The 55,223-nt window shown below is 47.4% G+C and carries 65 protein-coding genes (2 of these 65 running past the window's edge); 13 read left to right on the top strand and 52 right to left on the bottom strand.

Going from position 1 to position 55,223, the window contains the following annotated elements; genetic code table 11:
• A protein-coding gene (locus ICW23_RS02195) for an acyl-CoA thioesterase (protein WP_016936407.1) crosses the window boundary here: on the bottom strand, positions 1 to 303 show its 5' portion. The gene continues 216 nt to the left of window position 1, outside the view; 303 of the gene's 519 nt are visible here — the first part of the coding sequence; the start codon lies at positions 301 to 303; the stop codon falls past the left edge of the window.
• A gap of 181 nt (positions 304 to 484) precedes the next feature.
• Here ICW23_RS02195 and ICW23_RS02190 point away from each other — a divergent pair, with 181 nt between their 5' ends.
• Both ICW23_RS02190 and ICW23_RS02185 read left to right on the top strand, forming a co-directional pair.
• A complete protein-coding gene (locus ICW23_RS02190) occupies positions 485 to 1,345 on the top strand; it encodes a dimethylarginine dimethylaminohydrolase family protein (RefSeq protein ID WP_188153967.1) in 861 nt (286 codons plus the stop codon).
• A 69-nt stretch (positions 1,346 to 1,414) separates the two neighbouring features.
• Positions 1,415 to 2,464: a lactonase family protein gene (locus tag ICW23_RS02185; RefSeq protein WP_188153966.1), complete on the top strand. Its 1,050-nt coding sequence runs from the start codon at positions 1,415 to 1,417 to the stop codon at positions 2,462 to 2,464.
• 26 nt (positions 2,465 to 2,490) lie between these two features.
• On the opposite strand, the gene ICW23_RS02180 is transcribed toward ICW23_RS02185, so the two are convergent.
• From ICW23_RS02180 to ICW23_RS02135, 10 genes are all read right to left on the bottom strand, one after another.
• Positions 2,491 to 3,462 (bottom strand): ABC transporter ATP-binding protein, encoded by a 972-nt coding sequence (locus ICW23_RS02180; protein ID WP_188153965.1) that lies wholly within the window; start codon positions 3,460 to 3,462, stop codon positions 2,491 to 2,493.
• A 2-nt stretch (positions 3,463 to 3,464) separates the two neighbouring features.
• Positions 3,465 to 4,364, bottom strand: coding sequence for a C40 family peptidase (locus tag ICW23_RS02175; RefSeq protein WP_188153964.1), 900 nt, complete (start codon positions 4,362 to 4,364; stop codon positions 3,465 to 3,467).
• Positions 4,361 to 5,458 carry a mandelate racemase/muconate lactonizing enzyme family protein gene (locus ICW23_RS02170; RefSeq protein WP_188153963.1) on the bottom strand — a complete coding sequence of 366 codons (1,098 nt, stop codon included), beginning with the start codon at positions 5,456 to 5,458 and terminating at the stop codon, positions 4,361 to 4,363. Before ICW23_RS02170 ends, ICW23_RS02175 begins: the two co-directional genes overlap by 4 nt.
• A gap of 6 nt (positions 5,459 to 5,464) precedes the next feature.
• On the bottom strand, positions 5,465 to 6,424 hold the full coding sequence (locus ICW23_RS02165; protein ID WP_188153962.1) for a S66 peptidase family protein: 960 nt from the start codon (positions 6,422 to 6,424) through the stop codon (positions 5,465 to 5,467).
• A 66-nt stretch (positions 6,425 to 6,490) separates the two neighbouring features.
• Entirely contained in the window at positions 6,491 to 8,110 is a 1,620-nt protein-coding gene (locus ICW23_RS02160) for a peptide ABC transporter substrate-binding protein (RefSeq protein ID WP_188153961.1), read from the bottom strand.
• Entirely contained in the window at positions 8,107 to 9,138 is a 1,032-nt protein-coding gene (locus tag ICW23_RS02155; protein ID WP_188153960.1) for an ABC transporter ATP-binding protein, read from the bottom strand. The genes ICW23_RS02160 and ICW23_RS02155 overlap by 4 nt, the downstream gene beginning before the upstream one ends.
• Before the next feature lie 5 nt (positions 9,139 to 9,143).
• Complete coding sequence (locus ICW23_RS02150; protein ID WP_047475384.1) at positions 9,144 to 10,091, bottom strand: ABC transporter permease; 948 nt, start codon at positions 10,089 to 10,091, stop codon at positions 9,144 to 9,146.
• A 5-nt stretch (positions 10,092 to 10,096) separates the two neighbouring features.
• Positions 10,097 to 11,023 (bottom strand): ABC transporter permease, encoded by a 927-nt coding sequence (locus ICW23_RS02145; protein WP_016936417.1) that lies wholly within the window; start codon positions 11,021 to 11,023, stop codon positions 10,097 to 10,099.
• A gap of 13 nt (positions 11,024 to 11,036) precedes the next feature.
• Positions 11,037 to 11,861 (bottom strand): M55 family metallopeptidase, encoded by an 825-nt coding sequence (locus tag ICW23_RS02140; protein WP_016936418.1) that lies wholly within the window; start codon positions 11,859 to 11,861, stop codon positions 11,037 to 11,039.
• A gap of 155 nt (positions 11,862 to 12,016) precedes the next feature.
• On the bottom strand, positions 12,017 to 13,579 hold the full coding sequence (locus ICW23_RS02135; RefSeq protein ID WP_188153959.1) for an MFS transporter: 1,563 nt from the start codon (positions 13,577 to 13,579) through the stop codon (positions 12,017 to 12,019).
• 285 nt (positions 13,580 to 13,864) lie between these two features.
• On the opposite strand from ICW23_RS02135, the gene htrA reads away from it, so the two are divergent.
• Together htrA and ICW23_RS02125 are read left to right on the top strand one after the other, a co-directional pair.
• Positions 13,865 to 15,214, top strand: coding sequence for a serine protease HtrA (gene htrA, locus ICW23_RS02130; protein ID WP_188153958.1), 1,350 nt, complete (start codon positions 13,865 to 13,867; stop codon positions 15,212 to 15,214).
• A gap of 101 nt (positions 15,215 to 15,315) precedes the next feature.
• Entirely contained in the window at positions 15,316 to 15,492 is a 177-nt protein-coding gene (locus ICW23_RS02125; protein WP_188153957.1) for a hypothetical protein, read from the top strand.
• A 91-nt stretch (positions 15,493 to 15,583) separates the two neighbouring features.
• Here the strand turns inward: ICW23_RS02125 and ICW23_RS02120 are convergent, their stop codons facing one another.
• The 3 genes from ICW23_RS02120 to ICW23_RS02110 form a co-directional block, all read right to left on the bottom strand.
• Positions 15,584 to 16,555 carry a glycosyltransferase family 2 protein gene (locus ICW23_RS02120; RefSeq protein ID WP_045925705.1) on the bottom strand — a complete coding sequence of 324 codons (972 nt, stop codon included), beginning with the start codon at positions 16,553 to 16,555 and terminating at the stop codon, positions 15,584 to 15,586.
• 11 nt (positions 16,556 to 16,566) lie between these two features.
• Complete coding sequence (locus ICW23_RS02115) at positions 16,567 to 18,681, bottom strand: ArnT family glycosyltransferase (RefSeq protein ID WP_188153956.1); 2,115 nt, start codon at positions 18,679 to 18,681, stop codon at positions 16,567 to 16,569.
• A 183-nt stretch (positions 18,682 to 18,864) separates the two neighbouring features.
• Positions 18,865 to 19,815, bottom strand: coding sequence for a ring-cleaving dioxygenase (locus tag ICW23_RS02110; RefSeq protein WP_016936424.1), 951 nt, complete (start codon positions 19,813 to 19,815; stop codon positions 18,865 to 18,867).
• Positions 19,816 to 20,136: 321 nt separating this feature from the next.
• On the opposite strand from ICW23_RS02110, the gene ICW23_RS02105 reads away from it, so the two are divergent.
• The 6 genes from ICW23_RS02105 to ICW23_RS02080 all read left to right on the top strand — a co-directional run bounded on the left by ICW23_RS02105 (position 20,137) and on the right by ICW23_RS02080 (position 24,611).
• Entirely contained in the window at positions 20,137 to 21,453 is a 1,317-nt protein-coding gene (locus ICW23_RS02105) for an APC family permease (RefSeq protein WP_029575218.1), read from the top strand.
• A 284-nt stretch (positions 21,454 to 21,737) separates the two neighbouring features.
• Positions 21,738 to 22,355: a DUF47 domain-containing protein gene (locus ICW23_RS02100; RefSeq protein WP_016936426.1), complete on the top strand. Its 618-nt coding sequence runs from the start codon at positions 21,738 to 21,740 to the stop codon at positions 22,353 to 22,355.
• A gap of 12 nt (positions 22,356 to 22,367) precedes the next feature.
• Positions 22,368 to 23,366: an inorganic phosphate transporter gene (locus ICW23_RS02095; RefSeq protein WP_064778777.1), complete on the top strand. Its 999-nt coding sequence runs from the start codon at positions 22,368 to 22,370 to the stop codon at positions 23,364 to 23,366.
• A gap of 107 nt (positions 23,367 to 23,473) precedes the next feature.
• Entirely contained in the window at positions 23,474 to 24,220 is a 747-nt protein-coding gene (locus tag ICW23_RS02090; protein WP_188153955.1) for a type II toxin-antitoxin system SpoIISA family toxin, read from the top strand.
• Positions 24,220 to 24,390 carry a type II toxin-antitoxin system SpoIISB family antitoxin gene (locus ICW23_RS02085; RefSeq protein WP_003154807.1) on the top strand — a complete coding sequence of 57 codons (171 nt, stop codon included), beginning with the start codon at positions 24,220 to 24,222 and terminating at the stop codon, positions 24,388 to 24,390. Before ICW23_RS02090 ends, ICW23_RS02085 begins: the two co-directional genes overlap by 1 nt.
• Positions 24,391 to 24,452: 62 nt before the next feature.
• A complete protein-coding gene (locus tag ICW23_RS02080; RefSeq protein WP_176465383.1) occupies positions 24,453 to 24,611 on the top strand; it encodes a hypothetical protein in 159 nt (52 codons plus the stop codon).
• A 36-nt stretch (positions 24,612 to 24,647) separates the two neighbouring features.
• Here the strand turns inward: ICW23_RS02080 and ICW23_RS02075 are convergent, their stop codons facing one another.
• The 36 genes from ICW23_RS02075 to ICW23_RS01900 all read right to left on the bottom strand — a co-directional run bounded on the left by ICW23_RS02075 (position 24,648) and on the right by ICW23_RS01900 (position 51,825).
• Positions 24,648 to 25,526, bottom strand: a complete 879-nt coding sequence (locus ICW23_RS02075; protein ID WP_016936429.1) for an N-acetylmuramoyl-L-alanine amidase — start codon at positions 25,524 to 25,526, stop codon at positions 24,648 to 24,650.
• A gap of 13 nt (positions 25,527 to 25,539) precedes the next feature.
• Positions 25,540 to 25,803 (bottom strand): phage holin, encoded by a 264-nt coding sequence (locus tag ICW23_RS02070; RefSeq protein ID WP_016936430.1) that lies wholly within the window; start codon positions 25,801 to 25,803, stop codon positions 25,540 to 25,542.
• A gap of 14 nt (positions 25,804 to 25,817) precedes the next feature.
• Positions 25,818 to 26,081 carry a hemolysin XhlA family protein gene (locus ICW23_RS02065; protein ID WP_003154815.1) on the bottom strand — a complete coding sequence of 88 codons (264 nt, stop codon included), beginning with the start codon at positions 26,079 to 26,081 and terminating at the stop codon, positions 25,818 to 25,820.
• A 51-nt stretch (positions 26,082 to 26,132) separates the two neighbouring features.
• Positions 26,133 to 26,894 (bottom strand): phage-like element PBSX protein XepA, encoded by a 762-nt coding sequence (gene xepA, locus ICW23_RS02060; RefSeq protein WP_016936431.1) that lies wholly within the window; start codon positions 26,892 to 26,894, stop codon positions 26,133 to 26,135.
• 48 nt (positions 26,895 to 26,942) lie between these two features.
• On the bottom strand, positions 26,943 to 27,140 hold the full coding sequence (locus ICW23_RS02055) for an XkdX family protein (RefSeq protein ID WP_045925711.1): 198 nt from the start codon (positions 27,138 to 27,140) through the stop codon (positions 26,943 to 26,945).
• A gap of 4 nt (positions 27,141 to 27,144) precedes the next feature.
• Entirely contained in the window at positions 27,145 to 27,525 is a 381-nt protein-coding gene (locus ICW23_RS02050; RefSeq protein ID WP_099744360.1) for an XkdW family protein, read from the bottom strand.
• Between the two features lie 12 nt (positions 27,526 to 27,537).
• Positions 27,538 to 29,151 (bottom strand): hypothetical protein, encoded by a 1,614-nt coding sequence (locus ICW23_RS02045; RefSeq protein WP_188153954.1) that lies wholly within the window; start codon positions 29,149 to 29,151, stop codon positions 27,538 to 27,540.
• A 2-nt stretch (positions 29,152 to 29,153) separates the two neighbouring features.
• Positions 29,154 to 29,426: a hypothetical protein gene (locus ICW23_RS02040; RefSeq protein WP_016936435.1), complete on the bottom strand. Its 273-nt coding sequence runs from the start codon at positions 29,424 to 29,426 to the stop codon at positions 29,154 to 29,156.
• Positions 29,423 to 30,001, bottom strand: coding sequence for a YmfQ family protein (locus ICW23_RS02035; protein WP_188153953.1), 579 nt, complete (start codon positions 29,999 to 30,001; stop codon positions 29,423 to 29,425). The genes ICW23_RS02040 and ICW23_RS02035 overlap by 4 nt, the downstream gene beginning before the upstream one ends.
• Entirely contained in the window at positions 29,985 to 31,031 is a 1,047-nt protein-coding gene (locus tag ICW23_RS02030; protein ID WP_045925716.1) for a baseplate J/gp47 family protein, read from the bottom strand. Before ICW23_RS02030 ends, ICW23_RS02035 begins: the two co-directional genes overlap by 17 nt.
• Positions 31,024 to 31,449, bottom strand: coding sequence for a DUF2634 domain-containing protein (locus ICW23_RS02025; protein ID WP_188153952.1), 426 nt, complete (start codon positions 31,447 to 31,449; stop codon positions 31,024 to 31,026). The genes ICW23_RS02030 and ICW23_RS02025 overlap by 8 nt, the downstream gene beginning before the upstream one ends.
• 144 nt (positions 31,450 to 31,593) lie before the next feature.
• Entirely contained in the window at positions 31,594 to 31,860 is a 267-nt protein-coding gene (locus ICW23_RS02020; RefSeq protein ID WP_016936440.1) for a DUF2577 family protein, read from the bottom strand.
• Positions 31,860 to 32,837, bottom strand: a complete 978-nt coding sequence (locus ICW23_RS02015; protein WP_188153951.1) for an XkdQ/YqbQ family protein — start codon at positions 32,835 to 32,837, stop codon at positions 31,860 to 31,862. Before ICW23_RS02015 ends, ICW23_RS02020 begins: the two co-directional genes overlap by 1 nt.
• Before the next feature lie 13 nt (positions 32,838 to 32,850).
• On the bottom strand, positions 32,851 to 33,510 hold the full coding sequence (locus ICW23_RS02010) for a LysM peptidoglycan-binding domain-containing protein (protein ID WP_016936442.1): 660 nt from the start codon (positions 33,508 to 33,510) through the stop codon (positions 32,851 to 32,853).
• Positions 33,503 to 38,788, bottom strand: a complete 5,286-nt coding sequence (locus tag ICW23_RS02005; protein WP_188153950.1) for a transglycosylase SLT domain-containing protein — start codon at positions 38,786 to 38,788, stop codon at positions 33,503 to 33,505. The genes ICW23_RS02010 and ICW23_RS02005 overlap by 8 nt, the downstream gene beginning before the upstream one ends.
• Positions 38,776 to 38,928, bottom strand: a complete 153-nt coding sequence (locus tag ICW23_RS02000) for a hypothetical protein (RefSeq protein WP_015239684.1) — start codon at positions 38,926 to 38,928, stop codon at positions 38,776 to 38,778. Before ICW23_RS02000 ends, ICW23_RS02005 begins: the two co-directional genes overlap by 13 nt.
• Before the next feature lie 41 nt (positions 38,929 to 38,969).
• Positions 38,970 to 39,416: a phage tail assembly chaperone gene (locus tag ICW23_RS01995; RefSeq protein WP_003154836.1), complete on the bottom strand. Its 447-nt coding sequence runs from the start codon at positions 39,414 to 39,416 to the stop codon at positions 38,970 to 38,972.
• A gap of 75 nt (positions 39,417 to 39,491) precedes the next feature.
• Complete coding sequence (locus tag ICW23_RS01990; RefSeq protein WP_003154837.1) at positions 39,492 to 39,935, bottom strand: phage tail tube protein; 444 nt, start codon at positions 39,933 to 39,935, stop codon at positions 39,492 to 39,494.
• A 1-nt stretch (position 39,936) separates the two neighbouring features.
• Positions 39,937 to 41,334 carry a phage tail sheath family protein gene (locus tag ICW23_RS01985; protein ID WP_016936444.1) on the bottom strand — a complete coding sequence of 466 codons (1,398 nt, stop codon included), beginning with the start codon at positions 41,332 to 41,334 and terminating at the stop codon, positions 39,937 to 39,939.
• On the bottom strand, positions 41,334 to 41,543 hold the full coding sequence (locus ICW23_RS01980) for a YqzN/YkzM domain-containing protein (RefSeq protein WP_016936445.1): 210 nt from the start codon (positions 41,541 to 41,543) through the stop codon (positions 41,334 to 41,336). The genes ICW23_RS01985 and ICW23_RS01980 overlap by 1 nt, the downstream gene beginning before the upstream one ends.
• Positions 41,540 to 41,986: a hypothetical protein gene (locus tag ICW23_RS01975; protein WP_016936446.1), complete on the bottom strand. Its 447-nt coding sequence runs from the start codon at positions 41,984 to 41,986 to the stop codon at positions 41,540 to 41,542. Before ICW23_RS01975 ends, ICW23_RS01980 begins: the two co-directional genes overlap by 4 nt.
• The gene (locus ICW23_RS01970; protein ID WP_188153949.1) at positions 41,983 to 42,486 is read right to left on the bottom strand and encodes an HK97 gp10 family phage protein; all 504 of its coding nucleotides are present in this window, start codon (positions 42,484 to 42,486) and stop codon (positions 41,983 to 41,985) included. Before ICW23_RS01970 ends, ICW23_RS01975 begins: the two co-directional genes overlap by 4 nt.
• Positions 42,483 to 42,839, bottom strand: coding sequence for a DUF3599 family protein (locus ICW23_RS01965; protein WP_016936448.1), 357 nt, complete (start codon positions 42,837 to 42,839; stop codon positions 42,483 to 42,485). Before ICW23_RS01965 ends, ICW23_RS01970 begins: the two co-directional genes overlap by 4 nt.
• Entirely contained in the window at positions 42,836 to 43,219 is a 384-nt protein-coding gene (yqbG, locus tag ICW23_RS01960; RefSeq protein WP_188153948.1) for a protein YqbG, read from the bottom strand. The genes ICW23_RS01965 and yqbG overlap by 4 nt, the downstream gene beginning before the upstream one ends.
• A 16-nt stretch (positions 43,220 to 43,235) precedes the next feature.
• Entirely contained in the window at positions 43,236 to 44,171 is a 936-nt protein-coding gene (locus ICW23_RS01955; protein WP_007407274.1) for a phage major capsid protein, read from the bottom strand.
• A gap of 25 nt (positions 44,172 to 44,196) precedes the next feature.
• Positions 44,197 to 45,039 carry an XkdF-like putative serine protease domain-containing protein gene (locus ICW23_RS01950; protein WP_045925725.1) on the bottom strand — a complete coding sequence of 281 codons (843 nt, stop codon included), beginning with the start codon at positions 45,037 to 45,039 and terminating at the stop codon, positions 44,197 to 44,199.
• A 19-nt stretch (positions 45,040 to 45,058) separates the two neighbouring features.
• The gene (locus ICW23_RS01945; RefSeq protein WP_156133002.1) at positions 45,059 to 46,450 is read right to left on the bottom strand and encodes a phage portal protein; all 1,392 of its coding nucleotides are present in this window, start codon (positions 46,448 to 46,450) and stop codon (positions 45,059 to 45,061) included.
• A 48-nt stretch (positions 46,451 to 46,498) separates the two neighbouring features.
• Positions 46,499 to 47,797, bottom strand: a complete 1,299-nt coding sequence (locus tag ICW23_RS01940; RefSeq protein ID WP_016936452.1) for a PBSX family phage terminase large subunit — start codon at positions 47,795 to 47,797, stop codon at positions 46,499 to 46,501.
• Positions 47,794 to 48,591: a terminase small subunit gene (locus ICW23_RS01935; protein WP_016936453.1), complete on the bottom strand. Its 798-nt coding sequence runs from the start codon at positions 48,589 to 48,591 to the stop codon at positions 47,794 to 47,796. The genes ICW23_RS01940 and ICW23_RS01935 overlap by 4 nt, the downstream gene beginning before the upstream one ends.
• A 116-nt stretch (positions 48,592 to 48,707) precedes the next feature.
• The gene (locus ICW23_RS01930) at positions 48,708 to 49,217 is read right to left on the bottom strand and encodes a sigma-70 family RNA polymerase sigma factor (protein WP_016936454.1); all 510 of its coding nucleotides are present in this window, start codon (positions 49,215 to 49,217) and stop codon (positions 48,708 to 48,710) included.
• Positions 49,218 to 49,329: 112 nt separating this feature from the next.
• On the bottom strand, positions 49,330 to 49,533 hold the full coding sequence (locus ICW23_RS01925; RefSeq protein WP_016936455.1) for an XtrA/YqaO family protein: 204 nt from the start codon (positions 49,531 to 49,533) through the stop codon (positions 49,330 to 49,332).
• Positions 49,523 to 49,864, bottom strand: a complete 342-nt coding sequence (locus ICW23_RS01920) for a hypothetical protein (protein WP_016936456.1) — start codon at positions 49,862 to 49,864, stop codon at positions 49,523 to 49,525. The genes ICW23_RS01925 and ICW23_RS01920 overlap by 11 nt, the downstream gene beginning before the upstream one ends.
• A 97-nt stretch (positions 49,865 to 49,961) precedes the next feature.
• Positions 49,962 to 50,129: a hypothetical protein gene (locus tag ICW23_RS01915; RefSeq protein WP_016936458.1), complete on the bottom strand. Its 168-nt coding sequence runs from the start codon at positions 50,127 to 50,129 to the stop codon at positions 49,962 to 49,964.
• Positions 50,129 to 50,929 carry an ATP-binding protein gene (locus ICW23_RS01910; RefSeq protein WP_016936459.1) on the bottom strand — a complete coding sequence of 267 codons (801 nt, stop codon included), beginning with the start codon at positions 50,927 to 50,929 and terminating at the stop codon, positions 50,129 to 50,131. The genes ICW23_RS01915 and ICW23_RS01910 overlap by 1 nt, the downstream gene beginning before the upstream one ends.
• On the bottom strand, positions 50,829 to 51,656 hold the full coding sequence (locus ICW23_RS01905) for a hypothetical protein (protein WP_016936460.1): 828 nt from the start codon (positions 51,654 to 51,656) through the stop codon (positions 50,829 to 50,831). The genes ICW23_RS01910 and ICW23_RS01905 overlap by 101 nt, the downstream gene beginning before the upstream one ends.
• A complete protein-coding gene (locus tag ICW23_RS01900; RefSeq protein WP_047475424.1) occupies positions 51,646 to 51,825 on the bottom strand; it encodes a hypothetical protein in 180 nt (59 codons plus the stop codon). The genes ICW23_RS01905 and ICW23_RS01900 overlap by 11 nt, the downstream gene beginning before the upstream one ends.
• Positions 51,826 to 52,015: 190 nt before the next feature.
• Between ICW23_RS01900 and xre the strand changes: the two genes are divergently transcribed.
• Both xre and ICW23_RS01890 read left to right on the top strand, forming a co-directional pair.
• Positions 52,016 to 52,354 carry an HTH-type transcriptional regulator Xre gene (gene xre / locus ICW23_RS01895; protein ID WP_016936462.1) on the top strand — a complete coding sequence of 113 codons (339 nt, stop codon included), beginning with the start codon at positions 52,016 to 52,018 and terminating at the stop codon, positions 52,352 to 52,354.
• Between the two features lie 147 nt (positions 52,355 to 52,501).
• Entirely contained in the window at positions 52,502 to 53,092 is a 591-nt protein-coding gene (locus ICW23_RS01890; RefSeq protein ID WP_016936463.1) for an ImmA/IrrE family metallo-endopeptidase, read from the top strand.
• A 140-nt stretch (positions 53,093 to 53,232) separates the two neighbouring features.
• On the opposite strand, the gene ICW23_RS01885 is transcribed toward ICW23_RS01890, so the two are convergent.
• On the bottom strand, positions 53,233 to 53,838 hold the full coding sequence (locus ICW23_RS01885) for a poly-gamma-glutamate hydrolase family protein (RefSeq protein WP_064778314.1): 606 nt from the start codon (positions 53,836 to 53,838) through the stop codon (positions 53,233 to 53,235).
• Between the two features lie 109 nt (positions 53,839 to 53,947).
• Between ICW23_RS01885 and ICW23_RS01880 the strand changes: the two genes are divergently transcribed.
• Positions 53,948 to 54,325: a PH domain-containing protein gene (locus ICW23_RS01880; RefSeq protein ID WP_049628307.1), complete on the top strand. Its 378-nt coding sequence runs from the start codon at positions 53,948 to 53,950 to the stop codon at positions 54,323 to 54,325.
• A gap of 36 nt (positions 54,326 to 54,361) precedes the next feature.
• On the opposite strand, the gene ICW23_RS01875 is transcribed toward ICW23_RS01880, so the two are convergent.
• Positions 54,362 to 55,223, bottom strand: partial view of an N-acetylmuramoyl-L-alanine amidase gene (locus ICW23_RS01875; RefSeq protein ID WP_188153947.1) — the 3' portion only. It continues 92 nt past the right edge of the window; only the last 862 of its 954 coding nucleotides appear in the window; its start codon lies beyond the right edge, outside the window; it ends in the stop codon at positions 54,362 to 54,364.

Genomic DNA, 55,223 nt, shown 5'->3' with positions numbered 1-55,223 from the left:
CAGATGCTCTTTAATGACTTTGACAAACACCTCCATAGACGATGTGCCGACCCATGTGACGTAGGATTCAAGACATACGGAATCCTGTTGGCCGATCGGGCGCAAAAAATCTACAGAGTCCATTGAGGCCGTGACTGTTTCACATCGGCAGTGACGGGCCGCGGAAATTGAGGCGATATCATCTATGTAGCTCATCAGCTTTCCGCCAAACAGCGTATTGTGATTATTCGTATCGAGCGGAAAAACCCTGCTTGTCTTGACAACCCTTGTTTCTTTGCAAAACCTTGATTCTGGCAACTTCATATGATTTAAACTCCCCTTTGTGTCTGGTCGTACTGCATCTGTACCTTATTAAACAATAATTTGACCATTTTGTCTAAAATTTTAAATGTTAAGTTGGTTAGATATTCTATCAGAAATGTTTCATTATTCATCGCATCCGGGAATAATAAACGCACATTGATTACTGATAGGAGGCTGTCACATGGACGTATCCATTCCCAAATCCACACAGAAACCGGCATGCCGAAGTGAATATGATGCTTTGAAGACCGTTATCTTATGCCGGCCGGAACACATGGCCATCAAAGATATTATTAACGGAACACAAAAACATTTCAAACAAGAAAATATTGACATCCCCGCCGCCCTCAAACAGCATGATGCATTTATTGACATTTTAAAATCCCATCAGATTGAAGTCGTCCTGCTTCCCGCCGATCCCGGTTTGCACGAGCAGGTATTCACCCGGGATATCGGATTTGTCTTAGGAGAGACGGCGTTTATTTCAAGCATGGCGGCTTCAGTCAGGCAGGGAGAAGAAAAAGTATTTCAAAACCTGCTTGACGAGGAGAACATCCCTTATACGCGGCTCAGAAAAGCGAACATTGAAGGCGGCGACGTCATGATCGCAGACGGCACCGTTTATGCCGGGCTGAGCGAGCGCACGGATAAAACGGCTGTCCGGGAGCTGCAGGAAGCGCTGCCGGAGATGACCGTTGTGCCGATCCCTCTCAAGGAGGATTTCTTACATTTGGACTGTGTATTTAATATGATCTCGGAAACGGAGGCGCTATACTGCAAAAATGGCTTGGGGCAAAAAGAAATTGATCTTCTCGCCGAACGTTTTGAGCTGATAGAAGTGCCTGAAGAAGAGCAATTTACGCTCGGCCCGAATATCCTGTCCATCGGGAATCAGACAATTATCAGCCTGCCCCAGCACCGTCATACGAACCGCGAGCTCAGAAAAAGAGGATATAAAGTCATTGAAACCGAGTTTTCCGAAATTATTAAATCAGGCGGTTCCTTCCGCTGCTGCACCCTTCCGCTTGTCAGAACATCTTAAACATTTACAAGGCAGTTTCCTTCAAGATACGTTAATATAGAGAAGACAAGACTTAAAGGGGGAAACCGAATGGCTAAGTACATAGGATATGCGGGAACATATACAAAAGGCGGAAGCGAAGGCATTTATTGTTTTGAACTCGATACAGAAGCGAAACGGCTCAGCCGGCCGAAGCTGGCTGCAAAGCTCGGCAACCCGACGTACGTCACACCGAACTCTGATAACAGCATGCTGTATTCCATTGAAAAAACAGACGGTAAAGGCGGCGTGGCAGCCTATCAGATTCATCAGAACAGCGGGGAATTAACTTTTGTGAACCATCAGCTGATTGAAGGCCCGTCACCGTGCCACGTCAGCATTGATGAGAAACACGAATACGTTTTAACCGCGAATTATCACAGCGGAAAAGTGCACGCCTTTCCGGTCAATGAGGACGGAAGCCTGCGGGAGCCGGCAGCCGAAGCCGCTCATACGGGGACCGGCCCTCATGAAAGACAAGAGAAGCCTCATGCCCATTTCGCGGGCTATACACCTGAGCATAACTACATTGCAGCCCTCGATTTAGGGACGGATACGCTGTATACGTACCAAATGAAAAACGGTGCACTCACTGAGGTGAAAACCCATTCTTTCGCACCCGGTTCAGGGCCGCGCCACATCGTTTTCCATCCGGCGGAGAAATACGCCTATGTCATGACGGAAATCAGCAATGAAGTCATTGCGCTTGAATACAACCCGACCTTAGGTGAATTCAGAGAGCTGCAGGTCATTTCCGCTTTGCCTGAAGGATTTACGGACAAATCGCAGGGCAGCGCGATCCGCATATCTAAAGACGGCAGATTTCTTTATGCCGCCAACCGTGGACATGACAGCATCGCCATCTTTAAGATCAACCAGTATTCCGGTGAATTGTCTCTTCTTGAATGGGTGCCGACAGAAGGAAACTGGCCGCGTGATTTCGCGTTTGATCCGTCCGAAACATTCCTTGTCGCGTCAAATGAAGAAACGGGAAATCTGGTTTTGTTTGAACGTGACTCCGAAACGGGCGGACTGACTCTGCTTCAATCCGACGTACCGGTTCCGTATCCGGTCTGCGTGTCATTTCTCCATCAGGTTTAATCAAAAAGAAAGCTGACGGCATAAGGTCAGCTTTCTTTTTTATATAAGTGGCAGGCGACAAAACACCCTGTCTTCACTTCCTCAAGCTCAGGCGTTATTCTGCCGCAGATCTCCATCGCTTCAGGACATCGCGTCCTGAACACACAGCCGCTCGGCGGGTTAAGGGGACTCGGCAGCTCCCCTTTCAGAATGATCCGTTCACGCTTGTCCTCAAGAAGCGGATCAGGAATCGGGATTGAGGATAAAAGCGCCTTCGTGTAAGGGTGAAGCGGTTCCTTATAAAGCGCAGCGCTTTCTGTGATTTCCATCATGCGCCCCAAATACATCACGCCGATCCGGTCGCTGATGTGCTTAACCATTGATAAATCGTGAGCTATAAATAAAAATGTCAGCCCCTTCTCTTTCTGAAGCCTTTTTAAAAGGTTGACGACCTGGGCCTGTACGGACACATCAAGCGCGGAAATCGGCTCATCCGCCACGATAAACTCGGGGTGCAGAGAAAGCGCTCTGGCAATCCCGATTCTCTGCCTCTGTCCGCCGCTGAATTCGTGGGGATACCGGCTGCCGAAATCCGGATGAAGCCCGACAGATTCAAGCAGTTCATCGGCCATCATCAGCCGGGCTTTACGTGTATTGTAAAGATCATGGATTTCCATCGGCTCCATAATAATTTCCCGTACGGTCAGGCGCGGATTTAACGAGGCGTACGGGTCTTGGAAAATCATCTGCAGCTTGCGGAAGAGGACGGACCGCTGTTCTGCCGCGGCACGGTGTATGTCCGTCCCTTCATATGATACCGATCCGGCCGTCGGGTCATACAGACGGAGAATAACCCTTCCGAGCGTCGATTTACCGCAACCCGATTCTCCGACGAGTCCGAATGTTTCCCCTCTTTGAATGTGAAAACTGACACCGTCGACTGCTTTGACGGCTTTCTTTCTTCCGGCGTCAAAATGCATTTTCAGCCCGCTGACTTCAAGGAGCGGAGATGCCGTCATATTCATTCCCCCTTTTCGCTTATACAGCGGCGTACGGTGCATAATTCTTTTTCATAGACGGTTCCTTTCAAACGCAGCACTTCGATGGCTTTTCCTGTTTTCGGGGAGTGCAGCATCCTGCCGTCTCCAAGCGCCAAACCGACATGGTGAATCGCGCCTTTCCCTTCTTCATAGGCGAAAAACAAAAGGTCAGCCGGCCGGATATCGTTTACTTCTGCGTCGCGTCCCGCTTTTGCCTGGTCCCGGGCATCTCGGGGAAGGGTATAGCCGTTTGCTTTAAATACCGAATACATCAATCCGGAGCAATCAAACCCAAAACCGCTCAGTCCTCCCCATAAATACGGAAGTCCAAGAAACATCATTGCCGTTTCGATGACATCTGCGGCCCGCCCTTCTGTATGCCGAAATTCGTCTGCGTCAGCTTCATTTATGAGCCGTTCCCCGAGCGGCGTCATCACACGAAAAAAGCCTTTTTCACGTCCTGATGCCGGAAGACGCGTTAAGAAACTCACTTCCAAGTCCGGTTCGCCGTTTGTGTGATATAAAAAAGCTGTCGGTTTGGTAATCCAGACGGCGGGAGAAGATGTTTGAAAGCCGGATGCTGAAAGCTGGCTTTTCTTCATCCAGCCCGGATATCCGCGTGCGTCCTTTTTTGAAGGCTGACCGGGAACGGCAACAAAAGCCCATTCTCCTTCTTCTTTGAGAATGATCACCTCTTCCCCGAAAAGCACTTGCGTTTGGACAAGATTGTCCGTGCATAATCGGACCCGCTCTTCATATCCCATAGCCGCCAGCCATTTTCTGATCTTGGGCGGGTTTTCGAGCATTGGCGCATCATGCGAACGGGGAGATGACGGCAGCGTCCATATGTTGGCTGCCGCCGCAGTTACGGCTGCTCTCATTGTTTCGCCTCCTCTTGCACCGACACACCGGTAATGCCGAGACCCGGTTCATCGGGGATCGTAATCTGGCTGCCGCTGTATGTGATGCCGCCTTTAATGGGATCATTTTTCAGCATAAGCGGCGCATCAAAATCAAACTTTGTCACATTGCGTTTGCCCGCTGCAAAATGGGCTGCGGCGGTGATGCCGAGCTTGGTCTCAATCATGCTGCCGACCATGCATTCCACACCGCACGTTTCTGCCATCGCATTGATTGTTTCCGCCTGCTTGATGCCGCCCGCTTTCATCAGCTTAATATTGATTAAATCGGCGCTTCTTGTCTGCAGCACGCAAAAGGCCTGACGGGGCGTAAACACGCTCTCATCCGCCATAATCGGCGTGTCTACGGCATCAGTGACCTGCTTCAGCCCGCCGATATCGTCTTTGTGAACAGGCTGTTCGACCAGCTCAATGCCGAGTCCGGCGTCTTCCATCTTTCGGATCGCGGCCACGGCTTCTTTCGGCGTCCAGCCTTGATTCGCGTCCAGTCTCAGTTTGACGTTTGCGCCGACACGTGATCTGACCGCCTGAATCCGCGCCACATCGTCTGATATGTCACCTATGCCGACTTTTATTTTTAATATACGAAACCCTTTATTTACATAATAATCTGCGTCCCCCGCCATCTCCTCTGGAGAATTGACGCTGACGGTAAAATCCGTTTCCAGTGTATTCCGGTAGCCGCCGAGCAGCCGGTAAAGCGGCTGCCCATGCATTTGCGCCCATCCGTCATATACAGCCATATCTACAGCGGCTTTTGCGCTTTGATTTCTTTCCAACAGCCGGCTGATATCATACAGCACAGCTTCCATGCCGGAAAGGCTCCGCCCCAAGAGAGCGGGCTTCAGCACATCGCAAACAGCGCTTTCAATACCGGCCGCGCTGTCACCTGTAATAACAACCGTCGGCGGTGCCTCGCCCCAGCCGGTCAGACCGTTGTCAAATGTGAGCTTCACAATGACAGATTCAGCATGGTAAACCGTGCGCAAAGCGGTCTTAAACGGCTTTTTCAGCGGGACGGATATCCGCCCCGTTTGAATATCTGTTATCCTCACGCCTGATCACTCCCTTCCGGAAACTCCCGATTCAATCGTTACCGCTTTGGCCGCCGTATCCATAACCGCGCGGGCTCCGATCGGAACGGCGAAGCTCGGTGAACAATGACCGATTTTAAAGCCTTTAAGTGCGGGCTTTCCTGATTTGACAATGTAATCGTTCAGCACTTGCTCTAAAGTAAGAGACTTTTCTTTATTCTTCGGTTCGCATTGGTGAAAATCACAGACCAGAATTCCTGCTGCGTCTGACAGTTTTCCGGCCATTTTTAATTGATTCAGCATTCTGTCGATTTGATACGGCTCCTCATCAATATCCTCGATAAACAGCAATTTGTTTTTTGTATCAATTTCAAACGGCGTGCCGAGTGTCGATGTAATGAGGGACAGATTGCCGCCCGCAAGCTCTCCCTCGGCTCTTCCGTCTGTCAGCACCTCTAATGGGGAAATGTCCTCCGTATAGGTGAATTCCGTTTCTGCGAAAAGCTGGTGATATGACGCCTTTGTCAGCGGATCAGCATCATCAAGCCCGACATCCGTACTCAGCATCGGGCCGTGAAATGTGACGAGTCCCGTATTTTGATGAATGGCGGTATGTAAAAACGTAATATCGCTGTATCCCCAGAAAATTTTCGGATTGCGGCGGATTAAGCCGAAGTCCATATCAGCGGCAATGCGGCCCGTGCCGAATCCTCCGCACGCGCATATCACTGCTTTGACTTTCTGATCGCTAAACATGTCATGAAGATCATCGAGACGCGCGCGGTCCTCTCCCGCCAAATAGCCGTGACGGGCTTTCAGCGCCCGGCCGAGTTTCACTTGAAGACCAAGCTCATCTTCTAAAAAAAGCAGCGCGGTTTGCAGCGTCCCGCTCTCAGGCGGGCTCGCAGGGGCAATCACACCGACCGTGTCGCCTTTTTGCAGTGCTTTCGGTTTATGGTTCATGGCTTTTTCAATCTCCTTTTCCATGGATTGAAAAGTGAAACAGACCGCTCCTTTACCGTCAAAAGAGCGGTATTTGTTTCCGTTGTGATATCAGGACTTTTCCGCCCATTTCAGATCAATGTAACCGACGGGATGCCGGACAATGCCTTTCACGCCGCTGTTCTGCAGATGCACCTGATTGTAAAAATAAATCGGAATGATCGGTGCCTCGTTCATGAGCAGCTTTTCCGCTTTATGCATGAGCGCAAAACGTTTTTTTGCATCGGCTTCCTGTTTTGCCTGCTTGATATATTCGTCGTAATCCGCGCTGCCCCAGCCTGTGCGGTTCATGGAATTCCCCGTCTGGAAAGCTTCAAGAAAACTGATCGGATCTGCGTAATCCGGTAAAAATGAGCTTTGAGAAAACTGGAACTTCAGTCCTTTCTGCTCCTCTAAGAAGACGTTCCATTCCATATTGGCGAGCTTAATGTCTATACCGAGCACACTTTTGAGCTTCTGCTGTATCGCTTCCGCTATTTTCTTATGCTCCGGTTTTGTGCTGTATGTCAGTGTGACATCAGGCAGCTTGTCATAATGCTCTTCTGCCATGCCCTTTTCCAGCAGTTTTTTGGCTTCTGATTCATTCGGGGTTAATAAACTGCCGCCCGCTTCGCGGAAATCTTTCCCGTCAGGCTGCGTAAATCCCGGAGATACGAAAGCATGCGCCGGCTTTTCCCTGTTTTTGGTCACATAATCCGTGATTTCTTTTTGATCAATTGCTGCAGCAAACGCTTTTCTGATCTTTTCATTTTGGAACGGCTCCATTTTTACGTTAAAGCGATAGAAATAAAGTCCGGCCTGATCCCACGTGCGAACATTTTTTCCGCCCATCAGCTGCTCACTCAGCTCTGCCGGCACGAAAGCGGTATCCAAATCCCCCGACTGGAACATTTGATAGTCTGTATTCCGGTCACTGACCATCGCCCATGTGACTTGATCCAGTTTCACCGTCTTTTTATCCCAGTACGTCTCGTTTTTGACCATCGTCATGCTGTCATCATGCTTCCATTCCGTCAGCTTGAACGGTCCGTTGCCGACAAAGGTTTTCGCTTCAGTGAACCATTTCGGATCAGCCTTGGCGGCCCTTTCATTAATCGGGAAATACGCCGGATTGGACACGACGCTCAGAAAATAATCCTGCGGTGCCGCCAATGTGACGACCAGTGTTTTTTTATCTTTTGCCTCAACTTTCACGTCTTCTTTTTTGCCTTTTCCGCTGTTAAATTCTTCTCCGCCCTTGATCATGTAGCCGAGAAATGCGGAAGATGCGCCCGTTTTCGGATCAAGCATCCGTTTCCAGGCGTAGACGAAGTCATCCGCCGTGACGGGATCGCCATTTGTCCATTTGGCATTATCACGGATATTGAAGGTATATGTCAGCTTATCAGCGGACACCTTCCAGCTTTCCGCCATGGCCGGTTCGGGCTTATTATCTTTTCCAAGCCTCGTTAAGCCTTCCATGATGTTATTCAGCGGCTGCCAGGAAGCATTATTAAATCCGATCGGCGGATCAAGTGAGGTCGGCTCATTTTCGTTATTGAGCCGGAGCACCGTTTCGCCCCCCTGTTCTTTTGCTTTGCCGGGTTCTGTCCCCGCCTGCTCATTGGCCGTACAGCCCATCAAAGCAAACGAAACAACAGCAATCACTCCGATCGCCCATCTCTTTTTCATTTAAATCCCCCTTTTTCCTCTGCTGCCGTCAGCTGTTTGTGCTTCAGCCGCTCTGCACGGTGATCCTGAAGCCAGCAATTGACGAAATGGCTTTTGGATTTCACGGTTGTTTCCGGATATACCTTTTCACAGACGATCATCCTGTCCGGACAGCGGGCGGCAAACGGACAGCCCGGCGGCGGATCGAATAAATCAGGCGGAGTCCCGTCAATCGGCGAAAGCTCACTGTCCTCCATATCCAGCCGCGGCACTGAGCGAAGCAGCCCCTTTGTGTAGGGATGAGCCGGCCGGTAAAAAATATCATGCCTCGTGCCGATTTCGGCGATTTTTCCCGCATACATGACGGCGACCCTGTCAGCGGTTTGAGCAACAACACCGAGGTCATGCGTGATCAGAATTATAGATACGCCTGTTTTTCTTTGAATCTTCTTAAATAATTCAAGGATTTGCGCTTGAATCGTCACGTCAAGAGCCGTTGTCGGTTCATCGGCGATAATGATTTCCGGCTCACAGATCAGCGCCATCGCGATCACGATCCGCTGCCTCATGCCCCCGCTTAATTGGTGAGGATACTGCTTCAGGCGGGATTTCGAGTCAGGGATTCCGACCAGATCCAGCATAGCGAGAACCTCGGATTCAGCTTTTTTTCTCGTCATGGCGCGGTGTTCCAACAGCGCTTCCGAAAGCTGATCCCCTATGGTCAACGTCGGATTGAGCGCCGTCATCGGGTCCTGAAAAATCATAGAAATGTCGCGCCCCCGAATTGCCCGGATTTCCCGCTCCGTCATTTGGCAAAGGTCTTTCTGTTTAAATTGTATGCTTCCGGATTCAATCTTTGCCGAATGTTTCGGAAGAAGACCCATCACGGCTTGTGACGTCACGCTTTTTCCGCAGCCCGATTCACCGACGATCGCAAACGTTTCACCTTTATATAAATCAAAGCCGACGCCTCTGACGGCTTTTACGGTGCCGCCGTATGTCGAAAAAGTAACATGCAGATTTTGAACTGAAAGAATTGGCTGCGTCATTTTTCCTACCTCCTCAGTTTCGGATCTAACGCGTCCTGCAAGCCGTCTCCAAGCACGTTAAACGCGTACATCGTTAAGGAAATGAAAAAGGCGGGGAAAAACAGCCGCCACCAATGGCCTGATAAAATCGCCGGAAGCCCGTCGTTTGCCATGACGCCCCAGCTTGCAAACGGCGCCTGAATGCCGAGTCCGAGAAAACTTAGAAATGATTCCGCAAAAATCGCCGCCGGCACCGTCAGCGTCATTTGGACAATAATGGCTCCCATCGTATTCGGCAGCAGATTTTTCTTAATGATCCGAAATGTTTTCGCTCCAAACGTTTTCGAAGCAAGCACGTGTTCATCATGCTTCATCCTCAGTACCTGCCCTCTGACAATCCGCGCCATGCCGACCCATCCCGTCACGGTCAGAGCGACGATGATGGAACCGAGCCCCGGTCCCATCAGCACCATTAACAAAATGACAACGAGCAGATACGGTAAGCCGTAGAGAACTTCGATGATTCTCATCATGGCGCTGTCTGTCCGCCCACCTTTGTAGCCGGCGACGCCTCCGTAAATGACGCCGATCAAAAAGTCGATCAACGCCGCCATCACACCGACAAATAAAGAGATCCTCGCTCCGTACCATGTTCTTGTAAACACGTCCCGCCCAAGCTCGTCAGTTCCGAACCAATGTGAAAAAGACGGCGGAAGATTCTGCTCGGCGAGCGTCTGCCTCGTCACACTGTGCGGTGATATCAGCGGACCGAACACTGCTGAAAGAAACAGGCAGCATAAAATCACAAGGCCGGCCATCGCCAATTTGTTCTTTTTAAGCCGCCGCCACGCATCCTGAGTGTAAGACAGGCTCGGACGCTTCACCGACTCGGTTTCACCCTTTCTTTCCATGCCCGGCTGAAACCAGTCATCTGGCACTTCTGTGTGTTTTACCGTTTCTTGCGGGAGACTCATCAGGCTCACCCTTTCTTATGAAGTTTTATGCGCGGATCCAGCAGGCCGTATGCCAAATCAACCAGAAACAGCATGACGATCAGAATCACACTGTAAAAAACGGTCGTTCCCATAATCACCGGGTAGTCACGCTGATTGATGCTTTCCACGAAATATTTGCCCATTCCCGGAATGGCAAAGATTTTCTCGATGACGAAACTGCCCGTCAGGATACTTGCGGCAAGCGTGCCAAGTACTGTCACAACGGGCATAAGAGCATTTTTCAAGGCGTGTTTGATGATAATTTTGACAGGGGAAAGACCTTTTGCTTTTGCCGTGCGGATATAATCCTGAGTCAGCACTTCGGCCATGCTTGACCTTGTCAGCCTCGCGATAATGGCCATAGGGCCGACGGCAAGCGCAACAGTCGGCAGCACCATATGAATGGGGCTCGTCCAGGTGGCTGCCGGAAACCATTTCAGATGAACCGCAAATTGCTGAATCAGCAGTGTCGCCATAATAAAATTCGGAATGGAAATCCCCAGCACCGCAAGGCTCATGGCTGCATAATCGAGAAAGCCGCCGCGTCTGAGAGCGGCCGTTATGCCGAGCGCAAGTCCTGAAATAACAGCGACAATGATCGCCGTTATGCCAAGCTCAAAGGAAACGGGAAATCCGCGTTCAAGCATGGCGTTTACACTGTCTGACGGTTTTTTGATTGAAGGACCGAAATCAAAGGCGAGAATGGATTTTAGATAAATGGCGTATTGAGTGATAAGAGGTTCGTTCAGATGGTAGTAGGATTCGAGATTTCGCTGGACCGCTTCGTTTGTGCCCCGCTCCTCGTTAAAAGGCGAGCCGGGTATCACTTTCATCATGACAAATGTCAGAGTGGTGATGACGAGCACGGTCACAATCATGGCGATAAAACGTTTGATAAAATACCGCAGCATGCCGTTCACCCCTTTAACAGAATGTTGTTCTCATGGCGAGTTCTGTCATGACGAGCATGGCCTGATAAGCTTCCGGCATGTCTTTTGCCTGAAATTGAACGGTTGTCGTTCCCGGTACAATTTCTGTGCCCGGCATTAAATGGGCCCATTCAGCCTGTCCGTAGTTGGCAAATTCAATGCCTAATACAGGTCGATCAGGCGGTGTCAGCGGCTTGACCTTATCTTTATTTTTGAGCGCATAAGCTGTTTTTTCCGTCAGGAGCCGCCCGGCTTTTTGAGGAGACAGGCATTTGACAGCGGTTCTTGAAATGGATTGTTTGACGGCGGCAGTCGTCACATTCGGTATCAGCTCCTCCGCTTCTTTTGCGGCGCAATCGTCTCCGGCTGCCATGATAACCGGGACGCCGTAAAATCCGGCGAGGTAGGCATTCAGCCCCAGTTCACCGACCGGCTGATCATTTATGTAAAAATGGCGCACGCCGAAAATCATGCTGTGTGACATGACGCCCGGCATCGAGGCTCTTGCATGATAGCCGATAAACATCACGCCCGAATATGATTCATCAAGCCCTTGCATCATAGAAAACGGCTTGACATCCCCCGTGATCAGCTCTGCCTCAGGATGAAGTTTTTCTGCAAGCAGATTATTCATCTTAGAGTGGCTGTCGTTCACAGTCACTTCCGTGCATCCGTTATTAAACGCTTCAGCGATGCACCAGTTTGCTTCTTCAGTCATCAGAACCCTGCCGCGCTCATAATTGTGCATGCGGGAATTGACAAATGTTTCATCCGGCAGTCCGGAAATCCCCTCCATGTCTACAGATAGATACAGTTTCATATAATGCCTCCTTTTTTATTTAAAATTCCGATATTAAATTATGAATATTCTAACAAATTATATTAAAAAAGGATGAAACATGCAATATACCATTATGCCTTTATAGGAAAAAACAAACCCTTTTCACAGGGAAAAGGGTTTGTTGATAGAAAAAGTTACATCCTGTTTTTGTTTATAGGGTGACCCTGAAACTGTCTGACCGCACTTCTGTATTCGCGATCGGGAATGACCTGATGCCTGATCGGTTCAGGAACCTGCGGCGAAGGCTCTTCAGCCGCCTGCCTGCGTACGGTATGCGGTTTATGCGCCAGCTTATGTCCCATGCCGGTCGCATTCATGACAAATGATAAACACACTAAAAGCAGGCTAAAGATAAAAGCAATTAGAAACAGATCGCTGTATGTCCCCATCAGCTGGTCATGCGGCGATTGTGTGCTGCGCGCGCCCCAAAGCGTGCCCGAAGCATCTCTTTTCGTAAAATACCCGATTAATACAGGCGCGCCCATATAAATGAACAGCCGTAAAAACTGAACGGCCGTCATGCGTTTCACCAGTTCCGGAAGCGGCCCGCCCAACGCGGCGCCCATCAGTCCGGCCGCCACGATAAGCCCTGTCCCTGCCGCCAGCATCACGAAAAGACCCGCAAATAGAATAAGCGGCAGATGATGATCCGTCGTCATCCATTGAAAATTCACGAACACCAATATAACAGAGCCTGTTATGCCGAGCATGCCCGGGCCGACTTTATCATATGCTAAAGCACTGATGACAGCGGCAACGGCCACGCCTCCCAAAAGGCTCGCATATAAGAATATTAACTGGGTTTGTGACAAATGGTATGCGGTCTGAAGCTCCCCGTGAAATGCAGAAAGACTGACCGCTATGGAAATGCTGCCCGCAGCGATCATGAAAACACCCAGAATCGGCTTTGGAATCAGCATAAGTTTAATCGAAATCAGCGCATGTTCGTTTCTGTACTGCATAATCAGCAGGATCAGCAGAATGACGAAGCTTCCGCCAAATCCCGCCAATGTATGCCAAGACGAAAAGCCCCATTTCGGCAGATGAATAAACGTATAAGCGGTCAGCACGGCTGATATACCGGCCAAAAGAAAACCGATGCTGTCAAATGGAGATTTTTCAGCATTTTTATGAGCATCATCCCGCAGCCACACATAACTGAAAATCAAGCCGAAAAGAGACAGCAGGCCAAAAATGATAAACAGCCAATGCCAATGGCCGGCGGCGCTTGCCGCCGCCGTGCCTAATACGGTCCCCATAATGACGGCTCCGTAAAATCCGCCGATTAACACAAATAATGCGTAATTGCGCCGCTCAATCGGAAACGAAAGCACCAGCATCGGAATCATAATCATCAGCATAGTGCCCGCCGCAGCTCCCTGCAGCAAACGGCCCGCAGCGAGCAGGTAAATATCATTCGTCACAGCAGCGAGCAGCGCACCGATGACACCCGCGGCCATCGAAATCATATAGACAGGCCGGGAGCCGAACCTTTTTCTTAAATACGGCCCAGCCGGCACAAATAAGACGAATGCCATATTACCGATAATAATCGGATGAAAAGAGTCAAAGTTTTCCCCGCCGACCGTCTGCCGGACAAGGCTTTGGACAGCCGCAAGAGCGGTGTTCGACATCAGTCCCGGCCCGACCGCCAGCACAGCAAGCAGAGAAATAATCCAGTGATGTTTTTCTTTCATTTGGCAGCCCCTTTCTAAAATTTGACAAAGTGAAAAAGCTAACAGATTTCCCCCATTAGCTTGACAGAATTTTCATATCTTTTCATGTGAAGGATTGAACATAATATCTTATTTATTATTTCAAATCCGATGGAAATTGTCAATATAGAGCGCCGCCGTCCGATTACGTCTTTTTCACAATTTCCCACAATCTTTTCATTATTATCCCACATTTTTTGTTTAAGATGGAGTCAGTAATAATAGGCAAATCATGCTATGATGAAATAGAGAAACGGAGTGAACATGATGGATAACTATCGTGATGAAAATCGGACAGACCAAAAAGAACAGGAAGTCCTTTTAGTAAAAGAAAATCAGCAGCCGGCGAGATATTCCGCACCGGACGAGGACAAGAAAAAACGAAGCTTCGGCTGGTTCAGACCGCTTCTCGGCGGGGTGATCGGCGGGGGGCTCGCCCTCGGCATCTATTCATTTACGCCGCTTGGAGACCATCAGACTCAAGATACTTCAAATCCGGCTCCCGCTCAGGAAACGTCTTCAGTAACCGCTAAGCAGACATCTTCTGATTCCGGCAGCGGCAAATCGGCAAACAGCTCATCCGCAAATTCAAGCAGCATTTCGAATATGGTGGAAGATATTTCACCGGCGATCGTCGGAATCACCAATCTGCAAAAGCAGCAAAACAGTTCAGATTTATTCGGATTCGGTTCCGGTTCAGATTCGAACTCAAATTCATCGGGTGAAGATGCGGAAACAGGCTCAGGTTCAGGCGTTATCTTTAAGAAAGCAAACGGCAAGGCGTATATTATTACGAATAATCACGTGGTTGAAGGCGCCTCTTCCCTTAAAGTGTCATTATATGACGGCACCGATGTAACAGCTAAACTCGTCGGCCGTGATTCGCTGACAGACTTGGCCGTATTAGAAATCAGTGATAAACACGTAACAAAAACGGCAAGCTTCGGCAGCTCATCCGCTCTCAGAACGGGTGAATCCGTGATCGCCATCGGTGATCCGCTCGGCAAAGACCTTTCCCGCACCGTCACACAGGGAATCGTGAGCGGTTTAAACAGAACGGTCTCGATTTCCACGTCAGCCGGCGAGTCAAGCATCAACGTCATTCAAACCGATGCCGCGATCAATCCCGGAAACAGCGGCGGGCCGCTCTTGAATACAGACGGCAAAATCATCGGCATCAACAGCATGAAAATCAGTGAAAATGATGTAGAAGGCATCGGCTTTGCGATTCCGAGCAACGATGTCAAACCGATTGCCGAAGAGCTTCTCACGAAAGGACAGGTGGAGCGCCCTTATATCGGGGTGAGCATGATCGACTTGGAGCAAGTGCCGCAAAACTATCAGGAAGGCACACTAGGCCTCTTCGGCAAACAGCTGAATAAAGGGGTTTACATTCGCGAAGTGGCGCAGGGATCCCCTGCAGCCAAAGCCGGATTAAAAGCAGAAGACATCATTATCAGCTTGAAAGGGAAAGAAACTGACACGGGCAGCGAACTTCGCAATATTCTCTATAAGAATACGAAAGTCGGCAGCACCGTTGACGTGAAGATTATCAGAAACGGCAAGGAAATGACGAAAAAAATGAAACTGACTCAAAAAGAAGAAACTTCGTCTTAACAAAAATCCAAGGCAGCGGCCTTGGATTTTTTACACCAATAATGAAACTTTAAAGCGCAGACCGTCCGTATGAAAGATTGTACAAAGGAGGATACATACCTATGAAACAAACCGGACTTTTGCTGGTCGTTACCGGCCTGATCTTGCTGCAGCTGAGCATTCAGCTTCCTCAGCAAAACGCTGCTTGGGGCATGACGCTGGGTGCAAGCATTTTATTGAACCTGACGGGAACCGGCTTGATCATGCGCTCTCTGCACATCCAGACCGGCCGCAGATGAATGAAAAAAACCGCGGGACACGATGTGTTCTTGCGGTTTTTATTTTTGACATAAAAGCACCCTGCCCGGGTGGCCGGACAGGGTGTTTCGGTTAAGACATATGCTGATCCCGATAAACCTTTTCGTTTTTAATGCCGTACGCTTTTTGCACGATATAGAGCGGACGGTCTTTTGCTTCATCATAAATCCTTCCGATATATTCGCCGATCATTCCGAGCATTAAAAGAACGATGCCGCTGAATAACAGCTGTATCACAATCAGAGAGGACCAGCCCGTTATGGTGCTGTCTGTAAAGAGTTTCATATATAAAACGATAAACATATAGAGAAAACCCGCCCCGGACATCATCATTCCCGCGTAGCTTGCCGCCTTGAGCGGTTTATGGGAGAACGTTGTGATACCGTCCATGGAAAGCTTCAGCATTTTTTTAAGCGGGTATTTCGTTTCTCCCGCAAGCCTCTCATCACGTTCATATTCAACAGCAGTCTGCTTGAAGCCGACCCAGCTGACGAGCCCTCTGACAAAAGGATTTTTCTCTTTTAATCTTTTCATTTCGTCACAGACTTTTCGGTCAAGCAGGCGGAAATCTCCGGTATCGAGCGGAATATCAATATCAGTCACGCTCCGAAGCAGCCGGTAAAACATAGAAGCCGTCTGTTTCTTGAAAAAGGTTTCTCCCTTTCGTTTTGTTCTGACGGCGTACACGACATCGTAGCCTTCTTTCCACTGTTCAATCATATCAAGGATTAGTTCGGGAGGGTCCTGCAAATCGGCGTCAATGACGACGATTGCATTTCCCTCTGCGTAATCCATGCCCGCGGTGATCGCGATCTGGTGTCCGAAGTTTCTGGAAAAATCAATAATTTTCACTCTCGGATCAATCAGACTGTGTTCTCGTAATATTTCAATACTGCGGTCTTTGCTTCCGTCATTAACAAAGATTAATTCATAATGGTCTTTTGTTTGATCCATGACTTCTTTCAGACGCTGATAGGTTGTCTGAATGACGGGTTCTTCGTTATACACCGGGACGACAATTGAATATTGAATATGTCTGCTCATATTTTTTCCTCCTATTCATCAGATTGCAGTTCGTATAGTGAAGCTGACTGATTCATTCCGCCGGGGCCGCCGCCCATCCGGCTGTTTTCACCTGCGGTCTTGCTGCGCTTTGTATCAGCTGCATCATGATTTTTCGTTTTCTGATCTGTGCTTGTTTGCCATTTATCTGAAGATACTTTCTTACCGTTTTTCTCAACCCATTCAACAATTTCGTTGTTTCCGCCTTTGCCCATTCCGGATGTTAAGAAGTATTTTACTTTCCCTTCTTTTACGAGCTTTTTAAATTGAGTCAGCGTGATGGCCGGGTCAGATCCGCTGAATCCGCCGATCGCCATGACCGCTTTTTTCGTTTTAATAATGTAAGGCGCCGCGGTGTTGGAATCCGTTGTTGCAAATAGATAGTCCGCTCCGGTGTTATGTTTCTCTAAATAGTTGATCAGTTTTTTATTTACAGAGGCGTTATTCATTCCCATGCCTTTCCCGCTTGTTGACGCAAGCTGGGGGCCTGTTTCAGGCAATGAGCTGTTGCCCCCGTACAGAAGCGGTGTGCTCGCCCAATATAATGGCATCACCAGCAAGACGAGAAGAGCGGCAAGTGACAGATAATAACTGAGCGGTTTTTGGCGCTGTTTGAACACGGACAGAGCGATTGCAGACAAAGCTCCGATAACGCCAACACCGATGCTCCAACCTGCGCCGATTTGATCAATCCAGTTTCTGAGGATAAACAGCTCAAATCCGGTTGTCACAAGAATGGCGGCTGGCAGAAGCCAAGACTTCCAGCCTGTCTCCGTGCGGTACAGATGAACGAGGGCGACCCATCCTGCACCAGCAAGAGCAGCAATCGGAGGGGCCAGCATAATGAGATAATAATGGTGGAAAAATTCCGCCACACTGAAGAATCCGGCAATCGGCACTAGCCACGCTGCCCAAAAGATCGTTTCCTTCTGTTCTTCTGACAATCTTCTTCTTTCTCTCGCCCCGGCGATCAGTAAACCGGCCATTCCAAAAATCGCAAACGGCAGGAGCCAGCTGATCTGATCAGATAATTCTTGTTGGAAGAGCCGCAGCGGACCGGGGGTTCCCGTACCGAACATTCCTGAACCTGATTGCATTTTTGAGCTGGTGCCTGCGCCTCCTTTTCCTCCGCCGCTTGGAGGGCCTCCTTGACCGCCGCTTGGCATTTGCCCGTTAGATGGAGGTTCCGTCATGTTGCCGTTTTGTGATTTGCCTTCGCTTGAAGACTGTCCGGGCGGCGCCTGCATTTGTGATGAACCGGCGGAAGAAGCCTTTTCTTTCGAAGCGTTTCCGTGCAGCATGCCCTGACCGCCGCCCGAACTTTGGCCTGTCAGCCGCTGAATCCCGTTATATCCGAAAGCCAATTCCAATACGGAGTTGGTCTGGCTGCTTCCGACATATGGCCGTTTGCCGGCAGGGATATTGTCAACAATGAGCGGCCACGATAACGAAACAGCCGCTAATACGGCCAGCGCGCTTACCAATGAAATGATTTTTTTCTTTATGGTTGTGTTTGCCGCAATCATATAGAACAGCAAGAAAGCCGGTAAAATCATATAAGCTTGAAGCATTTTTGTATTAAAACCTACCCCGACGACAAAGAACGCCGCCAGAAGCCAAATCAGTTTTCCTTTTCGAATCGCTTTAAAGAGGAGCCATGTGGCGAACAGCAGGAAAAAGACCAGTAAAGCATCGACATTGTTTGTCCGCGCGACCGCTGCAGCGATCGGGGTGCATGCCATGACAAATGAGGCGATGCGGGCCGCCGTTTTTCCGAACGTCGGCTTTATTAATAAGTACATGAACAGAACCGAGCCTACACCCGCCAATGCTTGAGGCAGGATGACACTCCACCCGTGCATACCGAATATCAGCGCGCTGATCGTTTGAATCTGGTATGTAACAGGCGGTTTATCTACCGTAATAAATCCGGCTGCGTCAAATGAAGCGTAAAAGAAATTATGAAAGCTTTGAAGCATACTCGTTACCGCTGCGGTGTAATAAGGGTTCACCGTATCGTCATTCCAGATGTTGTACATATTCAAGAATGCGGAAGCGAGTAAAATGAGGATTAAGACTGCGTCTATCTCGCGTTTTTTCATTTTCACCTGTGTTTTCACTCCTTTGGTTGAACTTTGAACAAGTGTAACAACCAAATGTGAAAAATTTATTAATAAACAAAGACAATTATTTTGCCGTTTACAAATGGGTAAAAAGAATGACAAAACGGTTTTAGAAAGCAAAAAAAGATGCCTCCCTCAAGCCGGGAGGCATCTGTCATTATTCCTGATTTATTGAATCGGTTTCAGCCGCGCTTCTATTTCAGAACGGCGGTGTTCGAGATAAGGCGGAAGCGCCACCGTTTTGCCGAGCTCCTCAGGTTTTTCATCAACCATAAATCCCGGACCGTCCGTTGACAATTCAAACAGAATTCCGTTCGGTTCCCGGAAGTACAGCGCTTTGAAATAATAACGCTCTACGATGCCTGAGTTGCTGAAACCTTCTTTTGTAATGATGCGGTGCCATAAAGCAAGCTCCTCTTCATTCTGAACGCGGAAGGCCACATGGTGGACGCTGCCTTTCCCCGGACGCTCTCGCGGAAGATCGTTTCTTTCAATCAGATGGACTTCCGTGCGCGCGCCTCCGTTTCCTGATTCCAGCACTGTAACTGTGCCCCGGTCTTCATGGGTTTCTTTTCCGATTTCAGTGAAGCCGAGCACATCGGTTAACACACGCAGCGTCGGCTCCGCATACGGGACAGTCAATTCAACGGGACCAAGACCGCGGAAAGAATATTCTTCCGGAATGCCGCTTTGTTTTACCGCTTCACCGATGTCTTTTCCTTTTTCGTCAGCCGTCAATACAAGCCGCTGTCCTTCATGATCCTGAAAAGCGAGTGTCTCTCTGCCCGCTATTGTCACGATGTCGCCATGAGCGACCTGATGCTCTTCGAATCGTTTTTTCCAATATTGCAGCGCTTGTGCATCCGGGACACGCAGGCCGATTGAAGAAATACTGTTTGTTCCCGCATGAAACGGCGCAATCCGCGGAATTTCGAAAAACGTCAATTCAGATCCCGGATTTGCTGTTTCATCACCGTAAAACAAATGATACATCGTCGGTTCATCTTGGTTTACGGACTTTTTCACAAGTTTCAGTCCCAGGATGTCCCGATAGAAATCTAAATTTTTCTGCGCATCAGCCGTCATTGCTGATACATGGTGTATTCCGTTAACTTTCATTATGTTATCCTCCACTCAATTATCTCGATTTCGAGATATTTTATATATACAATTTATGTTATCCGGAGCATAAAGTCAACACATCTGCTTTGCCGACGGTCTGCACATTTCCGCCTTCAAAATAACGAACTATAGAAATTTTAAAACTCTTAATGTTCGTTTTTATAATAAGATATTTTCCTTACCAAAAGCGAAAACCTTTGTTTTTAAGCCAAAATCCGAAATCAGAAAATTTATTTTATTCGTGTTTCAGCAATTAGGGTTTACAATATGGAAAATAGTTTTTTCAGCATGACGATTTTACATCTGGAGGGAAAGGATATGCAGATTGAAGAAAACGGACTAAAAAAAGAGATCGGCCTTACCATCGCCCTCTCACTTGTTATCGGCACCATCATCGGTTCCGGCGTATTTATGAAACCAGGCGCCGTGCTTGCCTACTCCGGTGATGCAAAAACCGCGCTTATCGCGTGGCTGTTAGGAGGCATTTTGACGCTAGCAGGCGGCCTGACCGTTGCGGAAATCGGCACTCAGATTCCGAAAACGGGCGGACTTTATACATATCTTGAAGAAGTGTACGGCGAATTTTGGGGCTTTTTGTGCGGCTGGGTGCAAATCATCATTTACGGACCCGCGATTATCGGAGCAATCGGCTTGTATTTCGGCTCTTTGATGGCGCACTTGTTCAATTGGGATTCCGGCTGGTCTAAATTGATCGGAATTGCAGCCGTTTTGTTTTTAAGCATCATTAATATTATCGGAACGAAATATGGCGGCATCGTCCAGGGAATTACGACGGTCGGCAAATTGATTCCGATTATCTGCATGATTGTGTTCGGCCTTTGGAAAGGCGATCAGCATATTTTCACAGCCGTTACAAGCAGCATGTCAGAAATGAATTTCGGCGCTGCCATACTGGCTACCTTGTTTGCCTATGACGGCTGGATTCTGCTTGCGGCTCTCGGCGGTGAAATGAAAAACCCGGAAAAGCTTCTCCCGAGAGCGATGACGGGCGGACTCTTGGTTGTCACCGCCATTTATCTTTTCATTAACTTCGCACTGCTGCACATTCTTCCCGCGACCGACATTGTCAAACTCGGTGAAAATGCCACAGGCACCGCTGCGGGAATGCTGTTTGGCGGTATCGGAGGAAAATTGATCAGCGTCGGGATCATCGTCAGCATTTTCGGCTGTTTAAACGGAAAGATTCTCGCTTTTCCGCGTGTCTCGTTTGCAATGGCGGAACGGAAACAGCTGCCGTTTGCCGGACAGATTTCACGGGTGCACCCGACGTTCCGCACTCCTTGGATTGCCGTGTCATTTCAGATCGCGCTGGCCATTATTTTTATGATCATCAGCAACCCTGATAAGCTGTCTGAAATCTCTATTTTCATGATTTATATTTTTTACGTCATGGCCTTTTTCGCCGTTTTCATCCTAAGAAAAAAAAGCGGCGGAAAGCCGCGCGCCTACAGCGTGCCTCTGTATCCGGTCATTCCTGTTTTGGCCATAGCGGGTTCACTGTTTGTACTGATCAGCACGATCATTACAGATACACTGAGCTGCGGGCTTTCCATCTTGATCGGTCTTGCCGGACTCCCGCTTTATTTTTGGCTGAAAAACCGCAGAAATGACTGACAAAAACGGTTCCTTTTACGGGAGCCGTTTTTTTTCGGCAAAATCACGTGCAAAAGTTGACAGCAAATTCACATCTTTTGTTATACTTTTTAAGCAAGATGTCTGAATTCGAAGTATGTTACGTTTTTTTGGCAAAGTGGGTAACATAAGAAAAACAGGATGAGACACGTTTTTACGAAAAAATCAAGAGGCGTTTTTTTCGACTTCATCTGTTTTTTTTCGACAAAAGGCTATATAATAATTTGATGTGTGCATTGTCTCATTCAAACAATGGAGGGTTTTTAATGATAAAAAGAAAAAAAGATAAGTTCTCACTCCTTTTAACAGAAATCGCAAAAAATATAGATGAAACTGCAGAGTACTTTGTGAACTTTAAAGTCACAAACCAAACAACACTTAAAGAATTTGCAGATACGTTAAAAGAATACGAAACAAAAGGTGACAATCATGTTCATGTCATGATTAAAGAGCTTAACAAAGCATTCATCACTCCTATTGAACGCGAAGATATCCTTCAGCTGACAAACAGCCTGGATGATGTGCTTGACGGAATTGAACATTTCTCTGCCATGATGGAGATTTTCTCAATTACTTCATCAGACGAGCATATCGACAAATTCAGCGGATACATTAGAGAATGTGCGAAAGAAATTTTAATTGCAACTGAGCTGTTGGCAGAAAACCGCTTAAAGGACATTCAGCCTCACGCCATCAAAATTAAAGAGTATGAGCACAACTGTGACAACCTGCACAGAAAATCATTAAAAAATCTGTTCGGCACAGAAACCGATCCGATTAAAGTGATTCAGTACCGCGAGATTTACGAAACGCTTGAGGAAATTGCCGACTCTTGCCAAAGCGTTGCCAATAACCTTGAAACCATCATTATGAAAAACGCGTAACGAGGGGTTATAATGGATACTCTATTACTTTTAACGATATTAATTGTCATTTGCGCTTTGGTATTTGACTTCATTAACGGATTTCACGATACCGCCAACGCAATCGCCACCTCAGTTTCGACAAAAGCGCTGAAGCCGCGGCACGCGATTATCATGGCCGCCATCATGAACTTTCTCGGAGCCATGACGTTTACCGGTGTGGCGAAAACCATTACGAAAGATATTGTGAATCCTTATACATTAGACAACGGATCGGTTGTCATTCTTGCTGCTTTACTCGCCGCAATCGCCTGGAACTTGATCACATGGTATTTCGGCATTCCGAGCAGCTCTTCACATGCGATTATCGGAGCGATCGCCGGTGCGGCTATTGCAGCATCAGGTTTTGCGACGCTTAATTATAAAGGGTTCATTAAAATTATCGAAGCACTTATTTTATCACCGATCATCGCCTTTGTTCTCGGCTTTATCGTATATTCGATCGTGAAGCTGATTTTTAAAGACAGCAATCTGGCGAAAACAAATAAACGCTTCCGCAGAGTGCAGATTTTGACGGCTGCCATTCAGTCCTATACACACGGAACAAACGACGCGCAAAAAGCGATGGGTATCATTACGATGGCGCTTATGACGGCCAATTTACATAAAAGTGATGCGATTCCTTTTTGGGTGCAGCTCTCCTGTGCCCTGGCAATGGGTCTCGGCACATCCATCGGCGGCTGGAAAATCATTAAAACCGTCGGCGGTAAAATTATGAAAATCCGTCCGGTAAACGGCGTATCTGCCGACTTAACCGGCGCAGCCATTATTTTCGGGGCCACGTTTATTCATCTCCCTGTCAGCACGACGCACGTCATTTCGTCTTCCATTCTCGGTGTGGGCGCTTCCCACCGCGTAAAAGGCGTAAACTGGGGAACGGCTAAACGGATGCTCATTACATGGGTCATCACCCTGCCGATTGCAGGTACACTCGGCGCCATCGCCTTTTTCATCTTAGATCTCTTTTTCTAATGACGGCATCCGCTTCTTTACAGAAGCGGTTTTTTTTGTGACAGGAAAATGATGTCATGACATAGAATGAACATAGCAGACCATTTTTCGAATTGTGAGGGATGCTCATGCTCATGTTTTTTCAGATCATGGTGTGGACGATGGCCGCCGCACTCATTTTATATGTGTACGCATCCTGGCGGTTTGAGGCAAAGGTAAAAGAAAAAATGTTTGCCATCCGTAAAACGTGGTATTTACTATTTGTACTGGGCTCCATGGTCTATTGGACATATGATCCCGAATCGCTCTTTTCCGCATGGAGACAATATTTGATTGTTGCCGTCTGCTTTGCTCTTATTGATGCGTTTATCTTTTTGAGCGCATATATCAAAAAGCTCGCCGGCAATGAATTAGAGACGGATACAAGGGAGATTTTGGAAGAAAACAATGAAATGCTTCACTCCTATCTTGAAAAACTGAAAACCTATCAATATCTGTTGAAAAATGAACCGATCCATGTATATTATGGAAGTACAGAAGCTTATGCAGAAGGCATCAGCAGACTGCTGGCCGCTTATGCAGAAAAAATGAATGTCACGGCTTCATTGTGCGACTATTCGGCACAGTCGGATAAGGACCGCTTGACGGAGCATATGCCTGATGCGGCAGACGTTCAGTCCCGCCTTAACCGAAAAGACGTCTACTATGATCAAAAGGGCAGGCTTGTGCTTATTCCGTTTACAGTCCAGGACCGCCATTATGTGATCAAACTGACGTCAGAAAACCTGTTGACGGAATTCGATTATTTGCTTTTCACATCGCTAACAAGCATTTATGATTTAATGCTGCCAATAGAAGAGGAAGGTGACGGATAATGGAGCAGGCATTTCAAAACGGGCAGCCGGAACAAAGAGCGAAACCGTTCAAAATGTTTAAAAAACGCTCAATGACAAGTATCGCAAGTTACCAGGTCAGCCCTCATACCGCCAGAATTTTCAAAGAAAACGAACGGCTGATTGACAAGTATAAACAAAAAAAAGCTTGATTACACTAAGGACAGGAGACACGGCTCTTGTCCTTATTCCTTTTTTCCTTATATTTCATATAATAAAACAACAAAGAGATGCGACAGGTGATGATGTGAAGAAAATTGTAAGGCGCGTAAAGTTTGTGGATTACGGACGGTTCGGGCTTTCCGCTTATTCTCTGAGGATGCGGGCGAGGAGTCTCGGGCTATTGAACCGATTAAAAAAGAAGAAAGGCTGAATCCCGTAATGTGATCGGGACCCAGCCTTTTATTTTTTAAAGCTGCATCAGAATTTTCGCTTTTACAGCGGGACCGTAGATGCCGTCAGACGGCAGTCCGTTTACAGATTGGAATCGGGCCACGGCATTTGCGGTTTTCGGTCCGTAGATGCCGTCAATGCCGTTATTGACAGCTCCTTTTTCAGGATAAAAATAAAGCGTGGCGAGCGCGTTTTGCACCTGGTATACTTTTTCACCGGACGTGTACGGCTCTGTCAGCTGAATCACCTCATCTGGAAGAGGATACAGTGCTTCAACCGGCGGGCTGACAAACAGCACTTGTCCGACTTTAATCAAATTCGGGTCTGCGATGTTATTCCATTTCTGAAGATCAGCCACACTGACGCCGAATTTTCGCGCGATGGCCGACAGCGTATCTCCTTTTTGAACAGTATACGTCTGTCTTTCCTCAGAACCGATTCCCGCTTTAAACTCGTCCCATGTATCCAACAGTCTTCTCGGACAAAGCTTTCCTGACCAATGCTTGTGCGCAACGACATTTGAAAGCGGGATGCCGTGCGACGTCATTAATGTGCGGATGAGCCATTGGGCGTTTGCCACGGCCTTTGAAAAGTTGCCATCGGCGTTTTCACAAATTTCAATACCGATAGATTTGCGGTTGCCGTCCCCGTTTCCGTCTCCGGCATGCCATCCGCTTTCGTTGAGCGGAAGATGCTGATAAATTTCCGTATCATCGACTGTGAAATGCCAGCTTGTCGGCGTATCGGGGTTTTTCACATAGTTTGCGTGACTTTTGGCGTTAGCGCCGGCTGCGGTATTGGCCGTATTGTGCACCGTAATGTAAATCGGTGTCATTGCATAGCCGGGGCGGTTATTGTTTCCTGCCGGGATAAAATCCTGTGTGATTTTCACCATGTTCTCATCTCTCCTATTTCGATAAATTGTTTATTTTTAATAAAGCTTGCTGTTTTTTCCCTTTTGCAGTGACGTAATTGTTTTTAAACCAGGCTGCGGCTGTCGTTACGATCGTAAAAACGGCCGATCCGGCGGCATACAGTGTATCTGCAAGCTGGCTGACCTGGTCCTCCTGAATATCAAGCGGCGATTTGCCGAACATCAGCAAAGTCTGGTTTAATAAAGCAAGCAAAAGAAGCACCGTCCTGACGACCGTGCCTTTGTCCGCGAATTTCATATCGGTTTTCCCCCTTACTTTTGCAGCAGATTGTACATGATGGCGATGGCTCCGCCAATGACGCCCGTGCAGATTGCTGTCACGATCGCTCCTGTAATGGTCCGCTTAATCCATGTTGTGTTTTCGTCAATTTTGTTCAGTTTTTCATTCAGCGTCATGATTTGCTGATCCTGCCGGTCGGATACCCGCTCTAATGCGGCCACCCGCTGTTCAAGCACCTTTTGTTCACCTTTAATGCCTGCGAATTCTTTTTGCACCGCTTGTTCATCCAGAAGCACTTCCGCTCCCCCCTCTTACATTGTTCTCACCTCCCTTCGGAAGCTTCATTCTTAAGAAAATGCCGTGCCTTTGACAGACAGGCTGCCGCCGGAAATGCTCTTGATTTCCATGACGATTTCTTTAAAGCCGGCAATATCAAATAACCACACTTCTCCTGTGCCTGACGTGCCGGCGGCTGAGGTTCCGTCGTCAGATCTGATTCCCCTGATCGGCACATTTTTCCCCGAGATAGACCTTCCCCAAAACGCGACATGGCCCGACTCAGCCGTGCCGGTGATTTCGACGAGAAGTTTTTTCCAGGCGCCCGCTGAGAAGATGACCCCCTCGCCCGCCTCTGCTGCATCTTCATGAAAAATCACGTCTGTATATGAAAACGCCATATCACCGCCCGTACCGACGGATTGGTATAAAACAAATTCGGACTGCTTTTGATTTCCATTTTCAAAACGGAACCGGTAATATCTTTTTGTCAGGCAGACCCACCCCGAAGCGGTCAGCACTCCGCCTTTGACTGTGACAGAATGTGAAGCTGTCCACGAATTGTTATCTTCGCTCTCTTCGATAAAAAGAGTTCCGCTGCGGTCCGAATAAGCCCAACCCTGTGCTCTGTCTATTAAGACGGCCCCTAAACGGTCTTGTCCGAATTGGCTGTAAACTTCAATTGCCTGCAGCGGCGTGTTGGTAAGCAGCTCTGCCATTCCGGACAAATCAGCAACCGGTGTGGCATAATCGTTTTTGTTACCGCGATAAGCTTTTACGGCGCCTGGCCTGCCAAGTTGATCAGCGGGAAATTCAAATGAATGCTTTATCATTGGCCATCCTCCTTTTTTAAAAATGACAAATAAAAAAAGCCGTTTGGCTTATGACACAGCATTTTTATAGTTTTCGTATGTTTCACCCGTTATTTCTTGAAATTCCTCAGGGGTGATATAGTGCGCGGCCACCCCTTCAGCCAGATCTTCGGCAGAACAGTCATTATAGCCCATAGCCTGTTTGACCATTTCTGTTGAGGCCCACTTATAAAACAAAGCGTAAACCCAAAAGTTAAGTCTCTTCATTTTTTCATTCTCCTTTTACGTTTAAGAGTTCCAGTTTTAAAGATGCTATTTGCACGCCGAGTGACTGCTGTGCTTGTTCGGCTGCTTTTCTGGCCAATTTCTCATTTGCCAGCTGCGCGCCGAGGCCCGCAAGCTGGTTTAATGAATTTGAATCTGGGGCCATGTCTTTTTTTAAGCTGTTTTTATATGCTTCATCAGCCGTTTCCACCCATTCTTGTTTTTCCTCATCAAAAAATGGGCGCCACATGCCTTCGCCGTTTATTTCCGGCGGAAAGTCCGCAGCGTTAGCCGGCATTATATAATCTCCTGTCTCAGAATCCGGATAAAGCTCAACCGGACTGCCTGTATAAATGTTGTCATTGTCATACGGAAATATTAATTTCATATTCTCGCTCCTTTACGTGAGGGCCACAACAAGATCAATGTAATAGCCGTTAACATTATTTTCTATATTGGCCATAATTCCCGTCAGCTTCATATCTCCATTAGAATAAATAACAATCTTACTGTAACCGGTGGTGCCGCTGGCTGCGACCATAGTCACAACGCCTTTGGCCGGCGCACAAGAGGATGGCACACTCCCGAATACCACTTCTCTGTCCGTAAGAACGTGTCCGTTCAGGTGAAGGGTGTTTCCCACTTTGCGATATTGAAGCGGCCTGTCTCCTGACTTAGCGCCATTTTTATAAGGAACATTTACCCAAGGAACATTTTCAGTATCAAGTTCGGTAACGATCCGCCTCCAGCCCTGCCAGCCCAAGTTCAAATCCAAATAGTTCGTGAACATATTATTTTTATAATCGATGGCAATGACATACCCAAACGTTCCCTTTCCCTCACTGTCAAGAGAGGTAAAATGAAACATGCCGCGGGTCGAAGCATTGCTCGGACTGTTTGCCGCTTTGCCGGTTGAATAAAAGGTGCCGAACGCCCTGCCGTTTTTCACAATTTTTTCAAGAAAGTTATCTTCATCACCAATCGCGAGAAGAATGCCGCCGCTGTCGTTTGTGATTTTGGAAAGCTGCCCGCCGTTCCACATATTTTTATCCGCCTGTGTGACATGGATGTCTTTTTTATTGGCGTGAGCGTCTACTAGTTTTTGTGCATCTTCTGTGCTGTCCAACTCAACCCAATCACTCCAAACGTTATTTGCCAAAGACTTACGAAATGTTCTGTTGTCATTTGTCATGGCAAGAACATGACCATATGACTTTCCGACGCTGCAGGTCCAAAACCCGCGTCCGCCTGAAGGCGGGGTATTCGCCGCAGTTTTTTCATATGAGAAATAGGTTAATGACGGATAGTTTAACAGTTCAGCATGAAGATCAGTTGTGACATTTAATAACGGCTGGCCGTCATCATTCGAAATTTTATTTAACTGCGAATTGTTCCATTTGTCTTTATCAGTTTTTGTTACGTGAATATCTGTTTTATTAGCATGGGCATCTATCTTTGATTGCACATCAGTTGTAGACTCTATAGGATACCAATTGATTGCTGTTTGATTAGAGTTATAGTAAAACCACCATGCGTTACCCTTCACGTCTACGGCATAACCATTACCTATTCCAGGCTGCCCCACTAACTGCATACCGCGCAGGCTCGTATTTGACGGGTTGTCTGTTACTGCATTGGTTCCGTAAAAAGTTACAGAACCAACGTCTTTTAACGAGTCATAAAACGAGCCGGAAGTTAAATTGATTTTCTGAGTGCCATTATCGGCAGTGATTTTAAACAGCTGTCCTGCATCCCATTTATCCTTATCAGCTATCGTCACATGCCGGTTCTGATCTTGATTGTGCTGGTCGAAATCTTTTTTTGCTGCCTGCTGGACGTTCTCCACGTTTCCGAGGCCGATTTGCGCCTTTGTCGTTTTGTGCGGGTTGTTCATGTCGTTTTTATGGGCCGCCAGATCCGTGTGTGCGTCTTTTATGCCTTTTTCCCAGCGGTTGACGTCATCTTCGTTAATCGGATCGTCCGGGAGCCAGTCTGTTTTTTCTTCGTAAGCCATCGTTACACCACCTCAAAAGTAAATCTTAAATCAAGCGTTCTGTTATTGCTGAGGTCCAAATTTGTTTTTCGTTCTGTGATGATGCTCCCTGTTTCGTCAAGCATCTGCACGGTTTCAATATGTTTAATGTCTTCTTCCCTGCGTGTGAGAACGGTGACTGCGGCATCTTTTACAGAAATGTCCGCAATCGGTGTTTCTTTGCCGTTTAACAGCACTTTTGTGATCCTGTTTTTCAAATCGGCTGCCGCACGCTGTCTGTAAGCGGCTGATATCATGGTAAGACCACCTCGTTATTGTTGAGTGTGACGGAATAACCGATCTTCAGTTCACTGACCTTTCGGTATCTCCGATTGTTGAGAATGACCCGGTCTTTGATTTCCAGTGTTTCGTTTAATGCGGCTCTGAGTGTATACGCCAAATGAGCGGGTTTGATTTTTTCAAGCGTTTCAATCAGGTCGTTCATGTGCTGCAGGTCATCAAACTCCATATCGGCATAAAAACGATATTCCCCCGGAAACATCCGAACGTAAGCTGACGGATGTTTTAAAAAACGGTTTAGCGCCTGTTCGATCGCTTGATGGGTGATGGGCGGAATATTCGACATCTTCGAGATCAGCCTGAGCCGTCTCATGTCTTCCGTGTCACCTGACTCCCGCGGTATTTTTAATATTTTTTCCCAACGGTCAAGCCCCCACGTCGCCGTCGTAATAAAAAGCTGGTCTGTCAAATCGAAAATATCGTTATTCTGCCGCTCAAACTCGGGAGCTTCCGCCTCAAGAATTTCCGCCATCTCTTTTAATTGAGTTAAAAACGGCGGGAGATATGCCGTCATCTCATCGAGTCTGCTCAAGGATTGTCACCCCTTTGAGTTTAGGAATTTCCACATCACTGAGCACAAGATTTTCCGCCGCACCGTTCATTTTGATATCTGCGTAGTCACTGACGGATGCCGCGTTATAAACGATGTTGTTAATTTGTGATAAGCGGACGGTGTTTTCTTCGAAGGCCATTTTCTTAAATAAATTCAGGATGCCTTTTTCAATCTCCGCTTTCACGTCATCGATCGAGCTGTTCAGTTCAGGCAGCACGGAAGCGGAGATTTCGATCTCTTTCCATACCGCGCTTTCCACTGTTACTGCAGCTCCGATCGGCGCCTGGCCTTCTCCCTGGCCTTCATCCGGGTCAATATAATCCTTTACTTTCTTGATCAGAATATCTGATGCCGGTTCCAAATTCGCATTTGTAATGACAACTTTCACCGTTCCGTCTCCGTTCCAAAGCGGGAAGATTTTCGCTCTGCCGACACCGTCCACTTCTTCAGCCCACTGTTTATAATGCTGTTTATTTGCGCTGACTGCCTCCCGGCGGACTCGGGTAAAATATCGTGTCCTTAAGCTGCTGTCATCTTCTTCCTCACGGCCGGGAATTAATATATCGCCCATGACCGCTTTCTCAAGCCCGGGAATCGTATCAAGCGGCAGCAGATTTTGACCTGTAATGCCGGCATTCCCCGCTTCTCCGGCCGTTTCACATTCAAGCGTTCCATCCTCTGTATATTGAAAATACAGGTTGTCGACGAAAAAACGGGAGCCTGTCGGAATGGTGATGCCCGCTGTGAATTCTCCGGCTCTGACCGCTTTTGTGGCAGGTGTTCGTTCAATTCCCGCTTCGGCAGCCCGCCTGTCCAGAAATTCTCCTTGAGCCGTATCGGAAAAAACAAGCTCCAGCACGGTATCAAGCCAAATATAAGACTTTGCGAGCTCAGCGGCCGCAGGCGCGAGCGCATTGTAAATGACGCTTCCTTCTCTCGTATCAATATCCGCCGTAATGCGCGCCAGCATTCTGTCCATAATGCCGTCAAACGTCTGAGCTTCAAACATTCTCTCCCAGCACCTCCTCTATCTCAAGCATGCCCTCATCCGCTTCAACGGTAAAAGAGACGATGAAGGCATCATCTTTTTTCTCAATCTCAAAATTGGCAACAGCCAAAATCCGGTCATCATACAGCAAGGCTTCTTCTATCAGTCTTGGAATCTCCATTTTTTTATAAGCATCCGTCGTGTTCTGATCAGAAAGCACTTCCTGCAGTTCATTACCGACATCATGGCTGAAAACCGAATATGAATACCGTTCTGTGTGAAGAGCGATATAGACGAATTGTCTGATGGCATCCAGTCCGTTTATCAGTTCATTGGTAATCCGGTTGTTTTCAAAATCAATTCGGTAGGTTTGTGAAGTTTCAATGGCCTCACTCGCATCCTCCAAATCTTCAAATTCGATTTCCGGTGTCAGTGCCATTGGCACCCGCTCCTTTTTGATTTATTCATGTAAAAAAGCCCTCTTCAGAAAAAGAAGCGGCTTTAACAGGCTGATATCTTTAATACATTTCTGTCCAGACGGATGAATTTTCAAAGTCACACTCCCGGCATTCATCGAATGCGGTTAGATTTTATCCAGCACAAAAAAGGACTGTCCTCCTGTTAATGCGGCGGTCATCACCCGGTCTCCTGCCTGGAGCTGATCATCTCCGCCGGATTTCAGCCGCTTCGGCACAATGAGTGCATCAGACGGAATCAAAAGTTTGTCGTGATCTTTCAGCTTCAGCTCGAGCGGCGAAACCGAGGTCACTTCCGCCGTCATCAGCTCCACCGGCGCTTCGGCGTCAACCGCCCCGACGGCTAAATGTTTAATAGCATCGCTTAATCTCATCAGGATGTCCCCTCCGGAAGTGAGTTTTTCTCCGTGACATCAATCGTCATGATATGTTTTGTTCCTTGGAATTCATGGCGGTCCGTATCTACATAATAAGTTTTCTTCAGCCCGATTTCCGGAATTGAGATATAGACCGGCAATCCGCTTTCCAACCCCGGAATGCCGATCGCCTGTATATTTTTCAGCTCTTTCTTTACGCCTTTTTTCTCAGCCTGCTTCACTTTTGCACGCTGTTTCAGCTGGGCTTCGTTAATGTCGTCAGAAACCGTTTCGGTATACTGTAAAACGCCGAATGTTTTCATGCCCGCGCTGTCTGACGCGGAAGCTTTCACGGTTTTATCGTCTTTTTGCAGCCGCATGACGACACGGGTTGCGGTATCATCAATTGAAGTGCTGTATTGATACCCTGTAATATTAACTCCTGTTTCCAGCACCCAAATATCAGACGGGTCCGGCCATTCACGCAAGCCGAGTCTGCCTTTTTCTGAATAGAGCTGATAATTGCGGCCCGTCTGGCTTTTTGTCTGTTTTAACGCTTTTAACATCATATCGTAAAGACTTGTATCATTTTTGAAAACGAGTGATTTAATGGTATGCCCTGTGTTGGCAATGGATGTCACGGGAATTTGAAAATCGCTGGCGATCCTTTTTAATATTTGATCGGCGCGCTTGTTGGAAAACACATAAACGTCCTGGTTTTTCACAAGGTATTGGAGCATATCGTATGCGGTGAAGGCGACGGTATGCTCATCCGGCGTTCTTGCAAAGACAATGCCGCGGAACAGCTCTTTTCCGTTCCATTTGAACAAAACCGTATCCCCTTCTGATACGCCGTAATACGTCTGGCTGCCCTGCTTTACGACAATTGTCGCTTCGATGGAGCGGGGCGCCTGATATCTGTGTCCTTCCAGCGTTACGCTTTCCGTGACAAGCTCGAGCCACTCCGTTTCTTTTATAACAAATAGTTCAATCATCTTCTCACCCGTTTCATTGCGGTATCTTCAGCTTCTGCCCCGGGAAGATCCAATGCCCCGGCTGCCGGATATTCCGTTTGCTGCGCTTAATCATGGCGGTTTTATTCGCGTTCCAGATTTTCCGCCACTCCGTGTGGTTTCCGTAAAACTTGCCGGCGATGTCCCAAAGCGTATCCCCTTTTTTGACGGTATATGTTTTGGGTGAAGCTTTGGATGGGCGCTTCGCTTTCGTTTTTTTCTTTTGTTTAATTTTTCTTGGCGAAGCAGTTTTATATTCTTTCAGTACGATATCAAAATTCCGGTCGCCGATTTCATTGTCACCTTCGCTGTAATTGAAACTTTCAATACTGCATGTAACATTGATTTTTGTTCCTGTAATTAAAAACTGAACGGGTTTTTTCGCTTTCATCCATGTTTCAATAGCTGAAATGGCTTTTTCCGGCGAAGGGATGCTTTGATATTCGGCAATCGGGGTGTATCGTTTCGGAAAAAAAGAAGAGAACGAAATTTCTTTCGCTCCCGGTTCTTCAATAAACGTCACCTCTCCAAGACCCGTGACTTTCACGGAATCATTCTGCACGCTGTTTGCGATATCAATCGCTTCAGGGAGAACGGGAAGCCGGAGCTTGTCCTTCCCCTGTGACAGCCAAAATTCGTAAACAGATTTAGTCAAAAGCAACGGCCCCCTTTGCTCCGGTATAAATGTCTTTTTGCAGTTCATCAATCAGCGCCTGTTTGATTTTGGCAGCGAGGCTGTCGGCGTCCTGTCCGTTATGGAAATGCTGATCGCCGCTGAATTCGATTTTGATCTCTTTTGTTCCCGTTTTTTGCATGGTTTGTCCGCCGCCTTTAACAGCTGCGGAAACCGTGCCGGCTGAAAGCGCCGCGGGTTCCGTCTGGGACGGATCGGACACTTCCATGCCGAGCGCTTGAGCCGCTTTTTGAAGCAGATAACGGCCGCGGATGCCCCGTTCTTCAGGGATGATCCACTCCCGTTTGTTCCCTTCGCCGACACGGGCGATCTGCTCCTTCGTAATCAGACCTCCGTTGGCATAACCGACGTATGGGCCGCCGTGCGCCATACTCTTAATCCCCGGCACATTGTTGATCGAGCCGTATCTGCTTTTAATATAGCCGATGGCGGCAGCGGCGTTGTGGATTGGATTTCTGATATCATTCATTCCCGGCGCTTTGTGAGATTCAAAGGTGCTCGGAATTGTCTGCATTAAACCCTGTGACGGGTGTCCGGCTTTGGCGTTGCTGTCCCATAAGTTAATGGAATTAGGGTTGCCTCCTGATTCATTCTGTGCGATCGTCATTAATCCGGGAAGCCAGCTGATCGGAGTATTGGTCGCTTTCATTGCGGCCAATAGCCACTCTTTGACGCTTCCTCCCGCTGCACCCATGCCGGAAAAGGCCGCTGCAAGCGAGCCTGCCTGTTTTTCGGCGTATTTTTTCACGTCAACTGAGCTGAGCCCTTTGACGACGCCGACTGAAGCAAAGCGTCCGAGACTCATCATGACACGGGAAGGAGAGTGAATATCAAGCTCTTCCCTGAATGCGTCCTCGACTTTTTTGGCCAAATCTTTGGCCGCCTGTTTGACTTCGCTTCCCTTCGCATTCATCCCTGATACGAAGTGTCCGATCAGGCCTGACCCCCAGCCGTTCGCAGAATCTCTTGATTGCACAAACGGTTTATTGATGTGTGTGCTCACGTATTGTGCGGTTCCCGTATCTTTTGCATTCTGTCCGGCCGAAAATCCTTTAACTGTAGCGGTGCCCCACGAGGACGATTGATTGACCGCCGATTGATAAGGTGTTTTCACCTTTGTTTTTAAAAACGAATCGGTGCCCGTCTGTGACGTATTCTGACCTTTCGCATAGCCCGCAACGACTTGCTTTCCGTAATCGGGCAAAGACGAAATGAGGGCGTTAAACGGCGTACCGATGTTTTTCTCTTTCCAGCCGTCCATATCCACTGCTTTATTGCTGATCCCGCTGTCAAAGCCTTCTGTAAACTGTTTGCCGAGTGATGAAGCCGTCCCGGCAAATCCGGAAGCATCCACAGACGCAGCTGCCGATACAGACGCCGAAGAAGAAACACCGCCCGCTCCCGCCGGTGCAGCGGAAGACTGAGCCGAAGCCGCTCCCATATCGTCGACGACACGCATGCCAAGCTTAGACGCAGCTTGTGAAAGCAGCATTTTCCCTCGGCCGCGGTTGTTGTCAACGGGAATAACAAATTCTTTACCGGCTTCACCGATCCACGAAATGGTCGGCTTTGTAATGTAGCCGCCTGTGGCGTTTTTGTCCGGTTTTTTCTTTTTATCTCCGCCTCCTGTGACGAAGTCCATTACGCCTGAAATCAATTTGCCGCCGGTTTTATCCCAAATCTTTTTCACCCAGTCGAATGCTGCAGAAAAAGCATCTGATATGGCTGTTCCCACTTTTACAAGAGGTTCTTTTATATGTTTCTCAAACCAGCCGCTTAACCCTTTCCATATATCCTTTACCGTATCTAAAGCAGTCGTGAAAGCGTCTGATATTCCTTTTCCGACTTTTTCCACCATGTTTTTCACCGGATTCCAGACAATATCCATGAACCAGCCGGATACCGTACTGAAAACAGATTTAATTTTATCCCAAGCTCCTGTGATCTTACTCCAAATGGACGTCGCTACTCCGACTACAGCCGATTTTACGGGCTCCCAGACAGTGCTCATAAACCAGCCGGATACTGTGCTGAAGACACCTTGAATCGTCGTCCACGCATTCACAATATTTGACCAGATGCTTGTCGCCACTCCGACTACTGCCGTTGAAACCGGCGTCCATACATTTTCCATGAACCAGGATGACACCGTGCTGAAAATCCCTTGAATCGTCGTCCACGCATTCACGATATTTGACCAAATGCTTGTCGCCACTCCGACTACTGCCGTTGAAACCGGCGTCCATACATTTTCCATAAACCAGGATGAAACGCTTCCCCAAGTATCTTGTATTGTTGTCCAAGCACTTTGTGCCGCTTCGGAAATATCATTCCACGTGTCTTTCAGAGCCCCTGAATCAAAGGCCTCTCCTAAGCTGGAACCGCCTAAACTGCCGGCGATGCCGCCTACTGCGCCGCCAATTAATGTGCCCACTCCGGGAACAACGCTGCCTATTGCTGCGCCGGCCGCCGCGCCGGCAAGACCGCCTCCCGCCGAGCCGACTTTTTCTCCTGCATTTTCTTTATTGATGCCGGCCAAATCAGTAAGTGACAACAATTCACCTATGCCTGGAATTCCTTTAGCGGCACCTTTCAACCCTTTCATACCGCCTTTCAGCGCCTTTGAACCTCCCAAGTCTTTCAAAAATGCGCCGATTCCTTTACCTGCCCCTTTTGTTTTCGGCGTATTTACAGATGCCTGTTTGCTTTCCTTTACAGAGGAGCCTTTTTTCGAAGATTTATTTCGCCCTTCGACTTTACTGCTTTTGCCCATTGTCACTCCGGTACAGCAGCAGCATCCCCCAAAAGCCCCGCCGGTTTTTTTGGCTGACTTTCCTGAAGATTTTGGCGCTGTTGCCGTGCGCTGTGAACCCTTTGTCAGATCAGGACGCTTCGGGCCGTTGGCGCCGCCGGCAGAAAGGCCGCCCTTACTCTTTTCTTTTTTCGTGCCGCCGCCTAATAATCCGCCGATATTGAGTTTGCCTAATTTTTCGGCGATGCCTGCGAATATTTTTTCTATTAATTCCCCGGCTTTTTCGATGATTTTGTCCGGGCTGAATTTCTCAAATTTTTTTGCAATCTTGCCGACAATTTTATCAACAAATGCCTCAGCTTTTTCGATGATTGCATCAGGACTGAACTTGCCGAACTTTTTATCAATGCCTCCGAACAGTGAGGATGTAAACTGCTCCACTTTTTCCAGAATCTTATCCGGATTGAGAAAATCGAATTTCTCAGAAATTCGGTCGATCGTGTCATTTACAAATTGTTCTGCGCGGTCGATTAGCTTATCAGGACTGAATTTACCGACAACGTCGTCGACTTTCTTCATAAACGAATCAGTAAAATGGTCCAGTTCTTTCAATATGGCTTCCGGACTGAATTTGCTGACAACGTCATCTATCTTTTTCATAAATGAATCAGTGAATTTATCCAGCTCTTTCAATATGGCTTCCGGACTGAATTTACTCACGATTCCGTCTACCTTTTTCATAAACGAATCAGCGAATTTATCCAGTTCGGTTAAAATCGTTTCCGGGCTGAATTTGCTCGCGATCTCGTCCACTTTTCCCATGAATGATGTCGTGAACTTATCCAGCTCGGTTAAAATCGTTTCCGGGCTGAATTTGCTTGCGATTTCGTCCACTTTTCCCATGAATGACGTCGTGAACTTGTCCAGTTCGACTAATATTGTTACCGGGCTGAATTTGCTCGCAATCTCGTCCACTTTTCCCATGAATGACGTCGTGAACTTATCCAGCTCGGTTAAAATCGTTTCCGGACTGAATTTGCTCGCGATCTCGTCCACTTTTCCCATGAATGACGTCGTGAACTTGTCCAGCTCGGTTAAAATCGTTTCCGGACTGAATTTGCTTGCGATTTCATCCACTTTTCCCATGAATGATGTCGTGAACTTATCCAGCTCCGCTAAAATGGTTTCCGGACTGAATTTGCTTGCGATCTCGTCCACTTTTCCCATAAATGACGTCGTGAACTTGTCCAGCTCGGTTAAAATCGTTTCCGGACTGAATTTGCTTGCGATCTCGTCCACTTTTCCCATGAATGATGTCGTGAACTTATCCAGCTCGGTTAAAATCGTTTCCGGGCTGAATTTGCTTGCGATTTCGTCCACTTTTCCCATGAATGACGTCGTGAACTTGTCCAGTTCGGCTAATATTGTTACCGGGCTGAATTTGCTCGCAATCTCGTCCACTTTTCCCATGAATGACGTCGTGAACTTATCCAGCTCGGTTAAAATCGTTTCCGGACTGAATTTGCTCGCGATCTCGTCCACTTTTCCCATGAATGACGTCGTGAACTTATCCAGCTCGGTTAAAATCGTTTCCGGACTGAATTTGCTTGCGATTTCATCCACTTTTCCCATGAATGATGTCGTGAACTTATCCAGCTCCGCTAAAATGGTTTCCGGACTGAATTTGCTTGCAATTTCGTCTGCCTTTTTCATAAAGTTTGCGGCGAATTTGTCCAGTTCCGCGATAATCGTTTCCGGATAGAACTTGGATGCGATGTCATTGACTTTTTTCATGAAGGTGTCTGCAACGGAATCAAGCATTGAAAAATCGGTTTTCGGCGAAGCAGGAGCAGCAGATGCAGAAGCTTTTCCGAAGTCCGGCATATTCTTTTGCATTGCAGCCAGCTGTGCTGTCACCTTTTCGTTTAACGATAATTGAATGACATTGTTTTTTCCCGTCAGCGAATCAATGCCCGATGAAATTCGGCCGACTGTTTTCATGACATGATCTATGACGCGTATAGTGACGGAGTACCCGTTTTTTAACGCAGATTGCATGTAGCGTTTGATGCGTTCCATGGCAGGGGTCACTTCGTCTGACGCATACAGTGAAACGGTAAATCCTTTGAAACCCGCAGCCAGATTCCGCAATCTCTCAAATGCCGCTGTCGCGCTGTCTTTTGCTCCTATTTTAATGGTTAAAGACGCAGGCAGACCCGCTAATTGGGCTTGCACCTTTTGAATGACGGCACTGGCTCCGTCTTCAGCTGAAATAGAGATCGTTTGTGCGCCCAGCTTTCTTTTCATAGAGCGCTGAATGCGGTCAATTGTTCTTAAAACAGATTTACTCTCTTTGCGTATATCAATTTCACTTTGGCGTTTTGTCATTTTCCTGTATTTCTCAAGCGCTCTGAAGCCATTTTGGATTTTCCTTATTTTCTTTGAAACCCGATCTTCCAATTCAAAACGGGCGGTCAGCTTTGCCATGATGTCGCTCCCCCTTTCTTCGCTTGTTTTTCAAGAATGTCCAGCTTGTAACCGATTAAACCGTACAGCAGCGCCTTAAAATGCCTCGGTGCTTCATATAACTCTTTCAGTTCTGATGGAGAATAATGAAGCTCGTGCATCGCGTAATAAAGATACACGGCTTCCTTATTCCCATCTTTTATCAGTTTTTTGCTTCTTGCTCCAGATCTTCTAATTCATCTTCAAAACCATTGATCTCAATCGCTTTATTCAGCCAATTTGCATATTCGCCGCCGACTGAAAGAACACGTTTTGCGACTTCGACCGGATCTGCCGTTTTGTAGGCATCACGGAGCTCCTTAGACCGGAAATCAGGGTAAATCGTAGATTCAACTGCGATCCGCGCATAAAAACGCTGGCTGTCTAAGTCTTTTACGCGGCCTCTGCCTTTTACATTTTTATAAGTCGTGCTTTCCTTTTCCAGTTCATCAATGCGTTCCGTCGTAATGGCTTTAAAAATAAAAGGCACGATGTTTCCTTTTTTATCGACAAAACGCTTTGAAAGCGGAACGCGGATCTCCTCAGCTTCGACTGTTTTACCCGGCATAAAGAATGACAGATCATATACTTGTTCGTTTTTTTCGCTCATGATGAAAACTCCCTTACTCTTTTTTTTATAAAAAACAGGCCTGTACAAGGCCTGTTTCATTCATACTGATTTTGATTAAAACGTTTCAGAAAGCTTTTCCGGCACATCGAAATCTTCAAAGGTAAACGGCACTTCTTCTTCAAGCGCCTCTGAGTCTACGTCCAGTCCAGCGATTTTTGCAGAATCAAAGTTGACGTCATACAGGGTGACGCGTTCTGTTCCGCGGCCTGATGATTTGTCGTCAAGAACGGCTTGCAGCGTAAAATACGGGTCGCTGCCTTTTTTCACGTAATCCATCATAAGCACGGCGAATTTGGATGTAACTTTATAGAACGTCGCCGTGCCCGTTCCGTTGGCGCCAGTCGTTTTATGCCCCGTCATGCGGCGTCCCATGATGTTTACTTCTGATTTGTTTTTTTCTACGTTTGCTTCAAAGGTTTTAATATGCGCCATCTCTTCTCCATCGAGAAATAAACGGCCTTCTTTTCCTGAAATTGTGTTTTGCGCTTTTAATGCCATCTTAGTTTACCTCCACATTAAAGTAGAATTTTTCTGCTGCATCCACAGGCTGCACGGCGAGATCAATTAAAAAGCCGTCGCGGTCTTCATTAAGGCCGATTGTAATGTCTTTATCTGAATCAAAGTTAGCGATGCCGCCCGCATCCTGAAGCGTTGTCAAATATTGAATAATCATCGTTTTGACGAATTGAAGGCCGTCGTTTGTCGCTGGAAGATCGCTTCCGGTGCCTTTTTTCGATTTAATTAAGGCTTTCAGTTCACGTGTCAAATCGTTATTCACCGCATCAAGCACACGGACGATTTTATTTTTCGCGAACTTTTTGTTTTTCTCTGCTGTAAATGTCACCAATGAGTTGATATCTTTTTCTACGCTGACTGACTTATCACGGGCGTCATAAGAGAAAAGGAATTCACCTTTGGAAAGGCGTTCGATTACTTCATCATGAGTCAGGCGATGCAGCACATCAACCGCGCCTTCGTATTCAACGAAAGTTAAGGATTGGTTAAATGCAGCGGCGGCACTTGCACCTGCCACCCACGCGGTCGCATCTTCAGCTTTAATTTCGGTTCCGTCTTCAAGCAGGACGCCCTCAGTCACATTGATGATACCTTCGTAATCTCCGTTGTAATGGGCAGTCACCCCTTGCACTTTCTGTCCCTGCGCATCGCGAAGGCGTTTAATGAATGCGGCAAATGTCGCTTTCAGCTGATCGTTATCCGCGACAGGAAGAGCGATGACATCGAAATTCTCCGTTTCAGCCGCAGCTAAAAAATCCGTATAGTCTGAGTTGACCGGCGCTTTATCAGTTCCTCCCGCAAGACGGATGCCTGCCTGAGGATTTAACGTTTCTCCGGACTCTTCGTCAGTGCCTGTCAGCGGGATGGAAGCCGACAGCTCGCCCGTTCCCGTGAATGTGACATAGCCGTTCGCTTTTAACTCCTCGGCCTTTTTCACCGTTTGTTTGTCAACTTCCGCTTCATCCATGTATGTGGTCACATCGAAAGCAGTCTGGTCAAGGACGTTCTCACTGATGCGGATGATGATGTCATTTCCTTTTGAACCGCCGTACAAAGCGGTTGCTTTTACACCTTGCGAAAGATCGGCGCTCGCTCTGATTCCCTCTGTCAGACGGTACATCAAAACGGTTTTTGCTTTCTTTTTCGCCTCGCGCAGCAGAATCAGTGACGGATCTTCAATGCTGAGCCCTACTTTTTTATTCAAATCTTCAATGCTTGAAATAGAGACGAATGTTTTCGCTTCCCCCCAGTTAGATGCGACGGGAAGGGCGACAATCCCCCGTTCACCGATTGTGACCCGCTCCTGGGCAGTTGTCTTAAAGTTAAAATAGATCCCGGCACGTTCTTTTTCTTTTCCTTGCGTAAATGTTCCGCCGTTCATTATTGCATGACCTCCTTGGTTAAAAATGCTTGAATGTAAGTCTGGGCTTGCGCTTTTGTCATTTGTTTCTGCTTCACGCCGAATAAAGCCCCCTGGAGAATCTCAGGTTTTACGCCGAAAAGCTCCTTCGCGTGCTTTGTTAAATCTGCCGTGTCAAAAAGAACCGCTCTTTCTGCCGTTGCGGCATTTTTCTTTTTATGTTCTTTCACTTTTGTTTCACCCCGCTGTTAATGTCCACATCCCGCAGTGCGGGAGATGTTTGTTTCTGATAGTAGTAGCGGCTCGTCCAGCGGATGGTGATCACTGCCTCGCCTTTGTCTCCGACTCTTGTTTCGATACGGCTGATGCGGACGAAATCACCCGTATCCTCTCCTGATTCCGTAAGCAGCGGAATGATCTGTCTTGATTCTCTCACCGCATCAGCGATCCGGTCGGCTGCAGAGAGCGCCTGCACCGAGTCAGCATGAAACAGCTTCACATTCAGACTGTATGTCTTCTTAAAGGTAGAGACTGTGTCATTCTCGTCAAAAACATACGGGGGCGGGATGTAAAGGGACGGCACCTGAAATTGTTCAGGCAGTTCATTTTCATATACGGGCACGCCGCACTGCTGATACAAAAAAGCGGCGATTGAACCGGTCTCGCGATTCATCCGTTATCTCCCCCTAACGTGTTGAGCCACTGATTGAAGCGCTTGTCCAGCGAACCGGCGAAGATGGTTTCATACATAAGAAGGGCTTTGTCCCAAAACCCATTCCCGCTGATCCACTGTTTTTTGAGCGCCATTCCGGTTGAAGCTGACGGATCATAGATGAACCGGGAGCCTTGAAAATACCCGGGCACCCATCTGACATTTTCATCTGAGACGGTCCAATGTCCGTCATTTATGAATGAGGCATACTCTACATTGGTGCCGATTTCAAGGGTCAGTCCCCCGTTTTCAATGATCCATACATGATCCTGCGCTCCTTTTCGGAAGGAAGACAGCAGGTTTTCTGTATCAATCCCTCCCGAATGCATAAGCTCCTCCCGTACCAGGTCGAGAAAATCCTCCCCTGATTGTTCCAGCCATCGGCCAGCCTGACGGGCAAATTCTCCGGATGATGCCTTTTGCAGCGACCGATTCCATTTTTCCAGGCTCTTTATGCTCATAGTCTGTCATCTCTCACAGCGATGGCCTCCCAATGGTGCTGTCTTGCTTTCTTCGGCATTTCCAGAATATACGCCTGTCCTTCCCAAATGATTTTGTCATTAACACGCACTGCAGCCTCTTTCGGAAAATGAACGAGAAACCGCTGATATACTTTATGATCAGGCGCAAGCTGAATAAGCCGCTGCTGTTTTTCAACAAACAGGCACGGCACGTCTTCAGCGTCGGGAACGTCCGGATAAGTAAAAACAGGCTGGAGCTTTTCAGCGGGAATGCCGAAGCGCCCGGCCTTCGGAACTGACACCGTCTCATGATAAATATCGCATCTGTCAGTGAGCAGCCGTTCATAGCTCATAACGGTCTCACCTTAGCACTTATAGAAACCGGGGAATAGCCCGGCGCGATATATTCACAGAGCAGATGGTATACCGCCGGTTTTCGGATTCCGCCTTCCCCCGACACTGTATAGGAATAGTCGCCTATCTTTTCAGATTGATAGGCGGAAGCGGCGGCTTCATTCTGATTGATCAGCGCAAAATATTGAGAAAGCTTTAATAACGCAAGCTTAACCTTCTCGGGAAGCGGTGAGTAAACAGGATCAGTGAACGAGTGCCCCGCCATTCTGGCCGCTTCCGCTTCCGCCTCCAGAATGTCCTGTATAAGCAGCGTCTCCGGCCTGTTTTTGACTTCATCATAAACTGAATATGAGACAACGTCAGACGGCTGAATTAACATAACTGCCACCCCCGGCTTATTCTTTAACGTTTACGATTTTGGCGCTTGCATCTTCTTCTTCAAATTTGCTGTCAAGTTTAGCCGTCAGTACGATAATAAATTTTCGGCTGCGGATATCTTTATCTACTTCGATTCTGATATTCCGTGAAAAACCGAGAATGATATTTTTCGGGTGAGTCAAAATGATGTCAGACGCATCGTACTGGGAATCACCTTCCCCGACTGAGTACGGCTGCAGATTGGAAACCCCTTTGACCGGAACGCCGAATGCTGAGGATAAACCGCCCTGCACCGCAAGATCCCCCAGATTGGTCTGACGGTCAGCCACACGGTCTTTCCATTCAATCTCCATGCCTTGAGACGTGTAGAATCTGAATTCCTGAGGCAGGCGTAAATATTTTGCCGGAATGGCTTTTAAACCTTTTTTAAATGTAGCTCTGGACAGTTCTTCCCCATTTCCGTCGATGACGTGAGACACAGTCTGTTTACGGATTCCGTCAAGCTGTGCCAAATACGGATCAGAAGAAGATGTATCGCCGTTTACGACAAGCTCTTCAATATCAACTGCCGCCCGCTCCGCTAAAATCTGCATGATTGTCTGCTGCAGACCGTCTTTTTCAATGTTGTTTTCAAGCGTGTCATAGGTGATGTTAATTTCCGCAATGACTTCTTTCGTATTCAGCTGCACCGTACTTGTTGCCGGGACGGTCAGCTGATCGTCCGTTAAGGCTTTTCCTTCCTCAGCAGCACGCAGAATACGCTGGCCGAAACCGATTTTTTCAAATTTCTGCGAGTCGTTTTCCATTTGAATCACACGTGATTCGCTGAAAATGGTCGGCGTGTTCTGCACCATGCGGATAAATGCTGAAGCTTGTGCGGGATTCATTAAACCGCCGCTTTTTAAAGCGGAAAGTGACATTTCCGCCTTTCTGATGATATCTTGATTTCTCACTAACAGTTCCTCCTTCTGAGTGGGCTTAAAGCAGTCCGCTCCAAATGGATTTTTTAACAGGTTCTTGGCCGCCCGTCTCTTCTTCCGGCTGCTTTGAAGCGCCTCTTGCTTTTTCAAGCGCTTCGATGCGTTTAATAATCGGCGCCAGCATGTCCTCGACAAGCGTTTTCAGTTTTTCTTCATCAGACTGTGCAGGCGCCCCGTCTTTGTCTTCCGTATTTTGCTCCATACTGTCAAGCCGCTTTAAGAGCGGGTGCAGCGCGTGTTCAATCGATTCTCTTAAATCATCTTTTCTCATCTTGTTCAAGTCCTCTCCCTTGCGGTATCTTGATTTGCGGTCACGGTCGAGAAATTGCTTGACCGCGCCGATTAATCCGGCTTGCTTTTCCGCCGGCTCCTCGTAAACATCAGCGGTTCCCGCCATGCTGTAGCCTGTAATGACACCTGCTTTAATCTGATCCCATACTTCATCGGAGGCTTTGGTGACAAGCACCCAAGATCCTTTCCGGATCACAGCATTCCCGATTTCAAAGTCATCCGGGGCGACGTACGACTCCACCACCTCGCCGGTTCCGCCTTCAAAATTATGATTTGTATCAATGTTGCGGGCGTCCGCCAAAAAACCGTGAGCGGCCTTTTCAATCTCTTCGGCCGTCATATAATCGCCATGGGCATCCGGGACATCCGGCTCGTAAACGATGCCGTAGACAAGCTTCTGCTCATCGGGTTCGCTTTTTGTAAACACCTGCACCTTTTTTTCAAATGACGGAAGGCCGGCTGCTTTTGTGAAAAAAAATTCCGTTTGGTTCGCCGCTTTATCGACATAGCTCACAAAACTGATGACAGCATTTCTTAATTCTCTCGGCACGAGATGTTTTCACCCCCTTTCAGGATTGCTCTTTTTTCCCTTTCAGCACCGGCCGGCTGTAGTACTCTTCCGGCCATTCCTCAAGCGTTTTGCCGAGCACTCTTCCGGCCAGATCACGGAGATCATTAGGAGAAACGGCACCGGCGGAGATAAATGGTGTAAGCACCTTCGCAATTTCAAGCGGATCGCGAAAATCAGGCCCTTTTAATGTGAGCTGTACATCGTGAAGCCCCAGTTCAGGCAAAAATAACGTATTGAGCTTATTAATCAGCGTTTTCCGCTCCGGCTGAAACACCTGCTCCTCCGTGATTTTGCGTGCCGTATCGGCTGTGGCTTTGTTGTATTCCTGCGCCTCGCCCGTATAAAGCGGCGGGAGACGAAACGCGGAGCGGAGTTTATTTCTGCTTTTGTCGTCATATTCAAGAAACAGCGCATCCTCCTGCAGAATTTCCGCAAGTGATTTAATTTCCACAGACACAGGCGTAATGTCTTCGCCTCCGTGAAGGTCTTTTTCCTTCGCAATGCCTTCCGCCTCAATCAGCAGAAATTTGTGGGCGTTTTCCACCCCTTCAAGGTCATTCATATAATCGTGAAGCTCTTTGTACGATGCTTCTGACAGCATGCCGTTTTCAACCGTAATGGCGGCCGGCACGTGACGGCCCTGTTTGAAATACATAAAATTCAGTTCTTCCGCTTTCCGGGCGCCGTACAGATTGACGATATTGCCGACCCAGCGCGGAATACCGTACGTTCCGCTTCCGATTTTCAAGTGAACGGCTTCATTTGCCCTGAACTTTTCAGGCAGGGTTTTTACGTATTCGCCGGTTCTCATGTCCATCATGCGGGGATCGCCGTATTCCTTGAAAAACACTTTCCGTCCGTTCAGCATCTGAACATATTTACGGAACCGTTTTTGCCTTTTAATCGTTTTGGATGCGCCGTTTTCTTCATAGGAAAACGTGACCTCAACAGGATCAGTCACACCGCATACCCGCATATGCTTTACATCCAGATATTCAATCCCCGCCGGTTTTCCCAGCCCGTCCCGGAGCACCTCGAGAAAACCGTTGCCTGTTTTTTCACGGTCTTCTATCGCATATCCAAGGATCGTCTCAGCTGATTCATCAAAATGAAGACATTTGTAAAAGCTCTCCAGCTTCATCCAGTTTTTTTCGGCCCGCGCCTTTTTGCCCGGGGAGCAATCTGAACTATTTACGTCAAAGGTATATTCCACATCGAATCCAAAACCCGTAATATTGACCCGGTATGCGTCGATGCACTGCTGAAGAATGGTCGAGTATTCAGCGATCGTTTTCAGCTCGATCAGATTATAGGGCGGTGAAATGATATCTTCTCCGTACAGATCGGCAAATTGATCTTCGTGCATCTGCCTTGCCTGCGGCGCGGCCATTTTTGATTTAATGACGGTGGCTCTAACGTTTTGATTGTTGGGCAACGTTTACCTCCTCCTTTCCCGATTCGGACGCATCCGTTTTTGCGATGACTCTTTCAGATCCGCCGCGTCATAATCATCCAGCGCGTACCAAATGGCTGAAAGTGTGTGGGGATCAATTGAAAACTCATCTTCCGACAGAGCGCCGTTTTTGTTTTTCGCATATGTTAAGTTCTGCAATTCGCGGATCGTATTTTCACAGCTGTCTGAGCAATAGATGTGTCTGAACCGTTTCAGCTTTTTCGTATACTGGAGCCTTGAGCCGGGAAATTTTTTGGCCGCGACCATGCAAAAGCCCTGCCTGCGGAAATATTGGATGCTTTTCGGCTCGGCCGAATCCGCTTTGATCAGCTCTTTTTGATCCGCCAATTCCTGAAGCTCTTCAGCTGTCTGGTCATCGGTCATTTTGTTTTTGTAATACTCCCAGAAAATATAAAGCTCTTTTTGATCGGGATCGACGGCAAGCCGGATGACCGCATTGTATGACTCTTCAAAACCGAAATCCATGCCCGTCCGAAACAGAGGGCGCCTGATGGCGGCAATCCTCTCTGTTACTTCGTTGTGCTCCAGGACCTGAAATTGCGGAAATACACGGATGCCGTTCACGCCGAACTGTCCTTTGCGGGCGATCCGGTACAAATCGGGATCGTATTGCCGTAAGCTGTCCAGCTGCTTAATATAGCTTTTCGGCAAAAACAGATTGTCGCACGCTGTGGAATGATGGTAATACGTATCTCCCTTAACGACGGTGCCTTTTTCATACAGCATCTGATCATCTAAAACGAACCGTTTTTTTTGCTCATCACGAAAAAAATGCCGGTACGTCCAATTGGAAGTGCCGACGGGATTTGTGGTGCATATCATATGAAGCGAAAGCTCGGGATGGCGCAGACGGCCGATCAGCTCCTTAAAGCCTTCATATTTCACTTCTGAGCATTCTTCAATCCAAATCAGAGAAATATGATGAATGGATTTCAATTTGGCCGGGTTGTCCATCCCCTTAAACATAATCCGGCTTCCGTTTGAAAATCTCAGCTGCATCGGTGAAGACACGGCCTTTACGGCATGTCCCAGCTTAAGCTCTTCGATAATGTCCTCAAACAAGGCAAAGGTAGAATCTCTGTGCGTATCGAAAACTTCCCGCACCACAAGCGCCGTCCGCTTTTCACGAAGCAGCTTCAAGATGATTTTCAGCGCGGTATGATAGCTTTTTGACGACCCATAGCCTCCGACGAGAAATTGGTACGTTTCATTCCAATTGAATAAATAATCTTCAAAGCGCGGGTTGACCGCTTTTTCAATCATGGCCGTTCCTCTTTCCGCGTAATGACAATGTCAATCGGCTTTTGGCTGTCTTCTGATTTTTCCAGCTTCTGCTGCGCCAGCTTTAATTTTTCATTTTCAATTTTTTGTTTAAATTGATCTGGGAAAAGGTCAAAGTACAAAGACAGCTTTTCAAGAGCTTTCATTTTGTCGGCAAGCTTGATTGCAATGCCTTCTTTCCCGAGTTTTGCCTCCGTAACGATCGTTCCGTCCAGCAGATTCGAATCTTTAACGTCAACGTAGCTGATCTCCTGCATAATCGGATTATCATTTTCGTCAAAGAGCGGCCCTGATTTTCCGAAGGCCTGAACCTCTTTTTTTCCGAAGGTTACATAATCGGTAATGTCGGCAAAAGCGATTTTCACATAGACTTGAAGAACGTCCATCGCTTCGACAAACACTTTATTGACCATTTCCTTTTTCATGCGGCTGATTTCTTTGGCGACTTTTTCGTTTTTTAACAGCCTGCTTCCCGTGACATGCGCGCTTTCCGGTGAATACCCGGCTTTTATCGCAGATTGGGTGGCGTTAAAGCTTTTCACATAATAAAGACAAAACAGCCGCTGCCGTTCGTTTAACTCATCACTTTCGGCCGGGGCGATTTTTCCGCCGCTTTCCGCGTTCTTATCGAGCGCCTCGTCCCAGCGCCCTTCTTTTTTCCATCTGCCGATCGTTCTTGCGGATACGCCTGATTTGCCGGCAAGGGCGCGATTTGTGATGCGGCCTTTATGAGACTGATAGATTGTAAATGCCTGTTCTCTTTTTGCGTTTTTCATGCTACGGCATCACCGCCACCTCCGACATGGATGTCTATAATAAAAAGCGGCTTCTTTCGGGCCGCTTTTTTGTAATTTGTCTGTTCACTTCTAAGTGGCAAACGTATGACAACATTTTAAGCAGGCGACTGATTTCTTTGTTCCTGCTGTTTTTGAATTTTTAGAAGCGCCCGTTTGACCGTCGTCTGTACGGTTGATTTTTTTACATTCAGCAATGCGGCGATCCGTTCATACGAAAAGCATTCCGCTTTGTGGAGCAGCAGTATTTCTTTTTCTCTTTCCGTTAAAACGGCTAATGCTTCCCGCAGTCTGATTCTGTCTTCTTCAGTCACATTCCCGGAAGGTTCGAACATCAGCGCCTGTGAATAGGTATCTATGATTCTAGGATCTTTAATCAGCATCCTTTGATAAGCGTCTCTGCGGTCTATTGCTCTTCTTATGCCGGGCTGCCGGCCTTTTTCAAGCCATTCGGTGACATATTCCAAATCTGTAATGATCGTTCTGATGATTTTTTTATCTTTCAGTTCTTCTGAAGTCAGAGCCGCTTCGTCAGCTTCCCCCAGCTGCTTGTACCATTTTTTCGTCTCTTTCAGCGTGCGTTTATATTCAAATAGTAAGTCTTCCATCATAGATCCTCCTCTTTTTCGGACAAAAAAAGGACACCAACCAATGCGCAGCATATGCGCGATTGATCAGTGTCCGCAGGCTTTCCGTCTTGGACGTATTCTGTTTTTTCGATTAATTCAATTTAAAGCCGATTTCATATTCGACACGGGTCAGGTCGCCTTTTCTCGTTTCGACAAGCGTTTTGCCGTGCTCCGGCGCCTCGGCGAGCCAGGCTTCATTCTTCAGCCCGTCTACAATAATCACCCGCACCTTGCCTTCTTCCAGCTGGCTTTTTAATGTTGTATGTTCAATGTCTGACAGTTTTTTAGGATTCATGTTTTACGTCCTCCGTCTTTTTCAGGATATTTACTTCATGTATGAGGCTTTCGAGATTATTTATGAATGCTTCTTTTTCTTCAGCACTTTCTCCCCGGAGCAGGCGGAGAGCCGTTTCGGCCGCCTCAAAAAGTTCCGGGGCTTTCGCCATCATTGCCGCGTTGATCCGCTGTGAGTATGAACTTAAGTTGAAAACGGCCGCGATAAGCCTTCCGTTTGAATAAGGAAATTTCTCTTTTTCCGCTTCGCTGTAAGCAGAATAAATGTAAATGGGTTTTTCTTCTCCGCTGTGTACGGCCCGCCATGGAGCGGGGCTGTTGTTTACTTGCAATGTTTATCCTCACTTTCCATCAGCCTCATGCCATGCTTCAATTTGCTTTTCGATCCGTTTCGCCCTGAACAGCAGGCAAAAAAGCCATTTGATATATTTATACACGTGCATCAAGCCTCGCTTTTGCGTCTTGAACCATTCGCTCAAGACGTTTAATGACCGGCGTTAAATCAGTTCCTGTTTTGCAGTTCGGGCAAGGGTGAAAGACAGCGCCGAAACTTGTTTCCGTCACAACGACCTTCTTTGGCCCGCACAGTTTACACATTATCTCGCCCCCTCTAATCTGTGGTTGACTTCGTATGGGTTTCCATTAATGATGACTAAATAATCGCTGCACATCTCATACATTCTTGTGCCCAATGCTTCATCAACCTGCACCAGCTCGTCACACGCCAGCTCACTCGAGATAAGAAGCGGTTTATGATTTAAATAGCGGTAATTCACGACGGCGTACATTTGTTCAATCTGCCAATCGGTCGCCCGGGGTTTTCCGTTCAGCGGTTTGAACAGATCGTCAATAAAGAGCACATCCGCCCGTTTCATACGGGTCAGTTTTGTATCGAGCAGATCAAAATCATTTTTTAAATCTGTAAATCCCTCCACAAAAGGAAAATACAGCACCGGTGTCTGCTTCTGTCTCATGACATGATTGCTGAGAGCAGTCAGAAGGTGGGTTTTCCCCGATCCCGGACGCCCTAATAGGGCAATGCTGTTTTTCCGGCAGTTTTTAATCTTGTCGAAGTTGTCAGCAAATTCAAGGGCGCATTCATATGCGTCAACGATCGCCTGAGGCTTGCCCTGCGTAATAAATCCTTTGAAATCCAGCTTCCGAAAAGCGCCTGTAATCTCACTTGCGCTGAGGATGCGCTCTGCTTTTCGTTCCGCGGCGCAGCGGCACTTGACCCACACATCCATTCCCAGCTGTTTTTCGAGATAACCGCCCTGATCCTTACAGAGCGGACAGTCAAAGCGGCTTTCGTCTGATTCTTCCGGTCTGTCCGCCAGTAATGGACGTTTTCCGTTTTTCAGGTCGGCCAGTATCTGCTCGATCGTTCGTTTTGTCATGTATCGTATTCCTCTCTTTTTTTGTTGTGATTGTCCTTCCCGCAATTCGTGCATTCAAGCGGTCCTCCATAAACTTGGCGCAATAGCTGAAAGCCTTGATCGTTTCAGCTGAAGAGGTGCGCCGCTGTTCAAAAGCTGTAAAGCATTCGCCGAGCCATTTGATTGCTTCTTGTGCTGACGCACCGAGGGAAACAATACGGGCGATGGCCTGATAATCTCTTGGCGACGGGTATACGCTCCGCCCCTCCTGTGCAGACCTTAATCTGATAAAATGGGCGGCAATTTCGGTAATCGCTTCTTCAGCAGTATGATTTTTTGTTATATCTATTTCTCTCTGGACATTTTTGTCCCGGTGATCTGCCGATATTGTCCGGTCAGTTGCTTCCGGGCGGGGCAATGTCCCTTTTTGCGTGAATCTTTTCGAGTGTTTTACGGAGATGATAAGTCCGTAAGGCGCGCGGACGGTTTTGATATATTCATGCTGTTCCAAGCTCTCGAGCCACCGCCTGACGGTTTTTTCACTGACTGCGAATACATCGGCCATTTCTCTTGCTTTTACTGGCTTATGTCCGAGGACAAGCCCCCACTTGACGCCGTCTTTTACGTGTTCCTTTGTCGTTGAACTGATGAACCATAAAAACAGCCATAAAGCGGAACCTATTTTGTCATAATGTTCAGAATTCAATAATCCGGAATAGATAAAAAACGGGTAGCTTTTACGATTCATAACGGACATCTCCATTTTTCTTCAAACTTATATAGTGTTCATACTGCAATCGGTTATCAAATCGGAACACCGGAAGTCCGCAAGCGGTAAAAGATATCGACCCGCCTGCTTTTCCTAAACTTCTTTGGTCAGCCGGATTGCTGCTGAAACGGATGATAATCGGATGCATCTCTCACCCTCCTGATCAATTTCTTATCATTTTTCGATACATTTTGTATCCCTGTGATGTTGATTATAAACGATACTTTTCGTATCATCAAGACCTTTTTGATACTTTTTTTATCATCGCTTTATTTTGATACATTTTGTATCTATAATGATAAGTAACTTAGGGTGTTGAAAAAAGAGAGGTCGTTCGGATGATAGGCGGAAGATTGAAAAGTCTCAGAGGAAAAAAAACGCAGGAAGAAGTCGCAAATCATATCGGTGTCTCGCGCGCCAGATATTCTCATTATGAAAACGGCCGATCTGAACCCGATTATGAAACGCTGCAAAAGCTTGCGGATTATTTCAAAGTGTCGACGGATTATTTGTTAACCGGAAAAGAACCTTCAGATGAGGACATGTTTGCCGATCCCGACCTGCAGATCGCATATCGGGACATGCAGGACTTTTCACCGGAAAGCAAACAGCAGGCCATTGAATTCATTAATTATTTAAAAGAAAAAGAGAAAAACCGCAGGCCGAAACATAAATAATTCGCTCTTTTCCTTAAAATGCTTAACGTTCAGCCGATATAATATCTGAATGTTTATTTTTGAAAGAAAAGGGAATAGATTCAAAGTCCGATCAGGGCTTTTCTTTCTCGCTTAAAAAAGAACATATGTTCGAAAGGGTGTATTCAATTGGGCGATTTTTTAACACATCTTGAGGAATACGTCAAAAACTTATATTGCCGCATGGGAATGACCGCCCCCCTCCATATTGATATGCAAACGATTGCCAAGGAGCTTGACATTTGGATTCATTTTGAAGATACGCACAGCATGATGCTGAAGCGGGACGGCATGTACAGCATCGTCCTGAACCAAAGAAAGTCACCTGAGGAACAATGGGAGGATTTTGCACACGAACTGTGCCATGTGCTGAAGCATACCGGGAACCATTTCCACATGAACAAGCTGTTCAGGGAACTGCAGGAATTCCAGGCCAACCATTTTATGTACCACTTCTGTGTACCGACCTTTATGCTGTTAAACATGGAGCTTCCTCAGCGGAGGAACCACGCCGTCATTTTAATCGCAGCCGCTTTCCGGGTGACGGCGTCATTTGCGGAAAAAAGGCTTGAGCTGTTTGAACGGCGTAAAGCAGGTATTCAATTTCAGAAGCGGCTCACTTGTCTGCTATCCGACAAGCGGCCGAATGTGTATTACGAAGGCAGGCAGACACACTTGCATGCCGCTGAAGAAAAATCGCCGTATTTTATTGAAAACTAGCGATTCTCTGCCGGCTGAAAACGCAGCCGGCAGAATGTCATCATTTTGACATCGGAGGAAAGGTTTTTGCATTATGAAGCTGTTCTCACCGTGCTGCCAGCCAAGCACTTCTTGCTCCCCACAGACCCAGTGAACCCTGTTCATTTATCATAAAAACCGAGTTTGACGGCATCTACATACCGAAAAAACAGATCCGTTGGCGTGTATTCTTCTCCCCGGCAGCCAAAATTGCTGAACAGCGCATTTCTCTGTGCCGTACTTACTTCCAATTGCAGCCCCATTTTCCTTTTTGTCCGATTCACAATATTCCCGGGGTTTACACCTGCCAGCCGATTGTTCATGTCCGTCAGCTCGGCGCTAAAACCCGCTTCACGCAGCAGATCACAAATCAGTCTGGCTTTTTCCAGATCCGCGCCCCCGACGAGTGTATTTGCCGTTTCCCGATCATGGTACCCATGAAAAGCCAATGCATAATGATGGGCGGTCACTTTTTCTAAAGCCAGCGGTTCATCAAAGCGTGTGCTTGTCAAGTGGAGGGAACGGTTGCCGCACTGCTTTGTGCCTTCAAATAAGTAAATTGAGCTTTGGTCAGAAAATGCCCGCACCAGCTCACTGACACCGGGCTCAATTCTGCCGCCGTGGGGAGCGAGGACGATACGTTCACTTCCCTCATTTTCTTCATAGATAATTCTGTATTCCGATTCAGCAGCGGAAAGAGCTGCGAAACTGTCATATCGATCTTTCATGTTTAACATGCTCTCCTTTTTCAGTCAGCACCAGTTTACTCTACTCATCTAGGAATGAAAACCTTTTTATAGTATGATTTGAAAGAATACGTATCAGGGGGGATCTATCATGGGGTTTATCAATGGATTGCTGGGTAATGCGTCGACAATATCGACGGCTGAAGCAAAAGAAGAACTGACCCGTATTCTGCTGGAAGGTGAGAATGTCAACGCCGCGTTTAAACTCGTCCGCGATATCATTGTTTTTACGGATAAGCGTCTTATTCTTGTTGATAAACAGGGACTTACGGGTAAGAAAACAGAGATTCAATCCATTCCGTACAAAAGCATTTCCAGATTCAGCGTAGAAACCGCCGGCCGCTTTGACTTAGATTCAGAGCTGAAAATTTGGATTTCCGGCGCGGAAATTCCCGCTGTCTCAAAGCAGTTTAAAAAAGATGAAAGCATTTATGATATTCAAAAGGCTCTTGCCGCAGTTTGTATGTAAGAAAAACGGAAGCCCGGGGAGCTTCCGTTTTATTGATTACAGCTTTTCCTCGATTTTTGCCTTCGTTTTCGGGCCGTAAATTCCGTCTGCCGTTAAACCGCTGACGGATTGAAAACGTTTTACAGCATTTGCCGTTTTCGGACCGTAAACGCCGTCAACCCCGTGATGTTTTGCGCCTTTATCAGGATAAAAATAAAGGGCGGATAAAGCGTTTTGCACTTGTTTCACGTTTGTCCCTTTCGTCAGCGGGTTTGTCACTTTAATCACTCCGGACGGGAGCGGATAGGAAGACGCAGCCTGACTTTTTGAGGAAGATCCCGTCTGAGACAGCTTGATCACCTGCCCGACTGTAATGTGATTCGGGTCGGTGATATGGTTTAAGCTTTGCAGCGATTTTACACTGACACCGTGTGATGCGGCAATCTCCGACAAGGTGTCGCCTTTTTTCACATGATATTCAGATACCGACGAAGAAACGGCGGCCTTTTTCGCCGGCATACTGCCGTTTAATTTCTTTTCAATTTTCGCCTTCACTTCATCCCAGCGGCCTTCAGACAAAATGCGGTGCGGGCAGTACTTTCCGTTCCAATCCTGGTGCTTTCTGATTCTGTCAATCCCCCAGCCCCGCTCCTTCAGAAGCTGAGCGGCAAACTCAATCGCCAGTTCTTCTGCGGCTCTGTACCGTTCGCCGCCTGACTTGCTGTAACAGATTTCTATTGCAATCGACTTCCGGTTTCCGGTGCCGTTTGTGCCGTCTCCCGAATGCCAGGCATTCCGGTCCAGCGGAATGCCCTGAATCACTTCTTTGTCATCGACTGCAAAATGATAGCTCGTTGATTCGCTGTTCCCCGTCATATAGCTGATTTCATTGGCGGCGGATGCGTCGTTTGCCGTGTTA

The organism is Bacillus sp. 1021, assembly GCF_014534735.1.
Classification (GTDB): domain Bacteria; phylum Bacillota; class Bacilli; order Bacillales; family Bacillaceae; genus Bacillus; species Bacillus siamensis.
This window is presented reverse-complemented; position numbering and strand designations above follow the sequence as displayed.

What these genes read in the sequence shown, in the direction of transcription:
- ICW23_RS02070 (WP_016936430.1), bottom strand. Translation starts at nt 25,803, where the DNA reads ATGAAATTCGCGGACAAAGGCACGGTCGTCAGGACGGTGCTTCTTTTG.
- ICW23_RS02125 (WP_188153957.1), top strand. Translation starts at nt 15,316, where the DNA reads ATGAAACAAACCGGACTTTTGCTGGTCGTTACCGGCCTGATCTTGCTG.
- xepA (WP_016936431.1), bottom strand. Translation starts at nt 26,894, where the DNA reads ATGATAAAGCATTCATTTGAATTTCCCGCTGATCAACTTGGCAGGCCA.
- ICW23_RS01885 (WP_064778314.1), bottom strand. Translation starts at nt 53,838, where the DNA reads ATGAAAGATCGATATGACAGTTTCGCAGCTCTTTCCGCTGCTGAATCG.
- ICW23_RS01880 (WP_049628307.1), top strand. Translation starts at nt 53,948, where the DNA reads ATGGGGTTTATCAATGGATTGCTGGGTAATGCGTCGACAATATCGACG.
- ICW23_RS02165 (WP_188153962.1), bottom strand. Translation starts at nt 6,424, where the DNA reads ATGGAAAAGGAGATTGAAAAAGCCATGAACCATAAACCGAAAGCACTG.
- ICW23_RS02090 (WP_188153955.1), top strand. Translation starts at nt 23,474, where the DNA reads ATGCTCATGTTTTTTCAGATCATGGTGTGGACGATGGCCGCCGCACTC.
- ICW23_RS02100 (WP_016936426.1), top strand. Translation starts at nt 21,738, where the DNA reads ATGATAAAAAGAAAAAAAGATAAGTTCTCACTCCTTTTAACAGAAATC.
- ICW23_RS01970 (WP_188153949.1), bottom strand. Translation starts at nt 42,486, where the DNA reads ATGAGCATAAAGAGCCTGGAAAAATGGAATCGGTCGCTGCAAAAGGCA.
- htrA (WP_188153958.1), top strand. Translation starts at nt 13,865, where the DNA reads ATGGATAACTATCGTGATGAAAATCGGACAGACCAAAAAGAACAGGAA.
- ICW23_RS02045 (WP_188153954.1), bottom strand. Translation starts at nt 29,151, where the DNA reads ATGGCTTACGAAGAAAAAACAGACTGGCTCCCGGACGATCCGATTAAC.
- ICW23_RS02155 (WP_188153960.1), bottom strand. Translation starts at nt 9,138, where the DNA reads ATGACGCAGCCAATTCTTTCAGTTCAAAATCTGCATGTTACTTTTTCG.
- ICW23_RS02120 (WP_045925705.1), bottom strand. Translation starts at nt 16,555, where the DNA reads ATGAGCAGACATATTCAATATTCAATTGTCGTCCCGGTGTATAACGAA.
- ICW23_RS02135 (WP_188153959.1), bottom strand. Translation starts at nt 13,579, where the DNA reads ATGAAAGAAAAACATCACTGGATTATTTCTCTGCTTGCTGTGCTGGCG.
- ICW23_RS02105 (WP_029575218.1), top strand. Translation starts at nt 20,137, where the DNA reads ATGCAGATTGAAGAAAACGGACTAAAAAAAGAGATCGGCCTTACCATC.
- ICW23_RS02140 (WP_016936418.1), bottom strand. Translation starts at nt 11,861, where the DNA reads ATGAAACTGTATCTATCTGTAGACATGGAGGGGATTTCCGGACTGCCG.
- ICW23_RS01990 (WP_003154837.1), bottom strand. Translation starts at nt 39,935, where the DNA reads ATGGCATTAAAAGCGCAAAACACAATTTCAGGAAAAGAAGGCCGTTTA.
- ICW23_RS01995 (WP_003154836.1), bottom strand. Translation starts at nt 39,416, where the DNA reads ATGAGCGAAAAAAACGAACAAGTATATGATCTGTCATTCTTTATGCCG.
- ICW23_RS02175 (WP_188153964.1), bottom strand. Translation starts at nt 4,364, where the DNA reads ATGAGAGCAGCCGTAACTGCGGCGGCAGCCAACATATGGACGCTGCCG.
- ICW23_RS02040 (WP_016936435.1), bottom strand. Translation starts at nt 29,426, where the DNA reads ATGATATCAGCCGCTTACAGACAGCGTGCGGCAGCCGATTTGAAAAAC.
- ICW23_RS01940 (WP_016936452.1), bottom strand. Translation starts at nt 47,797, where the DNA reads ATGATTGAAAAAGCGGTCAACCCGCGCTTTGAAGATTATTTATTCAAT.
- ICW23_RS02015 (WP_188153951.1), bottom strand. Translation starts at nt 32,837, where the DNA reads ATGATTGAACTATTTGTTATAAAAGAAACGGAGTGGCTCGAGCTTGTC.
- ICW23_RS01905 (WP_016936460.1), bottom strand. Translation starts at nt 51,656, where the DNA reads ATGAATCGTAAAAGCTACCCGTTTTTTATCTATTCCGGATTATTGAAT.
- ICW23_RS01985 (WP_016936444.1), bottom strand. Translation starts at nt 41,334, where the DNA reads ATGAACGGCGGAACATTTACGCAAGGAAAAGAAAAAGAACGTGCCGGG.
- xre (WP_016936462.1), top strand. Translation starts at nt 52,016, where the DNA reads ATGATAGGCGGAAGATTGAAAAGTCTCAGAGGAAAAAAAACGCAGGAA.
- ICW23_RS02160 (WP_188153961.1), bottom strand. Translation starts at nt 8,110, where the DNA reads ATGAAAAAGAGATGGGCGATCGGAGTGATTGCTGTTGTTTCGTTTGCT.
- yqbG (WP_188153948.1), bottom strand. Translation starts at nt 43,219, where the DNA reads ATGTTAATTCAGCCGTCTGACGTTGTCTCATATTCAGTTTATGATGAA.
- ICW23_RS02095 (WP_064778777.1), top strand. Translation starts at nt 22,368, where the DNA reads ATGGATACTCTATTACTTTTAACGATATTAATTGTCATTTGCGCTTTG.
- ICW23_RS02190 (WP_188153967.1), top strand. Translation starts at nt 485, where the DNA reads ATGGACGTATCCATTCCCAAATCCACACAGAAACCGGCATGCCGAAGT.
- ICW23_RS02000 (WP_015239684.1), bottom strand. Translation starts at nt 38,928, where the DNA reads ATGCACGAGCTTCATTATTCTCCATCAGAACTGAAAGAGTTATATGAA.
- ICW23_RS01965 (WP_016936448.1), bottom strand. Translation starts at nt 42,839, where the DNA reads ATGAGCTATGAACGGCTGCTCACTGACAGATGCGATATTTATCATGAG.
- ICW23_RS02025 (WP_188153952.1), bottom strand. Translation starts at nt 31,449, where the DNA reads ATGGCACTGACACCGGAAATCGAATTTGAAGATTTGGAGGATGCGAGT.
- ICW23_RS01945 (WP_156133002.1), bottom strand. Translation starts at nt 46,450, where the DNA reads ATGGCCGCGCCGCAGGCAAGGCAGATGCACGAAGATCAATTTGCCGAT.
- ICW23_RS01975 (WP_016936446.1), bottom strand. Translation starts at nt 41,986, where the DNA reads ATGAATCGCGAGACCGGTTCAATCGCCGCTTTTTTGTATCAGCAGTGC.
- ICW23_RS02030 (WP_045925716.1), bottom strand. Translation starts at nt 31,031, where the DNA reads ATGTTTGAAGCTCAGACGTTTGACGGCATTATGGACAGAATGCTGGCG.
- ICW23_RS02110 (WP_016936424.1), bottom strand. Translation starts at nt 19,815, where the DNA reads ATGAAAGTTAACGGAATACACCATGTATCAGCAATGACGGCTGATGCG.
- ICW23_RS02005 (WP_188153950.1), bottom strand. Translation starts at nt 38,788, where the DNA reads ATGGCAAAGCTGACCGCCCGTTTTGAATTGGAAGATCGGGTTTCAAAG.
- ICW23_RS02020 (WP_016936440.1), bottom strand. Translation starts at nt 31,860, where the DNA reads ATGAGATTAAGCGATGCTATTAAACATTTAGCCGTCGGGGCGGTTGAC.
- ICW23_RS02185 (WP_188153966.1), top strand. Translation starts at nt 1,415, where the DNA reads ATGGCTAAGTACATAGGATATGCGGGAACATATACAAAAGGCGGAAGC.
- ICW23_RS02055 (WP_045925711.1), bottom strand. Translation starts at nt 27,140, where the DNA reads ATGAAGAGACTTAACTTTTGGGTTTACGCTTTGTTTTATAAGTGGGCC.
- ICW23_RS01900 (WP_047475424.1), bottom strand. Translation starts at nt 51,825, where the DNA reads ATGCATCCGATTATCATCCGTTTCAGCAGCAATCCGGCTGACCAAAGA.
- ICW23_RS01910 (WP_016936459.1), bottom strand. Translation starts at nt 50,929, where the DNA reads ATGACAAAACGAACGATCGAGCAGATACTGGCCGACCTGAAAAACGGA.
- ICW23_RS02075 (WP_016936429.1), bottom strand. Translation starts at nt 25,526, where the DNA reads ATGGTGAAAATCACACAGGATTTTATCCCGGCAGGAAACAATAACCGC.
- ICW23_RS02050 (WP_099744360.1), bottom strand. Translation starts at nt 27,525, where the DNA reads ATGAAATTAATATTTCCGTATGACAATGACAACATTTATACAGGCAGT.
- ICW23_RS02150 (WP_047475384.1), bottom strand. Translation starts at nt 10,091, where the DNA reads ATGAGTCTCCCGCAAGAAACGGTAAAACACACAGAAGTGCCAGATGAC.
- ICW23_RS02145 (WP_016936417.1), bottom strand. Translation starts at nt 11,023, where the DNA reads ATGCTGCGGTATTTTATCAAACGTTTTATCGCCATGATTGTGACCGTG.
- ICW23_RS01915 (WP_016936458.1), bottom strand. Translation starts at nt 50,129, where the DNA reads ATGTGTAAACTGTGCGGGCCAAAGAAGGTCGTTGTGACGGAAACAAGT.
- ICW23_RS01935 (WP_016936453.1), bottom strand. Translation starts at nt 48,591, where the DNA reads ATGAAAAACGCAAAAAGAGAACAGGCATTTACAATCTATCAGTCTCAT.
- ICW23_RS02085 (WP_003154807.1), top strand. Translation starts at nt 24,220, where the DNA reads ATGGAGCAGGCATTTCAAAACGGGCAGCCGGAACAAAGAGCGAAACCG.
- ICW23_RS02180 (WP_188153965.1), bottom strand. Translation starts at nt 3,462, where the DNA reads ATGACGGCATCTCCGCTCCTTGAAGTCAGCGGGCTGAAAATGCATTTT.
- ICW23_RS01930 (WP_016936454.1), bottom strand. Translation starts at nt 49,217, where the DNA reads ATGGAAGACTTACTATTTGAATATAAACGCACGCTGAAAGAGACGAAA.
- ICW23_RS01925 (WP_016936455.1), bottom strand. Translation starts at nt 49,533, where the DNA reads ATGAATCCTAAAAAACTGTCAGACATTGAACATACAACATTAAAAAGC.